Genomic DNA, 42,313 nt, shown 5'->3' with positions numbered 1-42,313 from the left:
CGATAGCGGTTTATCAGGCAGACCGCTATCGCGGCCTCGCGGTGCTCGTGCGCTCCTACAGGATCTGCTCCGTTAGCCGTCAGGCATTTCCCATCTGCCTCATCCGCGCCGCCTGGGTGAAGTCCAACATCCGCTGCAACGGCCTGACCGCATGGGGAATCACTGCAGGATCTACGAAGATTTCGTTGGTGCCCTCTCGCAGACACTGCAAGGTACGTTCAAGGGTGTTCATCGCCATCCATGGGCAATGCGCGCAACTACGGCAGGCCGCGCCGTTACCGGCAGTGGGCGCTTCGATGAAAATCTTGTCCGGACACAACTGCTGCATCTTGTAGAAAATGCCGCGATCCGTGGCCACGATGAACATCTTGTTCGGCAAGGTCTGTGCGGCCTTGATCATCTGGCTGGTCGAACCCACTGCATCGGCCAGATCAATCACCGACTCGGGTGATTCCGGGTGAACCAGAATCGCCGCCTCTGGATACAGTGCCTTCATGTCTTCAAGCTGCTTGGACTTGAACTCTTCATGGACGATACAGGCGCCGTCCCAGAGCAACATGTCAGCACCGGTTTCACGCTGGATGTAACGCCCCAAATGCTTGTCCGGTGCCCAGATGATTTTCTCGCCGTTGTCCATCAGGCTTTCAACGACTTCCAGCGCACAACCGGACGTCACGACCCAGTCGGCACGGGCTTTGACAGCAGCGGAAGTATTGGCATAAACCACCACCGTACGCTCCGGATGCTGATCGCAGAACGCGGTGAACTCGTCCACCGGGCAACCCAGATCCAGCGAGCAGGTCGCCTCAAGCGTCGGCATCAGCACGCGTTTCTCAGGATTGAGGATTTTGGCGGTCTCGCCCATGAAGCGAACGCCAGCCACCAGGACGGTTTTCGCCGAATGGTTATTGCTGAAACGGGCCATTTCCAGTGAGTCGGAAACACAGCCACCGGTTTCTTCCGCCAACGCCTGAATCACCGGATCGCAGTAGTAATGCGCCACCAGCACAGCGTCCTGAGCCTTGAGCTCGGCCGCAATGGCTGCGCGGTAATGGGCCTGTTCTTCGATGCTCAGCTCTTTAGGCTGTTTGGCATCAAGATGGGCCTGGACCAACAGGCGTTCGGAAATTTGCGTCATGTTCGCTGGACCTGCAAGCGCTCTGATAGCGCACAAGGCGAGTTTACACCCGAAAAGCAGACACAAAAAAAGCTGGAATACCTCATTTTCACGGGCCTTCCAGCTTTATAAGTATGTCGACCAGGGGTCGTGGTTCGGTCTTGGAGCCAATCGTTCACGTCCGAGGGCTCAAGCCGCTGAAGGCGGGCGGATTTTAGCCAGCCCCTTACAGATTTACCATCTGTTTCAGCGGCCTGCGATGCAGGGTCATTTTCCATCGATAAAACAGCAAATGCGTTGATGCTTTATTCCGGAAATACGCAGCCTTTATTCTTGAGACTGTCGATAACCCAACGGCGGTCGTTAGTGCCTTCAGCGATATCCAGAAGTTGCTGAGTTTCAGCTGCATGTTTGGCGCTGGCTTTGTTCAGAACACTGTCGACTTCATTAAAAGGAATGCTTAACAAGCCGTCGTCATCGCCAACAATCATATCGCCCGGCTCGATGACCATGCCGTTGATTGCAATCGGAACATTGATTTCACCGGGACCATCTTTATAAGGACCGCGATGAGTGATACCGGCGGCAAAGACAGGAAAGTCATCAGCGGCAATGCTGGCTGCATCTCGAATAGCACCATTGATGACGATACCGCCCAAGCCCTTATTGATGGCGTAGGCGACCATCAATTCACCAATGATTGCGTTGGTCAGATCCCCTCCGGCATCCACGACAATCACATCGCCAGGTTGGGCGATATCGAGGGCGTAATGCACCATCAGGTTATCGCCGGGCCGGCACTTCACCGTCAGCGCGGGACCCGCCAGCACGCCGGAACGGTGCATGGGCCGCAACGCAGCGCCACCAGCCGTCATGCGATTCATTGAATCACTGACATTGGCCACCGGCACCTGACGATAACCTTCGACCTGTTCAACGCTGACCTGACGGGTGCGTTTCAATACTCTGAATCCACTGGACATGCTGTCGCCTCACTGTGTACTGACGGACCAACGCCAACAACGGCGCTCCATCTTGAGTTAGATAAATAGTCAAAAACCGAACACTAAAAAACCTGCGGATAACTTTCTTCAGGGCGAACGAAGCCACGCCCCGGATATCGGAATCGAAATAACGAATGAAGCCTGAATAAAGAACGATGCGGTTAAAGCGCCTCCTGCATCAATCAGCAAGATTCAAGTTGTAGGTGTACGCTGCCGTCTGACTGAACAGAAAGCGCTTTTCAGCCGCTGTAAAGTCAGCGGTTATTTTCTTGAACGCATTCCACATCACGCCATAGGAATACATACCCTTATCCACCGGAAAGTTACTTTCAAACATGCAACGTTCCACACCGAACGCTTCGATGCAGTGCAGGATATAAGGACTCCACAATTCGGCGAGCGTGTCTGAGTCAGGCGGAAGTTCACGGGTATGCAACGCGAAGCCACCGACGTCCATGCCCAACCCACCCAGCTTGACCAGTACGTTAGGGCAATTGGCCAATTGGCAGATCAGCCGCGACCACTGAGCGAAGACCTCTTCCCGACGACCGGCATACGGGCCGATGCCTAAGGGCCCGCCCACGTGGTCCAGCACGATCACCTGATCCGGAAAGGACCTGGCCAGATCCAGGATTTCCTCGAGCTGGGTGTGATAGCCCCAGACATCCAGCGCCAGCCCGTAACCGTTGAGAAGACTCACCCCCTTGCGAAAGTGCGTGTCAAGGAGGATGCCGGACGGCGGCGGCCTGGGGTTTGAAACCACCTGCGGATCGTCGTGCCAGGCTGTGACGTTACGGATGCCCTGCAACCGTGGCCCCGCCCGTTCAAGCATCTCTTCCAATACTGGCACCACCGCCTGCCCCAGACGCAAATCCGCACCGGCCACGATGGCGCTGCAAATGCGCGCCGGGCCATAAAGACCGCTGGCACTGAGCGCGGCTATACCGTTGGCGAACTCCACCTCACCTACACATTGAAACGACTCGGGCCGGCCCATGTTGTACATCGAGCGGCATTGCACATACACCGATGCCAGCACCCGATGACCGCTGTCGAGATCGTCCAGATAATCGTCCAGCAGGTAATGGTTTTCCGGACGATCCCACAGATGGTGATGCGCATCGACAATCGCCAACTGCGGATCAATCGCCGGTTCATCCACCCGCGCCAGCCAGTCCTTGCGAACGGGCAGGTGCGGCGATCCTGACGGTTTCATCAGTGCGCCCGAATATCAGAGATGAACTTGGCCGCACGCGGGTGTTTCGGTGCCGTAAAGAAGTCTTCCGGCGCAGCGCGTTCCAGCACCTGCCCTGCGTCCATGAACCAGATGCGGTCAGCCACTTCGCGGGCAAAGCCCATCTCGTGGGTTACGCAAATCATGGTCATGCCTTCGGAGGCGAGGTCTTTCATAACCTGCAGGACCTCACCGACCATTTCCGGGTCCAGTGCGCTGGTCGGCTCGTCGAACAGCATCACCGGTGGCTCCATGGCCAACGCCCGGGCAATCGCCACCCGCTGTTGCTGTCCACCGGACAACTGCAATGGCATGGCGTCGGCCTTGTGCGCCAGCCCGACCTTCGCAAGCAGATCACGAGCAGTTTTAGCGGCGTCGGTCTTGTTGCGGTTGAGCACTGTGATCGGCCCGATCATGACGTTATCCAGCACGCTCATGTGCGGGAACAGGTTGAAGTTCTGGAACACGAAACCCACCCGGCTGCGCAACGCATTGAGGTTCTTTTTCGAGGCATGAACGTCTTCGCCGGAAATCAGAATGCTGCCGTCCTGGATTTCCTCAAGGCGGTTCACGGTACGAATCAAAGTGGATTTCCCCGACCCCGAAGGCCCGCACACCACAACCACTTCACCAGCGGTTACTTGCTCAGTGATATCGCTCAGGGCGCGATATTCGCCGTACCACTTGTTCACGTTCTTGAATTCGATCATTTAGGTTGCCCCACCAGAACTGGATTTTCTTCGATGCTTTCATCTACTACGCGGGCAGAACCCAGACGCTTGCGGTTGATGGTGTCCTCCAGCCATTTGGCGAGACGACTCAGCGAGAAGCACAACACGAAATAGAAACCGGCCAGCAGCGCGTAGACCTCGAACGGCTGGGTCAACAGCTGGTTGTTGATCTGATAGGCCGCAAAAGTCACTTCCTGCGTACCGATCAAGTAAGCCAGCGAGGTGTTCTTGGTGATCATGATGAATTGGTTGAGGATGCTCGGCAGCATGTTGAACAGCGCCTGCGGCAGCACGATCTTGCGCATGCACTGGGCGTAGCTCATGCCAATTGCCCGCGCCGCTTCAACCTGACCCTTGGGCACCGCGTTGATCCCGGCACGTACTACCTCACCCAGATAAGCCCCTTCGTACACCACCAGCGCCACCAGCATGGTGACGAAGCCGGAGATGTTGATACCGGTAATCAGCGGCACCGCGAAGTAGCACCAGAAGATCAGCAACAGTAGCGGGATGGCCCGCACCACATAGGTGTAACCCATGGCCACGTTGCGAATCGGTGCTATGGATGAAGTGCGCGCCAGGCCCATCAAGACCGCCAGCGGGAACGAAATAATCAGCGCCAGCAACGCGATGATGATGGTCAGTGCCAGACCGCCCAGCGGTCCTTGGGGGTACTGCCCGATCAGCAGCAGAATCCCGTAATCGTGAAGAATCTCGAGCATGGTTACCTCGCCATCCGCAGATCGATGCGTCGCTGCCAGACGGCACCCAGAATCATGATCGTCCAGGAGCCGATCAGGTAGAACAGACTTGCCACGGCAAAGGTCTGGAAGGTCATGTAGGTTTCACCTTCGATCTGCCGCGTGATGTACATCATTTCCGCGGTGCCGATGGCCATGGCCAGTGCGGTGGTCTTGAACAGAGAAAGCGCCTGATTGACCAGCGATGGAGCCGATGCGCGCATGGCCTGCGGAATCAGAATCTTGCGCAGGGTTTGCACGTAATTGATCCCCAGCGCACGGGCCGCTTCGGTCTGGCCGTTGGGCAACGAGCGGAAGCCGCTGCGCAAGTCTTCGGAGACGTAAGCCGCGCTGTTCAACGTCAGCGCGATAATGGCGAAAATCACTTCGCCGCCGTGGCCGTTGATCCAGTCCTGTGCAGCCAGCGGCAGCAGTTGCGGGATGCCGAAGTACCACACAAACAGCTGCACAAGGCTGGGCACGTTGCGGTGATATTCAACAAAGACCGCCACCACGAAATCGCCGATCCGTCCGGGGATCAAGCGGATCCCCATCAACAGGCACGCCAGCACGAATGCCAGCACTGCCGAGATGAAGAAAAGTTGCAGTGTTACCCCTGCCCCGCCCAGAAACGCGTGCAGGTAGTCCCCCTGAAGCAGGGAACCGAAGCCATTGAAAATTGACACAAGCACCTCGATCGGGCCGCATGAAGCGGCCCGCTTTCAATCACTGGAAATCAGATAGCGCGGTGAGCTTCTTTTCACGCACCAGCTTGTATTCCGTCTGGTCGCCGTACCAGTGATCCCAGAGTGCTTGCAGCTCGCCGCTGGCTTCCATGTCTACCAGTGCCTGATTGATGGCATTGGTCAGCGCGGTTTCGCCTTTTTTGACGCCTACGCAGTTAGGCTCGAAGTGCAGCGCCTGATCAAGAAAACGCATGTTCTGGCTGCGGGTATGAAAGCGGATCGATGCTGGCTCGGTCATCGCCATGCCTTGAACCTTGCCTTGTTGCAGGGCCAGGAACGCTGAAGGCGCGTCTTCAAAGCCTACGACTTTGGCGTCGGTGATTTGCTGGCGTGCATACAACTCCGGCGTGGAGCTCTTGATGGCACTGACGCGCTTGTCCGCCAGATCCGCGAACGACTTGATGCCGCTGTCGCCTTTGACCAGCACTTTGATCGGCACCTGATAGTAAGCCGAAGAGAAATCGATCTGCTCGGCACGCTCCTTGGTGTAACCCAACGCGGCGGCTACTACATCGGCGCGGCCGGAAATCAGCGTCGGGATCCGCGCACTGACGGCGACGCCCTGCAGCTCGGCCTTGACGCCCAGATGCTTGGCCAGGGATTTACACAAATCGACATCCAGACCAACGATTTCCCGGGTGGTCGGATCCTGATATCCCAGGGGCACGCTGTCAGTCAACGTCGCGCAACGCAGGGTTCCGCGATCCTTGACGTCCTGTAAGCCGTCAGCCATTACCGTGGTTGCTGCCATCAACCCCATCAAAGTAAGCAAAACCTTTTTCATCATGGTCGGTATCTCTTCAAAAATGAGGGCAGAAATAAAAGCGGATCTTTTTTTAGTTTTTTTGAAAGTAGTTTTTGGCCACGACTCACCTCAACTCAATGCCTGGCATGCCTCCTTCATTCTCCGGCACCCTTCGGTAATGATCTCGGTCGACGTGGCAAACGAGAGACGCAGATAAGGTGACAGGCCGTAAGCCGCACCATCGAGCACAGCGACATTGGCGCTCTCGAGCAAGTAGTTGCGGACATCCAGATCCGACTGCAGCACCACACCGTCTGGCGTGCGCTTGCCGATCAGACCGCCGCAGTTAGGGTAGGCATAAAAGGCCCCTTCAATGGCCAGGCACTTGAGGCCCGGTACGTCATTCAGCAATTCGATGATCAGATTGCGGCGCTCAGCAAATACCCGCGCAGCCTCTGCGACGAAACTACCACCCTCTTCGAGCGCTGCCACTGCGGCAGCCTGACTCACCGCCGATGCGCCGCCGATGCTTTGCGACATCAATTTGTCCATGGCCTTGATCAGCGCAACCGGACCGCCAGCATAACCAATGCGCCAGCCGGTCATGGCGTAAGCCTTGGATACACCGTTGATCACCAGCGTGCGCTCCTTGAGTTCCGGGGCTTGCACGGCAGGCGCGGGCAATGCGGCACCGGCGTAGTTGAAGTGTTCGTAAATCTCGTCAGTCATCAGCCACACGTGCGGATGACGCACCAGCACGTCGACGATGGCCTGCATTTCCGCTTCGCTGTAAATCGCGCCGCTTGGATTGTTCGGTGAGTTGAGCACCAGCCACTTGGTCTTCGGCGTGATCGCGGCTTCGAGTTGCTCAGGCTTGAGCTTGAAGCCCTGGGAGTCCGGGCACTCGACGATAACCGGTACACCGCCATTGAGCTTGACGATGTCCGGATAGCTGACCCAGTAAGGCGCGGGGATGATCACTTCGTCGCCCTCGTCCACGGTGCAGGTGAAGGCGGTGTAGATCAGTTGCTTGGCACCCGACCCGACAACGATTTCAGCCAGTGAATAATCCAGGCCGTTGTCTTGCTTGAACTTGCGCTGCACGGCGGTCTTCAGCTGTTTGGTGCCGGTGGTCGCGGTGTAGCGAGTCTGCCCTGCCAGTGCGGCAGTGCGCGCAGCTTCGATAATCGAAGTCGGGGTGACGAAGTCCGGCTCGCCGACGCAGAAGTCGAGGATCTTCTTGCCAGCGGCTTCAAGCTCCATGACTCGCGCTTTCGCGGCAACACTGGCGGACGATGCAAAACGATTCAGTCTGTTCGAAAGCGGGTACGACATTGTGGATGACCTGTAGGTTTAGGCTCGGTTGCCTTGAAGACTACTGATTGCCAAAACGAACAAAAAGCGATTTTTTGTTGTGTTTATTCATCTCCCGAGGGAATCTTTCAGGAAGCTAATGAGGACTCCGGAATGATTACGATCAAGCAGATAGAAGCGATTTTCTGGGTCGCACGGCTGGGCAGTTTCGACTCGGCAGCCGACCACCTGAACACCACGCAGTCAGCCATTTCCAAGCGTATTCAGGACCTGGAAACGCGTTACGGGCAACCGCTGTTTGACCGGTCACGACGCAGTGCGCAACTCACACCTATGGGTGAAGAACTGGTCGCGCTGGCCTCAAATCTGTTGAATCAGCGGGACGCCATGCTGCAGCGCCTGGAGAGCCCGGAGAACCTGCAACGCAAGTTGCGTCTGGGGGTTACGGAGCTGACCGCGCTGACCTGGTTACCGGATCTGGTCAGTGGCATTCGCAGCGCCTATCCACTGGTGGAAATCATCCCGGAAGTGGATCTCAGCCCGGTGCTTTACGAGCGTTTGGCGAGCAACTCCATCGACCTGATCATTGTTCCGGACATCTTCCAGGACAATCGCTTTTCCGCCGAGAAACTCGACTCAGTGGAGAACGCCTGGATGTGTACACCGGCTTTGGCGGGTGATCAGACGAGCATGACGCTGGAAGAACTGGCGTCGCGCACTCTGATCATTCAGGGAGCGCTGTCAGGCATGGGCATGGCCTATGGGCAGTGGTTCAAAATGAAAGGCATCGACATCGCCAAGTCGATTACCTGTAACAACCTGCTGGCGCAGATCGGCCTGGCAGTGTCCGGGCTGGCAACCGCTTGCCTGCCCTTGCACTGTCTGAGCCATGTGCTGGATCGCAAGCTTTTACAACGGCTGGATGTCACACCCGCACTGCCGCAGATTTCCTACAAGGCTATGCATCGCAGCACCGAGGATGACCGGTTCATGGCTGACATTCTGGCCATCACGCGCAATGCGTGCGACTTCACCAAGTTCATTATTCATTGAGGTGCGGAGCACAGGGCGACGGAACTGGAATGCGATCCATACGACAGACTCCAGGTTGAACTGCTGGAGCGAGGCTTGCCCGCGAAGAACGATAACTCGGTACATCTGATCCAATGGGGCGACTGATTCGCGGGCAAGCCTCGCTCCAACAGGACTCGATCAGACGAGACAACGCTCCACCTGGCACACCCATCCTGCGGCCCTCCCCCCCTCTTTCAATGCATTCATCAAAAGCATTCATAAGCCAATTGCATGGCATTTGACTATCATGCAACAATAGTGAGAATCATTATCATTACATTTAACAATTCTTAACCCTATTCCAAGCGCACTGTTGTTAAAAGAGAACCCGCTTAGAGCAAAGCCAGAAGGAAGATCAACATGCGAGTACTGGTGGTAGAGGACGATGTGGCTGTGAGCCACTGGCTTGGCAGTAAACTGCATGCAAGCGGCCACAACTGTCGAATGACCGATAACGGCGAAGGTGCTCTGGAAATGCTCGAGCGGGAAGCCTTTGACGTGGTCATCCTCGACCGCATCCTGCCGAAAATGGACGGTATTGAAGTGCTGACGCGTCTGCACGGCAAACCTCATCCACCGGTGCTCATCCTCTCGGCCAACGACCAGTCAGCAGACCGTGTGGAAGGCCTGCGTGCGGGGGCCGATGATTATCTGGGCAAGCCTTTCGATTTCACCGAGTTGCTGCTGCGCCTGGAATTGCTCGCACGTCGCCGCAGCCAGTCGACTCAGGAAGAAAGCATTCAGATTGAAGACCTGCACATTGATCTGGGTCGTCGTGAAGTGACCCGCGGTGGTCAGCGCATCGACCTCACCGATAAGGAATACAAGCTGCTGCTGGTACTGGCTAAAAACAATGGTCAGACCGTTACCCGCGGCATGCTGCTGGAAAAAGTATGGGGTTATCACTTCGATCCGCAGACCAACCTGATCGACGTTCATCTGTCGAAACTGCGCACCAAGGTCGACAAAGGTTTCCAGCGCTCGATGATCCGTACGATTCGCGCGATTGGATACGCCCTTGGTTAACACCGATAACCTGAGGCTGCTCCTCAACACCAGTAACTTTCGTCAGGCCACCACCATCGCCTTCATTTGTTTGCTGGTAGCGCTGGCCTCGATCATCTTGTGTAACCACCTGCTGGAAATCGTCATGCGCAGCCATGTGCGCGAGATGATCCTGGCCGATGTGCGCTCGCAACAGCTCAATGGCCGCCTGCAAAAAACCGAGCAAGTGCTGGCAGCGCTCGCGTATCGCGACCCTTTTGAAACCCGCAAGGACCGTCACGCGCTGCTGTTCGACCGTGATGACAAGGTTGTTTTCGGTGACGCTAATCTGCTTCCGCAAAGGCACTGCAAAGAAGCCTGCAGCAACAACTGGCGCCATACCCAAGTCATCGATGCGCAGGGTAACGAGAGCGAAATACTCGGTTTGCTGGTGCCCCTCGCCGATGGCGGTCACTACTTCAGCGCGTACGATCTGCATCCAATGCTGGAGCGTACCCGCATCATTCCATTGCTGACTGGCGCAGGCCTGCTGCTGATTTTGTTGTTCATCCTGCTCACCAGCTTGCCGTTCAGTATGCGCAACATGTACCGCATCAATCGTATCCGCCACGCCTTGGCGCTTTACGCCAAGGGTGATCACAGCGTGACCGTGCCCTACGACGAATACGGGGACGAGTTCGACCAACTGGGCAGCGACGTCAACCTATGCCTGCAGCGCATCAACCGCTTGATGGACGAAGTGCGTAACGTCACCAGCCATATCGCCCATGAACTGCGCACGCCCTTGACGCGCCTGCAGAGCAGGCTGCAAAACGCCACCGAAGGTGTCGACGGCGACATTCGCGCAGAGCTGCTGCAGGCCGTCAAAGAAAGTGAGCGCATTCAGAATCTGTTCCGCGCCGTGATGCGCGTGGGTGAAGTGGAAACCGGCCGTTGTGCTCATGATTTCGAAAGCATTCAGGCCAACGAACTGCTCATTGACGTACGCGATTACTACTTGCCAATGGCCGAAGAGTTGGGCTGCCCGCTACTGATCGACACTGATAGCCGCTGCTGGCTCTACGGTGACCGGGCCTTGCTGTTTCAAGCCATGGCCAATCTGGTGGACAACGCCCTGAAATATGCCCCGAGCGGACTGCCCATCACCCTCTTCGCCTCCCATCATCAGGACTGGTGTCACTTGGGCGTCGCCGATTGCGGACCGGGTATTCCAACTCAGATGAACGACAAGGCCATGGAACGCTTTCAACGCCTGGACACCAGCGGCAACGTTCCTGGCAATGGCCTGGGACTAACCCTTAGCAAGGCAATATGTGACCTGCATGGCGGCTCGCTGAAGCTGCTCAATAACAACCCTGGCTTACGCGCGACCATCAAGATCAAAGCCCGCCAGGAACTGCGCTGAGGGGCGAGGTTCCTTAAGCATTCTTAATAATCGCGTGCTTGTTAACCAATTGAGAATGAATCTTAATATCGGCCATTCCGGGGACACACTTCCCCAGATCAGATTTCAATACCGAGCCGATCAAAGGAGCCTTCTCTATGTCCCCGTCCCTGAAAAAATTCCTCGCTGATGAAAGCGGTGTGACTGCCATTGAATACGGCATTCTGGCTGCCGCCATGGCCGCCGCGATTGGCGTGATCTTCGGCTCCGACGGCGTATTCGTGACAGCCCTGAAAGATCGCTTCGCGTCTATCGCCGACCAGATCACCAACACCAATACCCCTGGCGCCTCGAAGTAAGTACGCGAATCGGAGCCGGTCATGGGCGACACTTTCATCATGCTGGTTCTGCTTCCAGCGCTGGCCTGGGTGATCTGTTCAGATCTGCTCTACCGCCGTATTCACAATTTACTGGTGGTGTTGCTGCTGGTCGTCTGGCTGTTTTTACCGCTGTCCGCTGCGTTCGGCTCAGGGCCGTGGGGCGAGATGAGCGGCAGCCAATTGATGAGTCTGCTGGCGCGTTGCGCAGCAACCGCCGTCATGGTGCTGCTGGTCGGCTACTGCTTGTTCTGCCTCGGCCGGGTGGGTGCCGGTGACGTAAAACTGATGGCTGTGCTGTGCCTGTGGGCTGGCGACGGGCAAATGGTTTTTCTCATCGTCACAGCCTTGGCCGGTGGGGTATTGGCGCTGCTGCTGCCGATGTTGAGCATTGTCGAAAACAGCCTCGCCAGAGGCTGGCAGCAGTTGGCAACACAGCACCTGAAACTGGATATCGAGATACCGACAGTCCTGACGGAAAACCGCCCGCTCGGCATTCCTTATGGCCTGGCCATTGCGACCGGCGCGCTTTACACCCTGTTCGTCCCCATTCACTCCTGACAGCACGGTTCACTCATGAAAGCCCCCTCCATTCTTCTTCTGGCAGGCACCTTGCTGGTGGCTGGCAGTGCAGCGCTGCTGGTCCGAGTCATGTTGAAACCTGCGCCTGCCACCGTCGTCCAGCAGCAAGCGCCTAAAAAGGTCGAACAGGCAAACCTGCAGGCCATCCTGGTTGCCAGCCGCGATCTCAAGCCCGGCGAGTTCATCGACACCGCAGCGGTGCGCTGGGAAGAGACCGAGCAGGAGCATTCGCCGCTGCTCTACTTCCTCAAGAGCAAGGACAACGTCGGCATGGTGCTGGGTGCAACCGTGCGCCAACCCATTGCCAAAAACGAGGCGCTGGCCAGCAACCTGCTGGTGCACCCGGGTCAACCGGGGTTCATCGCCGCGGTACTCAAACCTGGCCTGCGGGCAATTTCGGTGCCGACCAGCGCCGTAGCCAGTAACTCCGGCCTGATCTCCACGGGCGATCGCGTTGATGTGATCCTCAGCCTGGACCGCGACAAGGAGGAAGCCACGCTTCAGCCGGGCCAGATCGTCCCGCGTCTTGCATCGCAGACGTTGTTGCGCGGTGTGCGCGTGCTGGCCTTGAACAACGTGACCCGTGGCGAACTGACGCCGCGCAGTGAAGAAGCCGAACCAAAGAAAACCAAGCGTGAGTTCTACGACACCGCGACGCTGGAAGTCAGCCCGGCGCAAGCGGAACGGCTGGCGGTAGCCAGGGAGATCGGCACCTTGCAACTGGTCCTGCTCGGTGCCAGCGAGCCGGTTGCGCAAACCTCGGTCGTAAACCCGAGCCGGGTCACCTCACTGACTCAAAGCACCAGCATCTACGACAGCTTTAGCGGCCAGGCCCCCAAAGCACCCAAGGTCCAGATGTACCGCGGTGTTCAGACAGAAGTCCTGGACTTCGGCCGGTAACCCTGAATCGTCATAGCACACCGCCGGAACAGAACCGGCCGGAACAGCCCAATCGGAATCACAGACAATGAAGTTCGTTTCGAAAGCTCCCGCCGCCTCGCTGGCCTGCGCCCTCGCGGCAAGCCTGATCTGGTCCAGCACGGCCGTCGCACTGGATGCCCCGGCAGGCCTGGATGAAGCCGATCAAAGCCAGGAGGAGGTCGATCAGGGCCAATACGTGGTCGAGGAACAACCGGCACCGAAAAGGCTGAATCTGCCGCGCAAGCTGACGCAGGTCAAAGAGACCGAAGATGTGCAATTGCTGGTCAAGCAAGGCCGCTTGCTGCAACTTCCAAGAGCCGCCACCACGGTGCTGGTGGCCGATCCTTCCGTTGCCAGCTTTCAGGTGCCCTCCCCGGGCAGCGTCTTTGTGTTTGCCCAGAATGCGGGCACCACAACGCTGTATGCCATGGATGAAAACGACGAGGTGATCGCGGCGCTGCGCTTGGTCGCTACACACGATCTGTCAGCGCTGAGCAAACAGATTGCCGAAGAAGTCCCCGGCTCTAAAATCGAATTCGGTCCGTCCTCGGGCAGTGGCCTGATCGTCCGCGGCAGTGTGCGCACACCTGCGCAAGCCAAGCAGGTCATCAAAAGTGTCGAGGCTTATCTGGGTGCAGAAGACAGCAGTTCCCAAGGGGGCGGCGCAGGGGGTGGTGGCGGCGCAGCACCGGGGGGCGGTGGCGGTGCTCAGGCTCCAAAAGTCATCAACCAGCTGAAAGTCGAGCTGTCCGCCCAGGTCAACATCAGCGTGCGGATCGTCGAAGTGTCGCGCAGCATGACCACCTCTCTGGGCATGAACTGGGGCGTGGCGCTCAAGGACGGCAACTTCTTCTTCAGTAATGCCAGCAGCCTGTTCGATGCCACCACCGGCGCCATCGTCCAGCCGACCGGGACCAACACAGTCGGCCAGGGCACCCGTACTCGTGGCTCGACCACGGTGTCGGGACTGCTGACCGCGCTTTCCGAAGACGGGCTGGCCACGGTGCTGGCTGAACCGAATCTGACGGCGATGTCCGGTGAGACCGCAGGTTTTGCGGCGGGCGGTGAAGTGCCCATCGTGATCATCACTAACAACAACGTGACCATCGAGTACAAGCAGTACGGGGTGATCATGCGCATGACACCGACACTCCTGTCACCTAACCGCATCAGCCTGCATGTCGCTCCGGAAGTCAGCGACCTGTCGGACGAAGGCGCCGTCACTCTGCAGGGCAACGTCATTCCGGCATTCAAAGTGCGCCGCGCGGACACCACCGTGGAACTCGCCAGCGGCCAGAGCTTTGCTTTGGCGGGCATGTTGCGCAGCAATGTCGCCCAACAGGTCACTGGCGTACCCGGCCTCAAGAGCATCCCTGGTATTGGCCGCCTGTTCGAGACCGAAACCAGCTCACAGGAAGATACCGAGCTGGTCATCATCGCCACCGCTTACGTCGTCGAACCGACCATGCCGAGCGATCTGCAAACACCGGGCCGAGGCATTCGCGCACTGGATGCCCAACTGCCAAGCCAGGCTTCCGCCGGCTACCTGTACTGAGACCCGGAGAACATCATGCCCGCTGCTAAATCATTGCTCTCCCTTGTTGCCGTGGCTCTGTTGCTCGGTGGCTGCGACCGACCGCTGAACCAGATGCGCGAAAGCCGTTTCGCCCCCGATGACCAGGCTCAGGCAATCACCGTTGCCCCTTCGGCGATGGTCACGTCGTTGCAAGCTACGCCCAATGGTGGTTTTACCACGGAATCGCTGGCCAACCTCAACACCTTGCTCAAGGCCCAGGGACGTCTGCGCAATCAGACCCTGACCTTGCAACCGTTCACACCTGTCGGAGAAAAACTCGCTGAGCGGCTGGCCAGTGTCCTGCGCGAGCAAGGTGCCAATCCCCAGCAACTGCGGGTTGCGCCGGTACAACTTCAGACGGGTAATCCACAGAACTGGGACCTGCAAATCGTCTCCGAGGCCTTGGTGGTCAAGACTCCGGACTGCGGGATCACTGACAGCAAGACCTGGACCGTCAAACCCTACCAGGCGGTCGGCACACTGGGTTGCGCCAATCGATCCAACGTCGCGCGCATGGTCGCCGACCCACGTGATCTGGTCAGGGCACAAACCCTCGACGCCGGTGATGGGACCGCTGCAGTCAATGCCGTGACCCGCTACCAGGATGGCGAGACACGTGAGCTGCTCGATATCGACTTCAACGAAGACTGACCCTCTGGAGCAGCGAGCCGGGCCTGAGCACGGCGCGCTGCAACTTTCAGCAATCAGTGCTGCCAGGCGCCGCGAGGACACCCACATGAATGACAACAACCACAGCAGTGACAACCAACCGTTGAACAGTGGCGTCATGCTGTTTCCCTCCTCCGGGCAGGAAGCACAGCGCTACGTCGAGCAGATCGTGCGTCTGGGCCACGACGCCAGCCACGTAATGCCGGGTGGTATCAGCGCGGCCATCAACTGGAGTCAGATCAACCCGTCCCCAGCCGTCATGCTGGTGGATATCGACGGCGACCCACTGCCGTTGCAGTCACTCAGCGAGCTGTTTGAAAACTGCGACCCCACCTGCCAGATCGTCGCGACCGGCAGCCGACAGGATGTCGATCTCTATCGCACACTGCTGCGCAACGGCGTGTGCGATTACCTGGTCAAGCCGGTTCCCTTCGACTTGCTGGCGGCAACGCTGGCCAGAGCACAAGGCGCAGACCAGCACGAAGCCCATGGCGTGCGTAACGGTCGTACCATTGCCATTACCGGCGCCAGCGGCGGTTGCGGCAGCAGCACGGTGGCCACAGGGTTGGCACAGTTGCTTTCAGAGCAACGTCATACCGCCACTGCCATCGTGGATTTCGACCGCCACAACGGTGATCTCGCCTTGCTTCTGGGCTACGACGGTGATGCCGGACTGGCGGGTGCCTTGAGCAGCAACGAGATCGACAGCCGCTTCCTGCAACGTTCCATGGGCAAGATCAACGACCGCCTGCACCTGCTGGCCCAAGAGCCCAGCTACCAGATTGATACGCACCTCTCGGTAGAGCAGCTGCTGAGCCTGGGCGGCAATCTGTGCCGCATGTTCAATCAGGTGATCTGGGACTTACCGGCTGGTCGCCCAAGCGGCTGCATGGATGTCCTGGCCCACGCGCAAACGCGCATCGTCCTTGCCGACATGAACGTCCAGGACGCACGCAACACCCACCGTTTGTTGCGTGAGATTGGCGATGAAAGCGACGGTCAGCATCTGCTGCTGGTGATCAACCCGTCACGCGGCAACCTGGCGTCGGGTGTCGAGCGCAAGCAATTCGAGGAGTTCGTCGAACGACGTATTGATCTGGTTCTGCCCTATGCCGGTCAGTCCCTGAGCAGCAGCCTGCTGACAGGCCCACTGCGCCTGTCCAGCGCGCCAGCGTTCCAAAGCAGCCTGCTGGAACTGACCGATCTGGCGTGCGGGCACACGCCACGCAAAACCAGCCTGCAGAGCAGCAACATCATCAGCCGTCTCAAGAACGTTCTGGGCCGCAGCCGCTCGGCCGCCTGAGAACGAACGCCTGAGAACGAGGAATTCAAACATGCTCATCCGTCAGCCGCAGAAACCCAAACCCGCGCGCAAGCAAACAGCGGAAAACCCAGCCCCGGCCGCCGTACAGGAAGTGCGGGCAACGACGGTTGCCCGCAACGTGCCGGGCAAGTCGCTGGATAGCGCAGGTGCCCACAACCGGCGGCTGATCCGTGGCCATCTGTATGACCAGATTGACCCGCTGAAAGCGGCCGCCATGGGCCGCGATAAATTGCGCGGACAAATCGAGTCGCTGATCCGCCGCATCTGCGATGAAAACCGCTTGCAACTCTCCCGTCAGGAAGAGGAAACCATCGCCGAAGAAATGCTTAACGAGATGGTAGGCATTGGCCCGATCCAGCCGTTGCTCGCCGACGACTCGGTGAACGACATTCTGGTCAACGGCGCCGGGCAAGTGTTTGTCGAACGTTACGGCAAGCTGGAACTGTCACCGATTACCTTCGTTGACGAAGCCCATGTGTTCAACACGGCGCAGCGCATCGCCGCCGCGGTGGGCCGACGTATCGATGAAACCCACCCGATGGTCGACGCGCGTCTGGCCGACGGCAGCAGGGTCAACGTCATCACTTACCCGCTGGCAATCGATGGCACGACGATTTCCATTCGTAAATTCATGCGCCGCAACATGTCGCTGGAAAGCCTCTCCGAGCGTGGCGCAATTTCCATGGAAATGGTGGAGGTGTTGCGTCGCGCCATGGTCGCCAAACTCAATATCATCGTTTCCGGCGGAACCGGTGCAGGCAAGACCACCTTGCTCAACGCCCTGTCGCAGAAGATCAGCGACGAAGACCGCATCATCACCATCGAAGACGCCGCCGAACTGCAATTGCAGCAGATCCATGTGGTGCGCCTTGAAACCCGTCCGGTCAGCGCCGAAGGTACCGGCAAAGTCGACCAACGCGACCTGGTGCGTAACGCCCTGCGGATGCGTCCTGACCGGATCATTCTCGGTGAGGTGCGTGGCGGCGAAAGCTTCGACATGCTTCAGGCGATGAACACCGGTCACGATGGCTCGCTGTGTACGGTCCACGCCAACACCCCGCGCGACGCCATCATGCGACTGGAAAACATGGTGATGATGGCCAGTATGCAACTGCCGCTGGAGGCTATCCGACGGCAGATCGCCAGTGCCGTCAATCTGATCGTGCAAGTGGAACGCATGCGCGATGGCGCACGGCGCATCGTCTCCATCACTGAAGTCTGCGGTATGGAAAACGAAGTCATCCAGAGCCAGGAACTGTTCAGCTTCAAGACGACCAGCGTCGATGCCAAAGGCCGCCTCAGCGGGCAATTTGCGTCCAGCGGCCAACGCCCGCAGTTCTACACCAGCCACGCGCATCTGTTCGAAGGTCAGGCCTGATGGACGCCACTCTGGATCTGCTCACCCTGCTGGTCTTTCTCGCGGTGCTGCTGGCGTATTTCGCTGCACGCAGCCTCAATGGCCGCCGCCGGAAAGACAAAGACACCGCGCTGCACCTGGCCATGTTGAAAACCCGACTCAATGCGGGTGAAAGCGACAAGGCGGCTGCCGAGCTGACCTCGACCAAAGCGCAGGACATTCTCCGTGAAATGGAGCGCGCGCCCTTTGCCCGCATTCCCGTTTTTGGCAAGGCGCTGGGCAAAATCTGGTTCAACCTGAACGTACTCGGCTGGCAAAAAAACCTGCGTGTTCGCCTGACCATGCTGGCTTTGGCCAGCCTGTTACCAGCCACGCTGCTGGGCCGTGAGATGCCCATGCCCTGGGTTTCCGGGAGTGTGCTGGCGGTGCTCTGTTTTGTCCTGCTGGCCAACATCAGTTACCGCAATGCCTTGGCCAAGCACCTCAAGCAACTCAAACAAAGCCTGCCCGAAGCCATCGACGCGATCACCCGCACCGCCCGGGCGGGCGTACCGATCACTAACGCCTTCGCGCTGGTAGCAGAGAACATTCCAGGGCCGTTGGCAGTGGAGTTTTCTCTGATCGATAACTGGATGCGACTGGGCCTGCCGTTGCGCCAGGCCATGCAGGATTCGGCCAAACGCATACCGCTCAATGAGTACCGTTTCTTTGCCGTGATCCTGATCATCAATCAGGAAGCGGGCGGCCGACTGGGTGAAACCCTTGACCGACTTGCCTCGACCCTGCGTGAGCGTCAGGAGTTGCAGTTGAAGATCCAGGCCAAGACGTCAGAAGCACGGGCCTCGGCCAAGATCGTCGCCTCGCTGGTGCCCATGGCGCTGGGCTACATGTACCTGAACTCACCGAACGATTTTCGTTTTCTGCTCAATGACCCGACGGGGAACAGCGTGCTGTTCTATGCCTTCGGCAGCGTCACGCTGGGACTTTTGATCACCCAGCAGATGGTCAGGAGGGTGGTATGAGCACGCTGTTCGACGATCCGATGGCGCAAGGCGCACTGGCCGTTCTGCTGGCAGGACTTGGCCTGACGCTGATTGGCCTGCACCAGAGCAAACGCGTCGCCCCCTTGTTGCAACGTCTTGGCAAACGCCAGAAGACAGAGCAAGCCGGTGCGCAACAGGCCAACATTTTGCGCCAGCAAAGCTTGCGACTCCCGCCCAGACTGCAAGCGATTTTACTGCCGATGGCGCGTATCGGTGAAGGCATGGCGGGTACCGCCAATGACCGCCGCCATCTGCGCCGGTTGTTGTCCATGGCCGGCCTGCGCAGCCATGAAGCACTCGGGCTGTTGATGGTGGGCAAATACACCCTCAGCCTGGTACTCGCCAGCATTGTGCTGTTCGGTGTACTTGATGCGAAATCGCGCTTCGGACTTAACGGACTGGCCTGCGGTCTGACCGCGCTGTTCGCGGGCACCGCATTGCCTGAAGTGTGGCTCAAGTGGCTCAGCGCCAAGCGCGGCGGCAAGCTCTCGCGCAGCCTGCCGGATGCCCTGGACCTGATGGTGATCTGCGCCGAAGCCGGTTTGCCTCTGGGCCGCGTGCTGCAAGTGGTGTCCAAGGAACTGGCGTTATCCGCACCGGAAATGGCTGAAGAATTGCGCTACACCTTCGCCGAACTGCAGATCCTCAGTGACCGCTCGCGGGCGCTGGTCAACCTCGCCGAACGTACTGGCGTCAGCGGTATTGAGAGCATGGTTGCCACCCTGATCCAGGCCGAACGCTACGGGACGCCACTGTCTCAGGCACTGCGTACGATTTCCGATGAAAGCCGTAAAACCCTGATCCTCGACCTTGAAGAGCGGGCCGGTAAATTGCCCGCTCAACTCAGCGTCCCGCTGATGACCCTGATCCTGCCGCCGATTGTCGCGATGATGGGCGCACCCGCCATGGTGCGCATCATTCGTCTGCTCGGCAGTTGATCCCACATGCCGCTACGGAGCACCCCGTTTATGTCACGCCTGCGTACTCAATTGATGCTGATCGGCCTGTTGGCGATTGGCGGCTGCACTCACCTGCCCTCCCTGGGAACCAGCGCTTCTGCTCCGTCACTGGGCAAAGAAGCCAAAGAGGCGCTGCGACTGGCGCATGTCCTGCGCGACAACGGTCGGCTGGAAGCTTCATACGAAATCTACGAACGCATGGACCAGCGCCGGCAATTGAGCGGCCCTTACCTGCTTGAATACGCCAGTGTCGCGGCGACAGTTCGCCCGCCGCAGGAGGCACTCGCCCTCTATCGTCGCGCCAGACAACAACTGGGTAACGACCTCAATCCGGTGCAGCGCCTGACCGTATGCAGCGGCAGCGGTCGCGCTTATCTGGCGCTGGGCATGGCCAAACAGGCGGAACAGGATTTCCGTTGCGCGCTGGAGGCAGCACCGGACAACGCCCAGGCATTCAACGGTCTGGGTGTTGCCCTGAACCTGCAACATCAGGATGCCGAAGCCCGCAAGCAATTCGAGAAAGCCCTGCAAATAGACCCGGGCTACAACGCCGCGGTCAACAACCTGGCCCTGGCCTGGCTGGCTGACGGCGATACCTCGCGGGCCATCGGCCTGCTCAATCAGTCCCGCAACAACGGCAACGTCGCACTGCAACTCAACCTTGCTCTGGCTTACGTACTTGCGGGCCACGACGAGACCGCGCAACGGGTGCTGCTGGAAAAACTGCAACCGGAGCGCGCAGGCAAAATCCTCGCTGAATTCCAGGCCGCCCGTGACCGTGTGAGTAAAGGTGCGCCGCTGGCCAGTGAACTACTGGCGGCCAGCCAACATCCTTTCACGCTGATTGATCAGGACTGAACTCATACATGGCCGAGACACCCAATTGCCGTGGGCTGCTGCGCGACCAGAGCGGCGTCACCGCAGTAGAAACCGCACTGATCCTGCCAGTGCTGCTGTTCGGCGTCATGATGTTCTTCGAACTGGGGCGCATCGCGCTGATGATCGGCGTGGGCAGCTTGTCACTGGAGCGAGCGGTCCAGGATTTTCGCACTGAAACCCGTTACTACACTCAGACGGACCTGCAGGGCGATATCGCACAACGCATGATCGATTCCTCCTACGGCTTTCTCACCGAAGAGAACTTTACGGTGGACGTGCTGGCCTTCGACAACCTTCGCCAGTTCGGTGGAACCAAGCCCGATCCGGAAGAAGAGGAAGGAGATAACTCGCCACCGATCCTCAGTATCAGCGTCGACATGAGTCAGGAGTTCATGACCCCGTTGCCCGCACTGTTCGGCCTGGGCAACGCGTTCCAGTATCAATACCGGCACCTGCTGGGCAATCTCATCAGCGAGGAGGACGAGGAGTGAAATACAAATCGCCTTCTCGCCAACGGGGCAACGCGCTGGTGGAAGCGGCCTTGATCCTGCCGCTGTTGATTGGCACCGCGCTGATCAGCGCCGACCTGTACAACGTCAGTCAGGCCCGAAGTTATCTGGAGCAGAGCGCGCACAACATCGCCTCGGTGCTGGCCATGCAAAGCCGTCTGGACAGCGTTGGGCTCGACGCCCTGATCGAACAGGCGGCAACGCCTGACGTGCTGGGCGATTACGAGCTGATCATCAGCAGGGTCGCGCTGGATCGGAAAATGCCCTGGCGCCCCATTTACCGGGGCAGCGGTGAAGGGATCTGCCCAAGTTACAGCGCTTCGACGCGCTACACCGGGGACATGCCCGAGGAGCGTGCGGAGCAAAGCGAGGACGAGGAAGAAGACCCCAAAAGCAAAACCACATTGCTGGTCGTACAGCTGTGCCGTAGCAGCAATACCCTGGCCTTGAGCAGCAACCTCCTCGTGGACAAAACCCTGCAGGCGGTGGCGTTCAGCCGGATGGTCTACACCGAACTGAAACTGGATGACCGCCTGGCTCAGGAAGTGGGGCAAGAGCAAGACGACTGAACCCGTCATAATCGTGGGACCGGCCTTAGCCGGGAAGAGACCGGTACATTCAGAGCTTATGCGTCGTTAGAAATGAAGCCTTCCCGGCTAAAGCCGGTCCCACGACACCAAGAGCGAACTGTCCATCGCGGTGCAAAATTAACCCTTCTTAACTTGTCCACCCATCGCCAGCGCTCTTTACTGGAAACCCTTCCGCTCTAGGACTTTGCGCACCTGATGATGACGCCCTCTCATGCAACTCCCGCCACGGGTTTAAAGCGCCTGGGCTTTCTCACCTTGGCTTACGGCAGCCTGGGCTGTGCCTTTCTCGGGCTGGTCATTCCCGGCTTGCCAACGACTGAATTCGTTCTGCTCTGTGCCTGGGCTTCAGCCAAGAGTTCACCGCGCCTGAGTCGCTGGCTGGAGCAACACCGTTTACTTGGCCCCTTGCTGCATAACTGGCGAAACGGCGGCGTGATCAACCGCAAGAGCAAGCTGGTCGCCAGCCTGAGCATGAGCCTATGTCTGGCGATCCTTATCTGGCATCAGCCGCCGCTCTGGCTATTGGTCAGCGCCGCGCTGGGCATGGGCAGCGGCGCGTTGTGGATCTGGTCGCGGCCTGAGCAGATACCGGGCCATTTGCTCAATGGGCCGCAGTTTTCCGAGTGAAACATCTTCTCGACGTACCTGGCACGACGCTGTAGCGCAGCAAGCAAGTAATTTTGTAGGAGCTGCCGAAGGCTGCGAAGCATTCATCCTGAGACACCGCTATCGCAGCCTTCGGCAGCTCCTACAGGTATCGTAATTGCCAAGTTAAAGCTCACTCATTAAGCATTCTTAATGAACCCGCGGTTGCCCGCTATTAGGAATTATTCTTATCTTTGCCGCACTTGCTGACACTCCTCTCATGGAGCGCCGTCAGCGCTCTATCGTGCAGGAACACCGCCCCCCATGAAACGTCCCTTCACACCGATGGCCGCAGCCGCGCGCCGCGCACGATTGCCCAGTGCGGCCAGCCAACGCGGCAGCATTGCGTCGTTCATGGTCCTGGCTATGGGCGGCGCTTTGCTGGCCACCGCCTACGTTCTGGATACCAACCGCATGGTCAGCAATGCTGCCCAAGTCAAGCGGGCCACCGACGCGGCCGCGATGGCCGTGGGTAACGAGCGCCTGATAAATGGCGAAAACTCCATGCCGAAACTGAGTGCACTGGCCTACGACTATGTGAAGAACAACCTGGGCATGGACAGCCAGTTGGCGGAGCAAATCGATTACAGCAACTTTGAGCTGAGCAAAACCGTCGACGACGAGAGCCGGGTACGTTACAGGGCCGAGGTGAGCTTCCACGCCGACCCGGAGTTGCTCGGGGGCGAGCGCCAGGAGTTGAATGTACATTCCACGGTGGAAGTGATCTCCCGAGCCACTGAGATCGCCTTGATGTTGCCCAATACCGGTAGCGAAAATGACGCCCAACTCGCCGCCCTGCGCCGACTGGGGAAGAACTTCATTACCAGCCTGCTGGGCGAAGACAGCAGCAGTAACGACAACAAACGGTTATGGATTTCGCTGGTGCCCTACAGCCAGGCAGTCAACGTCTACGACCCCGCCGACTCGCAACGAATCCGTCGCTGGGCAACCTCTCAGGCGATCAACCCGGTTGAACTGCAGTCGCTGTTCCGCACCGGAAAGGTCAGCAGCCTCGCTGACCGGCGCACGCCTGACCTCGCATCCGGCCTGACCTGTATGCACCGAGGTCTGGTTCTGGGTGAAAACTACTTCTGGGATCAGCCTCCCACCGGCCAGTTCACCCGGGTGTATTACCGTCACGACCTGATCGAAAACGATCCGGGGGCCAGATGGGTGTCCTGGGTCGGTCCCAACCCTGACTTCGGCGAAGCCAACGGTGTCAGTGACACCCGATTCATCGTCGCCGACAAAGGTTGCCCCAAAGCGGCGTTGCTGCCGCTGACCAACGACAAAGATGAACTCGAAAAACGCCTCGACGCCATGCGCACCGGCTTCAACGTTAATTACTCCATCGCCATGGGCTGGGCAGGCATGGCTTTGTCACCGGAAATGCGCGGCAGTAATGGTTGGCTGGACGCTGAATTGCCGCTGGACTTCAACGAAGGTGACGGCAGCGAGAACGTCAAGATCATCGTCATGCTGGCCAACACCGTCGGTGACTGGTTCGACACTGATTCCTACAACGCGGCAAAAGTAGGCCAGTCAGTCAGCGGCCAAAACAACGGCACTGACTACGCCATGCGTCGCTTTCAAAGCCTGTGCAACAGCTTCAGGGCGCGCAAGTTGAAGTTCTATTTCATAGGCGTGCGCCCCGGTGATCCCGCCGATTCCCAGCGTGTGCTGTTCGACAAGATTGCCGGCCCCGGCCTGCAGATCTGCGCCCAGGGTGGCGGCGAGATGGTGTTCGCCGACGCCAGTACTTTCGTTCAGGGCGAAGACCAGATCCAGACGCTGCTGAGCAAGATCGCCGACAAGATCAAACATGAACACTACGCCCGCCTGGTCGAGTAACCCCCAGGCCACTTCGTCAGCCATTTGCAGAAAGGACACCGCCATGACATCGCCCGCTTCGAACACACGCAAACGCCTCAAGCACTCCAGCCTGGCATTGGCCCTGGAGCCACGCATGATGTTCGACGCGGCGGCCGTGGCGACGGCAGCGGAAGTTGCCGTGCAGGTTGCGGCCACCGACGTCGCGCCCGGTGTAGGAGCAACGCCCGTGAAGGCCACCGTCACGGTCACTGACAGTACCGATAGTTTCCCGGCGGTTGACGTGTTCAGCGGGGTTACCGTCGCTCCTGCCAGCGATGCAGGGACGCTGGACACGCTGGTAATCACCGTCAACAGCAGCGGTGCCAATCAGGCGTTGGTGATTGATGGCACGACCATCGGTCTGGTGACCGCCATAGGCGAGACCACCGGCAAAAACTATGCGTACACGGTTGCCGTCAATGGCGATATCACGACTGTATCCATCGCCCTGAATTCATCAGCTGACAACGCGCCTGCCGACGTCGTCAACCTGATCGATAACATTGCCTATCAGGTGAAAGACAACAGCGTCGAAAGCGGCGCAACCACTATCACGCTCAAAAGCCTGAGTGACGACAGCGACACAGCCACGCTGAACATCACCGCCACCATCAACCTCGACAACCAGATCAACCGCGCACCGGTGATTGGCGATGCCGGAATTCCGGATCTGGCGCAATCCGTCCCCCTTGCGGACTTGGGCACCAGCAAGGAAGTGGTCTATTCCAGCGACGGCAAGTACCTCTATGCGGCCAATGCGTCGGGCACCATCGTCAAATTCGCGGTGGATGCAAACGGGGTGCTGACCAGTGAGCAGGTCTTCAAAGACAGCACCCATCTGAGCAGCATCACCGACCTGACCCTGAGCAGCGACGGCAAGTCGATGTATGCCATTTCCGGCAGTAACATCATCACCCTCAACGTGGCGGACAACGGCACCCTCAGTTATTTCAATAGCACCAGTGGTGGTGGCGAGCTGCAAAGTGTGGCGCTGTCCAGCGACGGCAAGCAGGTCTACGTCTCCACCCGGGTCGGCGGCATAACCGTGTTTACTCGTGATACCGAGACCGGAAATCTGAGCGGCACTGGCTTGCCGACCCTTCAGGAAGGCGCCTTGGGTGGCGGTCGTACACGGACTATCGTCACTGCCGGGGACTATGTCTTCGTTGCGTCTGGCACCAGTTTGGTAACCCTGCAACGTGACGCAGATGGCAAGCTGACCAAGCTGTCGGCAGGCACACTTTCCACCGGAATCCCCACCAGCATCGTACCTTCACTGACAGCCTCGGCAGACGGCAGCCTGATCTACATCGGTGACGGCTCGACCATTCGTATCTATGCCTTGCAAGACAACGGCAGCGAAAAGACCCTGGTTGCGCTGGGCAGCACCAGCCTGACCGGAGTCAGCGCACTGAGCGTTTCCGGTGACGGCACCAAACTCTATGCCACTTCCAGCAGCGCTGGCACCCTCAGCGTTTACAGCATCGCCGCAAACGGCGCACTGAGCCTGACCAGTACCCTCAAAGACGTTAGCAGCGCGGGAGCAGTGGCCCTTGCTCCGGACGGCAATTCACTGGTCGTGGCAGGCAGCAGCCTGAGTCGATTCAGCACCACCCTCAGCTACATCAACGGCAGCGAAATCAGAATCACCGACGGCCTGTCGCTGTCCGATAGCAACCTTGATCGTCTGGCCAACAACGCCGGTAACTATCAGGGCGCAAGCATCACCATCGAGCGTAACGGTGGCGCGGCCAGCGAGGATCAGTTCGGCTTCGCTACGGCATCGGGCCTGACGCTGGAGAACGGCAAGATTCTGAAGAACGGCGTGGAAATCGCCACCTTCACCCAGAGCGGCGGCACTCTGACGATTGCTTTTACAGCCGCTGCGAGCAGCGCCGATGCCAACGCCGTCCTGCAACAGATCACCTATAGCAACACCGGCGATAACGCCGACGGCACGTTGGTCAGCCTCAACATCAGCGCCAGTGACGGCACATTGAGCAGCGTGGCCGCAACGGTTGCTCTGCTGTTGACTGACAACAGCGCACCAACCCTCAGCGCCACGGTTCCGGTGCAGTCTGTTTATGACACCAAAGGCACATCTGCCACGCTGTTCGAGGACGCCTCGATCAACACTGGCGAAGTCGGCCAGGCCATCGTCGAGCTTAAGCTGACGATTGGCGGCCTCAGCTCGGTCGCCAACGAATTCATCATCATTGATGGCACGCGCATTGATCTGTCCACCTCCAGCAGCAATACCACCACCAACGGTTATAGCTACGTTTACAGCCTGACCAATGGCGTTGGCAGCCTGACCATCAGCAGCGCCAGCGGGATCAGCACTGTCGCGGCGCAAGCACTGGTCAACGGCATTGCCTACGTCAATGACAGCAGCCAGGCGGTCACCGGCAACCGCAGCGTGACGCTGGTCACCCTGCGCGATAACGGCGGCACGGCCAACGACGGCAAGGACAGCGGTGCGCCGGAGCTGGTCGCGAACATCGTGTTGGCAGTCAATAATGCGCCCGTGCTGCAAGTGGCTGTCGACCCTGATCCAACGCTGTTCTATTCCGACGGCACGCTGACCGGCAATACCGATTACGTAACCAGCGTCACGTTGTCCACGGACGGCAAAACCCTGTACGTCACCGGCAGCAGCGGCGCGAGCCTTACGGGCATCGCGTATATCCGGGTCTACGCCCGGGACGCTGCCAGCGGCGAACTGACCCTGTTGCAGACCTTCAACCAAGGCACAAGCGACGACGCGGGCACCACCGCTATCGAAGTCAACGGTCTTAATGGCACCAACACCCTGACCATTTCCCCGGACGGCACTTCAGTGTATGTCGCCGGGTACTCCAGCACGGGCAGCGCCACTGCCTATTCATTGGTGTTGTTCACTCGCGACGCAGCCAGCGGCGCGTTGACCTACAGCGGCATTGTTGCCACTCAGGGCGAAGTGAATGGCAGCCTGACCACCTCGGGTCTGGATATTGTGGTCAGCGAAATCGTGCTCTCGGCTGACGGCAAGTCGCTGTACACCATCAACGGTGTGCGTGCGAACGACGGTTCCACAAACAAAAGCGAAATCGCCTTTTTCTCCCGCGACCCGGCCACTGGCGACCTGACCTTTATCGGCTCCTACGTCGGGGGCAGCGCAGCGTTGGGTATGAATCAGCCTAGCGGGCTGGTCGTGTCTGCCGATGGCACATCGGTGTACGTCAGTAACAACGGCAACGCGATGATCACGATCCTCAAACGTGACACCAGCACCGGCGTCCTGACCTATGTGACGGCCGTCAATCAGGCCAGCATCAGCGCCGACCCGGACAGTGGCGTGCAACCGACTGATAACCGCTTCCTGCAAAACCTGCAGGACATTGTCATCTCGCCGGATGACCAGTTTCTGTATGTCAGCTCGAACGGCATGGGCACCATCAGTATTTTCCAGCGCGACGCCGATGGTGGGCTGACTTACGTCGGGACCGCCGATGCCTATTCAAACAAGTACACCACATCACTGAATCTGCGCGAGATGGCTCTGTCAGCCGATGGTTCAGCGCTGTACGTCAGCACTTTCGGTGGCCAGTCAGTACTGGTATTCGCTCGGGATACCACGACCGGCAAGTTGACCTTTTCCGAGAACGTCAATGTCGGCAAGAGCATCAACCACCTGGCCGTCAGCGGGGACGGCCTGAACATCTACACAGGGTCCTCGCAGGTCAGCACGGGCGTCGCCATTCTTTCGGCCCGCGCCAACACCGCGTACAGCGAACAGCACCCCACGACCTTTGCTGACGGCTTGAGCTTCGCTGACGCCGACTTCGACACCTTGAGCGATTACAAAGGCTCGGTGCTGACCATCGTCCGCTCGGGCACTGCCTCTGCCAGCGATCTGTTCGCTTTCGCCGACGGTAACGACCTGAGTCTGGACAACGGCAAGATTCTTTATCAAGGCCAGGCCATCGCCGACTTCGTGGTGGTCGCGGGCAAGCTGACCGTGACTTTCACCGCCAGCGTGGACAAGACCCTGGCCAATCAAGTGCTCAAGCAAGTCACCTATCAGAACGGCGACAGCACTGCGCCTGCCAGGGTCAACCTCAGCGTCAGCATCGGTGACGGCGGCAAATCAGACAGTACCGTGGTCGTCTTGCTGGTCAATCACGCCCCGGTAGTCAGCAACGACAGCTATGTGCCTGGCAACGCAACGGTCAACCATCCATACAGCGTCGTATTGCCTGAGGATCTTTTCAAAGATGCCGAGGGCGATGCTCTGACGTGGCAAGTCGATGGCCTGCCCTCGACCCTCAGCTTCGACTCCGCCACCCGAACTATTTCCGGCACACCGGATAGCAAAGGCAGCTACACCGTCACCCTCACCGTGACCGATGCTCTGGGCAATACGCGTGAGCTGAGCGTGACGCTTACTGTCGCTGCCGACCCGGCTCTGGCACCGGTGCTCAGCGGCGATACCACAAATATCGAGTACGCAGGCCAGACCGATGGCTGGAGCTCCGAGCTCTTTACCGATGTACTCAGCGGCGCTCAGGACTCCGTGCTGTCCAGCGACGGTAAATATCTGTATGTGGTCAGCATCTCGGAAAGCGGTACGTCCTACCTGAGCCAGTTCAGCCGCGCCGCAGACGGCAGCCTGACACTGGTTCGCAGCCTGTTCGACGCCAGCGTGGCAGATGGCATCGCCGGGTTGGGCGGCGCAATCAAAGTGGTGTTGTCTGCCGATCAGCAATCGTTGTATGTGATTGGCAGCAATGACAACGCGGTGGTGATTTTCAGCCGCGACACCAGCAGCGGCGAGCTGACCCTGGCTGGGGCCTTGAACGGCAGTGCCATTGCCGGTGGTATCGATGCCATCCGCGATATCGTCAGCGTTGGCGGTCATGTATACATCGCAGCCGGTGACAGCCTGTCGGTGTTCAGCCAGCACGCCGATGGCTCGCTGACCCTGGACAAAACCTACAGCGACGGTGCCGATGGCATGCAGGGCCTGGCGAGCATCAATCGCCTGCAACTCTCGGTGGATGGCCAATACCTGTTTGTCGGCGGCACGGGCGGCACGGGCGGCAGCGCCATTGCCAGTGCCTTGCGTATCGGTGCAGATGGCGCGTTGACCTACCTCAACAGCGTCGGCACCGGAGAAAACTACATTGGCGGGCTGACCGTCTCCGCCGATGGCAAAACCCTTTACGCCATCAACAACGGCACACCGGGCAGCCTCGAAACGATCAGCATTGGCAGTGACGGCCGACTGACACTGATTGGCAGTAGCGCACTGAACCTGACCGGCAGCGATCTGGTGGTTTCCGCCGACGGTTCGGCCGTGTTTCTGATCAGTGAAAACACCATCAAAGTATTCACTCGCGCCGCCGACGGCACCCTCACCCACTATGCGGACGTGAAGGATGACGGGGTTGAATTCGGCGTTTCGTTCAAAAATCTGACCAGCATCAGCCTGAGTAACGACGGTAAACAGCTGTACATCAGCGGCACCGTCGACTTCACCTCAACACTCTTCACCATGAACGTCGACCTGCCACGCCTTGATTACACCGAAGGCGGTTCCGCTGGCGCGCTGTTGCCCGGTGCTCATCTGTCCAGCCCGACACTGGATGTGACGGGCAACTATGAGGACGCCAGCATCAGCATCGTCCGCAATGGCGGCGCACTGGCCGACGATCTGTTCACGTTCCTGGATGGCAATGGCCTGACCCTGGATGGCAACCAGATCATGAAAGGCGGCGTTGCGATTGCCACGTTCGCCCAGGTCAATGGCGAACTGACGGTGACCTTCCTGGCGGGCAGCAGCCAGGCAGATGCGCAGAACGTATTGCGCCAGATCGCTTACGCCAACACCAGTAATGACCCCGAACTGGGCGGATCAGCACCTGACTTCAGTGTCACCTTTGACGACGGCGCGGGTAACAGCACGGTGCTTGAGGTGGGCGTTGATCTGCATGGCGTGAACGACCCGTCCGTGCTGATCAGCACCCCGCTCAACCCCGACCTCGCTGAAAACGGCGAAGGAGTGAAGTTGTTCGATGGCACGCAAATCGACACTATCGAAGCCGATCAGGCCATCTGGAAAGTCATCATCACGGTCAATGCCAGTGGCCCTGACGAGGTGCTGAGGGTCGATGGCAGCAACATCGTGCTGCAAACGAGCGACGGTACACCCAAGACTGCCAGCGGCATTCAGTACAGCGTTCTGGTCGAGAATGGTGTCGCGACGCTGACGCTTTTTCTGGTTCGCGACCCGGCCAGCACCGCCGCGCTTATCGACGGCATTACCTACAACAACACTGGCAGCGGTTTGAGCGGCACCCGCAGCATCGGACTTAGCATTACCGAAAACTTTGCCAACGGCAGTTCCCCGACCACAGTGCTGGCAGACAAAGTCACTGTTACCCTCAAACCCGCCAGCACAACCAACACAGCCCCCGTGCTGGGCGGCCCGGTGCCAGCGCAACCCTATACCGAAGGCGACAGTGCAATTGTGGTTGCCCCCGGCGCGACGGTTGCCGATGCGCAAATGGACGCGCTGAACGGCGGCGCCGGTAACTACAGCGGTGCCACGCTGACCCTGACGTTGGGCAACGGAGCAACCAGCCTCGACACGCTGGGCTTCAATGCCGCTAACGGCCTGAGCCTGAGCGGCACCATTTTGCTCAAGGATGGCGTAGCGATCGGCCAGGTGACCAACCGGGATGGCGTGCTGACCATTCGTTTCAATGACGACGCAGGCAGCATTCCGACCAGCGCTGATGTTCAGAACACCCTGCGCCAGATCACCTACGTCAGTGCTGATCATGCCCCCGCCAACAGCATCGCGATCAGTGCGACCCTGTCTGACCGTTTCCTGACGTCCAGCACAATGGCGCTGAGCATCGACATCACTGCGGTCAATGACACACCGGTGATCGTCAAGGATCCAGTCATCGCGCTGGGTGATATTCAGGTCACAAGAAGCATCAGCACGCTCAGCGGGCTGTCGAGTGTGACCGCAATCAGCCTCTCTATGGATGGTACGACGCTGTATGCCGCCGATAACAGAGGCGCCATCGTCCTGTTCAGCCGCAACGCGACGACGGGCGAGCTGACCTACCTCAGCACCCTGCCGGGTGGAAGCGAACTCACCTCAATCAACCGTCTACTGATCAGTGCCGATGGCCAGGCGCTCTATGCCATCGGTGGCGACGGTAACGGCCTGGCGGTTTATAGCCGCGACAGCACTGGGGTGCTGCGCCTTGTGCAAAACCTCAGCTCCAACAGCGACTTCGAATTCTATGAGATCAAGGATATCGTCCAGTCGCCTGACGGCCATTCGCTGTACATCCTTGGCAGCACGAGCCTGCTGGTGTACAGCCGCGATGCAAGCACGGGTCAGCTGACTCAGACCCAGGCTTTGGCGAACTCGCAAAGTGATCCGTACCTGTGGCAACCCTCTGCCATTGATGTGGCAGGCGATCTGGTATTCGTCAGCACTGACCACAGCAACAGCCTGATCGCCTACCGCCAAGGCAACGACGGGCAACTCACCTTGTTGGGCTTTATCCGAAATACCCCACAAGAGTCTGTAATCGACAACCCGGTCGATCTGGGCAGTCTGCAACACGTCGCCGTGTCAAACGACGGCCGATACGTTTATATCGCTGGCGGCGACAGCGTGCGCCTGCTGAGTTTCGACGCCAGTAGCGGCAGCTTTACCTTCATCGGCGTTGTCGCCAGTGGCCTGAGTGATATCAGCGATCTGGCGCTTTCCGACGATGGCGCTGCACTGTTCGTCTCGGCGGCAAACGGCACCTTGAGTCGTTATGCCGTGGTCGGCCAGACACTGATCCTCGCCGACACCCTGCAAAGCAGCGACAGCAGCACGCTGGGCGGCGCGAAACAGATCGTGCTGGACGGTAACGGCAACGCGATTGTCGTGGGTCAGGGCCTGACCTCGTTGACCGTCATCGCCACACCTGCGCCGATCTACGTGATTGGTGCAGACCCGGTACCACTCGCGCCAGGGCTGAGCCTCAGCGACGCTGAACTGGATGCCGCCAACAGTGGAGCGGGCAACTACCAGGGCGCAAGCGTGAGTATTTCCCGCGCTCCGTCAGCCGACAGCCGCGACCACTTCGGTTTTGCCGACGGTGATGGCCTGAGCCTAGTGAACGGCCAGATACTCAAGGGCGGCACGGCCATTGCGACCCTGGTCGACCTCAACGGCACCCTGACCCTGACGTTTACAACTGCGGTCAGCAGCGCTGACGCCAATGCCATCCTGAGCAAGCTGACTTACGCCACAGACGCTACCGGAGTCAGCAACAGTTCAGTGAACCTCAATATGAGCTTCAGTGATGCCGAACTGACCAGCCAGACCAGTGTGGTGAAGATCACCCTGCGCGACCCGGCGGCCAACCAGTCGCCCATCGCGGGCACTGCGCCGTACAACCTGACGCCAGGTACCGTCGGCCAGAACTACAGCGTCACCCTCCCCGCCAACCTGTTCAACGACCCGGACGGCGACACCCTGACATGGCAGGCCGACGTCTTGCCTGACGGCATGAGTTTCGACCCGACTACTCGCATTCTGTCCGGCATCCCGACCAGCAGCGGGGTGTTGACGCTGGTGGTCAGCGACACTTCCGGGCTGACCGCCACGCGCACGATCAACTTCACCGTACAGGTCGCGGGCGAGCCGGGAACAGCAACCCCGACGCCGAATACCGATAACGTGAGCCCGAATATCCCTGTCGATCCGGTTGCCTGGCACACAGTCCCGCCAGCTCCCCGCGACAATATTTTTGACTCTTCAGCGCGACCGGGAAGCGCGTCATCGCCGAGTCTTGGGAGTGAGGTAACAGGCAACAGGCCGTTGCGCTTCACCGACAACATCGGGCTCGACACCTTCGGCCAGCCTCTGGACTTCACCCAGCCTGATACTGGGCTGACGGTCTTCGATACACCGTTGCAGACGGCCAACGGGCAAAGCACTCTGCTGGTTCGCCAGACATCCCTTGATGGCGCGACGTTATCAAGCAACCGGGAGCGGATCGGCGCCTTGCTGGACGTGAGCGGAACGTCGTCTCAAATCGACTTCCAGTTACCGGAGGGCGTGTTCAGCAGCAGCGACAGCCAACTGACTGTCAGTCTGCGTCTGGGTAACGGGCTGCCACTGCCGGGCTGGGTCAGCTTCGACAGTCGCACCGGGAAGATCGTGGTCGATCGGGATCGCATGAAGCAGGCAGAACGCCTGCGGCTGGTGCTCATTGCTCGAGACGCCAACGGTAAAGAGGTTCGCGTGCCCGTGGAACTGCAGACCGATGGCAACCGGACCCTCAGCGTGACGCCTGAACAGACGCCTGCACCTCAAGCCAGCGAGCCGCGCTCACAGGCTGCGGCACACATGGGTGTCAGCGAACAGTTGCAGAGCGCCAGCCAGGGCGGATTGCTGGCCCGGGCTCAGGCGCTGCTCGCCGCACTGCTGCCAAAAGACGCCAAACCAGCGGAAAAAACCGACCGCGACGCGGCTTGATCGCCACAAACCGTGGGTTCATTAAGCATTCTTAATGAACCCACAATTGCCTGTTAACAGGAATAATTCTTATCTTGTCGCCGCTCCAGCCTCGTCTGGGGCCCGCCCTCAGCAGCTCGCGGCACGGACAGCACTTCTCAGAGGAACACACGTGATCAACACCCAACTTCCAGGCCTCACGGGTCGCCTGTCGCTGCGTCTCGCCATCGGCCTGGCCACGCTCAGCCTGTCTGCTTGTGCCGTGCAACCTGAAGCGATCACCCTTGACCAGCAAATCGCTGAGGCGAGCTCGGATCGGGTCAAGATGTTCGATGCCCAAGAACCCGTCACCCGGCCGATCAGCCTGGATGAAGCCATGGCCCGTGCCGTGAAGTACAACCTGCAGCAACGCCTGACGCTGATGGAGCGGGCACTGGAAGATAATCTGCTGGACGCACAGAACCTCGACATGCTGCCCAAGCTGGCCGCGCGAGCAGGCTGGCGTGGACGTGACAACGTGTCGGCGTCCTCCAGCGAATCGATCCGCACCGGCAGCCAGTCACTGGAACCGTCCACCAGTCAGGATCGCTCCAGTCGTAACGCCGACCTGCAAATGTCGTGGAACACGCTCGATTTTGGCCTCGGTTATTTCTCCGCCAAGGCCCAGGCCAATAAAACCCTCGGGGCCGAGGAACGCCGCAGGCGAGTCGTGGCCGACATCATTCAGCAGGTGCGTGCAGCCTACTGGGAAGCCGCTACCGCCGAACGCCTCAAACCGGAGGTGCAACGCACGCTGGTAGAAGCCCGCAGCGCACTGGAACGCGCGCAACAGACCGAGAAGCAACGTCTGCTCGCGCCGCTGGATGCCCTGCGCTTCCAGAAGGGTCTGCTGGAAATGGTCCGCCAACTGGAATCAGTGGACAGCGAGCTGGCCACTGCCAAGTCACGCCTGGCAGCATTGATGAACCTGCCGCCAGCCACCCAATACAGCCTGGTCATCCCCAGCGAGCAACAATTGACCCGACCGCCACTGGCCTACAGTCTCGAAGACCTGGAAACCATGGCGATGGTCAAACGCCCGGAAGTCCGCGAAGAGGGCTATCTGGCACGCAATGCAGTACTCGAAACCCGCAGCGCCATGTTGCGCCTGCTGCCAGGCGCTTCGCTGTTCATCGGTGGTAATTACGACAGCACCAGTTACATGGCCAATAACAACTGGGCCGATGCCGGTGTGCAAGTCAGCTGGAACCTGCTGAGCGTTCTTTCCTACCCCGCTATCAGCCGGGCTGGCGAAGCGCGCGAAGCCGTTGCCGATGTGCGCCGCCAGGCATTGCGCATGGCAGTGCTGACTCAAGTCAACGTGGCGTGGCAGCAATACCAACGCGCAACCCGACTGTTCGATCGCTCCAACGAACTGCAGCGTATTCAGCGCGGCATCCTCACCCAGACCGAAAGCGCGGTGCAAAGCGACGCGCAGACCCTGGTCGAGCGTATTCGCACCAGCACCGAAACCGTTCTGGCGACCCGCACCCGCGACCGTAGCTATGCCGAATTGCAGAACGCGTATGGCGCGGTTTACCAATCAGCCGGGCTTGATCCGCTGCCCGAGCAACTGGCCGATAAAAGCGTCGCCGCCCTGAGCCAGGCCATCGCCCACAACGCCGTCGCCCTGGCAAACGGTGAAACACCAGTGCCGCGTCTGCATGCAGCGCCTCCGTTGATGGCCAGCGCAGTGGCCCAGCCAGCGCCAGCGCCAAAGCCCGTACCTGCTCCGACGCGAATCAACACCTGGAGCAGCCTGGGTTCGCTTCAGGATGCCGAGCTGATACCGCTGAACGCACCCACCCCAGCGCTGCGCTGATTCATTTACGCCACTCCGACCGGGGTGGCGCTTCCCTGCCGAGATTCCCAAGCCGCCATGCGTATTTCGCCTCCGCTCCCCTATTCCTTGTTGCTGCTGGCAATGGCGTGCGCCACGGTCAATGCCGACGACCCCGCGCCCCTGCAACCGCCCTCGACTGGCGGGACCCCGGCGACTGGCTCGTCGGCAGCCGACATCCGCGTACAACTGATCGCGAGCCAACGCACGGTGCTGTCCAGCGAACTGGCTGGCAAGATCATCAGTCTGGACGTGAAAGAAGGCGAAAACTTCAAGAAAGGCGAACGTCTGGTGGCCTTCGACTGCGCCATTCACCAGGCGCGACTCAATCACTCAACCGCCGCAGAGTCTGCCGCCAGCAAAAAACTGGTGATCGCCAAACGCCTCGACCAGTTGCAGTCCATCAGTGTTGCGGATGTCGCTCAGGCGGAAGCAGCCCTGACCATGGCACGCGCTGAAAGTGGCGTAGGACGGGTCATGCTGCAGCGATGCAGTATCAGCGCGCCGTTCTCCGGGCGCGTTGCCGAGCGTAAGGTCCAGCCAGGTGAATACGTCGCCGAAGGCAAGGAGCTGTTGGCCATTTACGACAACAGTGCATTTGACGTGGAGCTGATCGCCCCATCGCGCTGGCTGACCTGGCTCAAGCCCGGCAGCCGCTTTCAAGTCAGCCTTGATGAGACCGGCAAAAGCTACCCCGCAGAAGTTGTACGCATGGGCTCGGTCATTGATCCGCTCAGCCAGTCGGTCAAGGTCTTCGGCCGAATCGCAGCCAGCGACGCCAGCCTGTTGCCAGGCATGAGCGGCACCGCGCAACTCGCTCCGCCCATCGTCAGCGCCAAATGAAGACCGCCGAGACCACTGACCAGCAAGCCCTGCAAAGCCTCAGCCAACTGCTGCAACTCGAACAGCAGGCGCGCAGTGCGCTGACGGTTCAGGAGCTGGCATTCGTCATGGTCAACGACAGCCGACTGCTGCTCGACTACCGTCAGGCTCTGCTGTGGAGTTGCGATCGCTCACGGATCGAAGCGATCTCGGGCCTGGCGGTGGTCGAGCAGGATGCGCCGTTCAATATCTGGCTCAGCGGCTTATGCAAACGCTGGCAAGACCAGCCCGACGCTCAACACATTCATGCGCTCAATACCGCCAGCCTGGCTACCGATGACCTGCCGCTGTGGGCCGAGCATTTTCCTGCACACCTGATCTGGATGCCGTTACGGCATGTCGACGGCAGACTCCTCGGCGCACTGTTGCTGGCCAGGGAAACGCCGCTGCCCGCGTCGCAGGAGCCACTGGCTGCCCTGCTGATCAATGCGTATGGTCATGCCTGGGCAGCATTGCTGGGCAAGAGCAGCCGACGCAAAACTGGCCAATCACACAAACGCCGGTGGCTGGCCGGGTTGCTTGCAGCGGCCGTATTACTGAGCTTGCCGGTCCGCCAATCGGTATTGGCTCCCGCCGAAATCGTTGCCCGCCAACCCAGCGTTTTGCGTGCACCGCTACAAGGCGTGGTGGAAAAAATCCTGGTTCAGCCTAACCAACTGGTGGAGGCCGGACAGGCGCTGGTGCAACTCGACGCAAGGGAACTGCAGAGTCGTCTCGAGTCGTCACGCCAGGCCATGGCGATCGCTGATGCCGAGTTCCGTCAGGCTCAGCAACAAGCGCTCAGCGATGAACGCAGCAAAGCAACTCTGGCCGTATTGCAGGGGCGTCGCGAACAGGCGCAGACCGAGGTGTATTACCTGCAGGAAAGCCTCAAGCGCATGAACATTCTGGCTCCCCGTGCCGGCGTCGCGGTGTTCGATGATCCGAGCGACTGGGTAGGCCGTCCGGTGTCATTAGGTGAACGCATCATGCTGGTCGCTGAGCCGAGCGAGGCACAACTGGACATCCAGTTGCCCATCGCTGATGCCATCGACTTGCAGCCGGGTGCCGACATTCTGATGTTCCTCAATACTGACCCCACGTCACCGCTGCCTGCGAGCCTGCAACGTCTGGCTTACCGGGCCAGCCCGACAGCAGACGGCAGCATGGCCTATCGCTTGAAAGCCGAATTCACCGAGACAGACCCACGCATTCGGGTTGGCCTAAAAGGCACGGCGAAGCTCTACGGCGAACGCACCAGCGTGCTTTACTACCTGCTCCGTCGCCCGCTGTCAGCGCTACGCATCTGGCTCGCATTGTGAGGCCTGCCGTCCCCTACGCGAGCTATCAGGCGCACAACCGATGAACAGCGCCGCGCTGCCGGGCACAGCCAATCCACCAACGCCACTCCCCAGATTGCGCGATGAGCTGTTGCTGCACGAAGGGCCGCGCAATCGGGACGGTTCGCCGACCTGGACACTGGAGGATCCGGCACGGGGGCAATTTTTCCGGCTCGGCTGGGCTGAAGTAGAGATCCTCTCGCGCTGGCATCTGGGGGATGTGGCAGCCATTGCCCTCGCGATCAGTCAGGACAGCACCCTGGAGCTGGATGGGAATGATATCTCTGCGTTCAAAAACTTCCTGCAAACCAATCAGTTGCTGCAAGCCTGCGGTGCCGAAGACAACGCTCGTCTGCAACGTATCGCTGATGCGCAGAGCGTCGGTTGGGCCAGCTGGCTACTCAAGAACTATCTGTTTGTACGCATTCCGTTGCTGCGTCCAGACCGTTTTCTCGGCAAAACCCGTCATTGGGTCGAGCCATTCTACAGTCGCACGTTCCTATACCTGACGCTGATAGCCGCGGGCCTTGGTCTGTTTCTGGCGGCACGCCAGTGGGAAACCTTCATCCATACCTTCCTGCACTTCTTCACTCTGGAAGGTGCCGCATTGGCGGGCGGGACGCTGATTTTATCCAAGGTGCTGCATGAGCTCGGCCATGCCTATACCTGCAAGCGTTATGGCGGCAGAGTCGCCACGATGGGGGTCGCACTGCTGGTGCTGTGGCCGGTGCTGTACACCGACACCTCCGGTGCCTGGCGGCTCAAACAGCGACGCCAACGTATGGCCGTTGGCGCAGCGGGCATGCTGGTGGAACTGGCATTAGCCGCCTGGGCCACGTTGCTGTGGAGCTTTCTGCCTGACGGGATGCTGCGCAGCGCAGCGTTCATGCTGGCCGCCACCACCTGGATTCTGACCCTGACAGTCAACCTGAGCCCGTTCATGCGGTTCGACGGCTATTTCCTGCTTTCCGATCTGCTCGACGTGCCCAACCTGCAAACCCGTGCGTTCCGCCTGACGCGCTGGCGTTTACGTGAGTGGCTGTTCCGTTTTGGTGAAGAACGCCCCGAACATTTTGAACCGTGGCTGGAGCGCACCCTGATTGGTTATTCGCTGGGCACCTGGATCTATCGGTTTTTTCTGTTTCTGGGGATCGCGTTACTGGTCTACCACTTCGCCTTCAAGCTGTTGGGCATCCTGCTGTTCGTCGTTGAAATCGTTTATTTCCTGCTGCGCCCCATCTTCATCGAACTGCGTGAGTGGTTCTCCCGACGCAAGGACTACCGCATGAATCGCAACTCACTGAGCACCTTGCTGGTATGTCTTGGGCTGCTGCTACTGGCCTGTGTTCCCTGGCGCGGGAGCATCCATGCCCCGGCCTTGCTGCGCACCCAGCAACAGGCCGGACTTTACGTGCCGGTCGGGTCGCAGTTGCAACAGATTCTGGTGAAGCCCGGTGCGAACGTTGAGGCAGGTCAGCCGTTGTTCATTCTGGACGCCCCCAGCCTCAAGCAGGAGCTGGCGATCCTTGATCGGCAGATCGTCACCCTGCAATGGCAAAGCAGTTTTCAGCAGTTCAACCCAGAAGCGGCAGCCAACCTGATGGTGGTCCGCCAGGAGTTGCTCGCAGCCGTTGAGCGACAAGCCGTGCTACGCCAACAATCAGGTTACCTGACGGTCAGAGCACCGTTCAGCGGGGTCATGGCCGATATCGCCGACCCATTGGAACAAGGTGAATGGCTGCCCGCCGGAGAATGGCTTGGCACCCTGATCGGCAGCGACGCCGGTGTCGTGGAAGCCTTCGTAGAAGAACATGATCTGGCACGCCTGGAACCCGGCAGCAGCGCGCGCTTCTACCCGGAGGTATTCACCAGAGCGTCACTGGAACTGAATCTGGACAGCGTCGAGCACACCGCCGTACGCCGCCTGTCGTCTGCACCGGAGCTGGCTTCGACCTATGCTGGAGGTCTGGCGGCGACCCTCGACAGCGAGCGCGTTCCGCAACCCGAGCAGGCCATCTACCGGGCCTTGCTGACACCCTCGCACGTTTCATCCACGCCCCGAATGGGCTTGCGTGGAACCGTGGTTATCGAAGCTCAGGCGCAAAGCCTGGCCATGCGTGTCTGGCGCAGCGCCATGACGGTGTTGATCCGCGAATCGTCGTTTTGAACGGTTAAGCATTCTTAATGCTCCACTCGTTGCCCCGCCTACACGCCATGCTCATCATTTGGTAACTTGTCGCAGCACACAAAGGACCTTCGCCAATGCTCGCCAACGCCCAACAGACACCAGAACTCCCGCTGAGCAAACGCCTGAAAGCAGGAAGCACCCGCGACCATGACAGCGTCGACACGCTGGTCATGCAGTCCCGCCCATTTGAAGACAATCAACGCTACGGCTGCTTCCTGCGCCTTCAACATCGTTTCCATGGGGCGATTCACGAGCTGTACAGCGATGCAGAGCTGAACCAGTTGCTGCCGGGCCTGCGCGAACTGCCACGCTTTGATGCTGTTTGTGCTGACATGAAAGACCTCGGCCTGTCGATCCCGGCAGCACCGGCCGCCGTCACACCGCAGTCGATCAACGCCGCAATTGGCTGGTTGTACTGCGCCGAAGGTTCAAACCTGGGGGCTGCGTTTCTGTTCAAGGAAACCCAGCAGATGGGCTTCGACGCCGAGCACGGCGCCCGCCACCTCGCCGCTCACCCCGATGGCCGCGCCCTGCACTGGCGTCAGTTCGTGGCCTTGCTTGACGGGCTGAAGCTGGATGAGGCGCAAAAAGGCGAAGCTATTCAGGGGGCGATCGACGCTTTCGATTTCTATCGCAGTGCACTGCGCGAGTGTTTTCACTGAGGCAGCGCCCACCCGGTTAACACCGAAAGGCTGGCGGCATGCCGCTCAATGAAGACGGCGCTAACCGCTCAGCCTCTCTGCCGCGCGATCCAGGCAATCGCGCACAACGCTAACCCCGCGCCGTTGACCGATACCGGATTGAACGCTTGAGCCAGCAGGCTCGGGGTCATCACCGCAACATCCACCAGCAAGGCAAGCAACGCAAAGGCGCTGATCCAGAGCGCCAACGAGCGCTGACGGTCAATCAGCAACCACAGCCCCAGAAGTATCTCTGCAACCCCGCTGAGACGCGCGACCAGCACCACCTGCTCAATGCCATGAGCCTCGATCATCTGCAATTCACCCGGGCTCAGCCAGAGCAGTTTAGGCACCAGCCCGTGATAAATAAAAATCAGCGCCAACCCGGCTCGGGCAATCCAGGCAATCTTTTGCAGAGGTGTCATTGATGGCGCTTCAAAAAGCGACGCTCATGGTCGGCCGACGGTAACAGGCAGCTGTCATATCGACCAAACAGCTGATACCGGTTCAGTGCAATACGATCATAAAACCAGTCACGAAAGGCCCGTGGGAACACGCGTAAGACAGCGACCAGGCGCCAACGCCGGGGGAGCAGTGCGATAACCTCAAAGAACGCCTCGGAGCGCACATACAGGCGGTCGCGGGAAATCACCGCCATGGTGTCAAAACGATCCAGGGCGAGCCCAGCCCAGGCCAACAACGCCTGCCCCTCTTCAGACTGGACCGACGCAAGCCGGATACGATGCTGATGATCATGGGCGATCAAAAACGTTGCCCAGCCATTACAGAGCTTACAAACCCCGTCGAACAGAAGGACCGTCTCACCAGGCAAAAGATAGGGGGCTGGCGTGGCGGATGTTTTCGTTGAAGCGGCTACGAACTCGGTCATCGACGTCTCCTGTGCTGCCTGCAGTTTAGCGGCACCGCCTTGTTTCAGTGAAGCTGAGACGCTAACAGGCGAAGCAAATTCGGCTCCACGGAGAGATTCTATGTTTTTCCACACGCTGATGTGACGGAGTGGGACCGGCTTCAGCCGGGAAGAGGCAGGGACAGTCGCTACACATGTGTCGTTTGATAGGCAGCTTTCCCGGCTAAAGCCGGTCTCACGTCAACAATGGTTCCTGTGGGCGGTGCTTACCCGCGATCGTTAGATCCACGGCATTGTTTCAGCGGCGCACTCAGGCTCCAATCACCTTAAACCACTCCCATGGCGTCAGCTTCGTCACCATCATAAGCACCACGACAAACATCCCCAAAAAGCCGCAAATACCCATCCAGAACCATTTCTGATAGACCCTGTAGTATCGGTCGTCGAGCAAAAGGCCCTGTTCGGCTGCACTCAAAGCCAGTGCATGCAAACGCTTCTGCAGCACCAGCACAGGCAGCCAAAGCGCGCCAACGCAAAGGAAGATCACCAGAGAAGTCAGCAGCCATGGCGAAGTCAACGG

At 59.4% G+C, this 42,313-nt stretch carries 34 protein-coding genes (1 of these 34 running past the window's edge); 23 read left to right on the top strand and 11 right to left on the bottom strand.

The annotated features are described in order from the left end of the window. Positions 1-79: 79 nt before the first annotated feature. The 8 genes from nadA to ACYASS_RS11780 all read right to left on the bottom strand — a co-directional run bounded on the left by nadA (position 80) and on the right by ACYASS_RS11780 (position 7,652). A complete protein-coding gene (nadA, locus tag ACYASS_RS11815) occupies positions 80-1,138 on the bottom strand; it encodes a quinolinate synthase NadA (protein WP_463586242.1) in 1,059 nt (352 codons plus the stop codon). A gap of 284 nt (positions 1,139-1,422) precedes the next feature. Continuing rightward, positions 1,423-2,100, bottom strand: a complete 678-nt coding sequence (locus ACYASS_RS11810; RefSeq protein WP_463586241.1) for an RraA family protein — start codon at positions 2,098-2,100, stop codon at positions 1,423-1,425. 199 nt (positions 2,101-2,299) lie between these two features. Further along, entirely contained in the window at positions 2,300-3,337 is a 1,038-nt protein-coding gene (locus tag ACYASS_RS11805; protein ID WP_463586240.1) for an amidohydrolase family protein, read from the bottom strand. Beyond that, positions 3,337-4,065 carry an amino acid ABC transporter ATP-binding protein gene (locus tag ACYASS_RS11800; protein WP_463586239.1) on the bottom strand — a complete coding sequence of 243 codons (729 nt, stop codon included), beginning with the start codon at positions 4,063-4,065 and terminating at the stop codon, positions 3,337-3,339. Before ACYASS_RS11800 ends, ACYASS_RS11805 begins: the two co-directional genes overlap by 1 nt. Continuing rightward, positions 4,062-4,808, bottom strand: a complete 747-nt coding sequence (locus ACYASS_RS11795) for an amino acid ABC transporter permease (RefSeq protein WP_463586238.1) — start codon at positions 4,806-4,808, stop codon at positions 4,062-4,064. The genes ACYASS_RS11800 and ACYASS_RS11795 overlap by 4 nt, the downstream gene beginning before the upstream one ends. Before the next feature lie 2 nt (positions 4,809-4,810). Continuing rightward, positions 4,811-5,512 (bottom strand): amino acid ABC transporter permease, encoded by a 702-nt coding sequence (locus tag ACYASS_RS11790; RefSeq protein ID WP_463586237.1) that lies wholly within the window; start codon positions 5,510-5,512, stop codon positions 4,811-4,813. A 40-nt stretch (positions 5,513-5,552) separates the two neighbouring features. Then, positions 5,553-6,359, bottom strand: a complete 807-nt coding sequence (locus ACYASS_RS11785; RefSeq protein WP_463586236.1) for an ABC transporter substrate-binding protein — start codon at positions 6,357-6,359, stop codon at positions 5,553-5,555. An 87-nt stretch (positions 6,360-6,446) separates the two neighbouring features. Next, positions 6,447-7,652, bottom strand: coding sequence for an aminotransferase class I/II-fold pyridoxal phosphate-dependent enzyme (locus ACYASS_RS11780; protein WP_463586235.1), 1,206 nt, complete (start codon positions 7,650-7,652; stop codon positions 6,447-6,449). Positions 7,653-7,784: 132 nt separating this feature from the next. Between ACYASS_RS11780 and ACYASS_RS11775 the strand changes: the two genes are divergently transcribed. The 23 genes from ACYASS_RS11775 to ACYASS_RS11665 all read left to right on the top strand — a co-directional run bounded on the left by ACYASS_RS11775 (position 7,785) and on the right by ACYASS_RS11665 (position 40,847). After that, the gene (locus tag ACYASS_RS11775) at positions 7,785-8,684 is read left to right on the top strand and encodes a LysR family transcriptional regulator (RefSeq protein WP_463586234.1); all 900 of its coding nucleotides are present in this window, start codon (positions 7,785-7,787) and stop codon (positions 8,682-8,684) included. Between the two features lie 381 nt (positions 8,685-9,065). Then, a complete protein-coding gene (locus tag ACYASS_RS11770; RefSeq protein ID WP_463586233.1) occupies positions 9,066-9,731 on the top strand; it encodes a response regulator transcription factor in 666 nt (221 codons plus the stop codon). Beyond that, the gene (locus ACYASS_RS11765; protein WP_463586232.1) at positions 9,724-11,115 is read left to right on the top strand and encodes a sensor histidine kinase; all 1,392 of its coding nucleotides are present in this window, start codon (positions 9,724-9,726) and stop codon (positions 11,113-11,115) included. The genes ACYASS_RS11770 and ACYASS_RS11765 overlap by 8 nt, the downstream gene beginning before the upstream one ends. Positions 11,116-11,252: 137 nt before the next feature. Next, on the top strand, positions 11,253-11,453 hold the full coding sequence (locus tag ACYASS_RS11760) for a Flp family type IVb pilin (RefSeq protein WP_122665065.1): 201 nt from the start codon (positions 11,253-11,255) through the stop codon (positions 11,451-11,453). A gap of 21 nt (positions 11,454-11,474) precedes the next feature. Continuing rightward, positions 11,475-12,032 (top strand): A24 family peptidase, encoded by a 558-nt coding sequence (locus tag ACYASS_RS11755; protein ID WP_463586231.1) that lies wholly within the window; start codon positions 11,475-11,477, stop codon positions 12,030-12,032. A gap of 15 nt (positions 12,033-12,047) precedes the next feature. Beyond that, positions 12,048-12,953, top strand: coding sequence for a Flp pilus assembly protein CpaB (gene cpaB / locus ACYASS_RS11750; RefSeq protein WP_463586230.1), 906 nt, complete (start codon positions 12,048-12,050; stop codon positions 12,951-12,953). Positions 12,954-13,020: 67 nt separating this feature from the next. Beyond that, on the top strand, positions 13,021-14,529 hold the full coding sequence (locus ACYASS_RS11745; protein ID WP_463586229.1) for a type II and III secretion system protein family protein: 1,509 nt from the start codon (positions 13,021-13,023) through the stop codon (positions 14,527-14,529). A gap of 15 nt (positions 14,530-14,544) precedes the next feature. Then, positions 14,545-15,201 carry a CpaD family pilus assembly lipoprotein gene (locus tag ACYASS_RS11740; RefSeq protein ID WP_463586228.1) on the top strand — a complete coding sequence of 219 codons (657 nt, stop codon included), beginning with the start codon at positions 14,545-14,547 and terminating at the stop codon, positions 15,199-15,201. A gap of 85 nt (positions 15,202-15,286) precedes the next feature. Beyond that, entirely contained in the window at positions 15,287-16,522 is a 1,236-nt protein-coding gene (locus ACYASS_RS11735; RefSeq protein ID WP_463586227.1) for a hypothetical protein, read from the top strand. A 31-nt stretch (positions 16,523-16,553) separates the two neighbouring features. Then, positions 16,554-17,921, top strand: coding sequence for a CpaF family protein (locus ACYASS_RS11730; RefSeq protein ID WP_463586226.1), 1,368 nt, complete (start codon positions 16,554-16,556; stop codon positions 17,919-17,921). After that, positions 17,921-18,922, top strand: a complete 1,002-nt coding sequence (locus ACYASS_RS11725) for a type II secretion system F family protein (protein ID WP_463586225.1) — start codon at positions 17,921-17,923, stop codon at positions 18,920-18,922. The genes ACYASS_RS11730 and ACYASS_RS11725 overlap by 1 nt, the downstream gene beginning before the upstream one ends. Beyond that, a complete protein-coding gene (locus ACYASS_RS11720; RefSeq protein WP_463586224.1) occupies positions 18,919-19,881 on the top strand; it encodes a type II secretion system F family protein in 963 nt (320 codons plus the stop codon). Before ACYASS_RS11725 ends, ACYASS_RS11720 begins: the two co-directional genes overlap by 4 nt. Positions 19,882-19,911: 30 nt before the next feature. After that, the gene (locus ACYASS_RS11715; protein WP_463586223.1) at positions 19,912-20,760 is read left to right on the top strand and encodes a tetratricopeptide repeat protein; all 849 of its coding nucleotides are present in this window, start codon (positions 19,912-19,914) and stop codon (positions 20,758-20,760) included. A gap of 8 nt (positions 20,761-20,768) precedes the next feature. Then, the gene (locus tag ACYASS_RS11710) at positions 20,769-21,272 is read left to right on the top strand and encodes a TadE/TadG family type IV pilus assembly protein (RefSeq protein WP_463586222.1); all 504 of its coding nucleotides are present in this window, start codon (positions 20,769-20,771) and stop codon (positions 21,270-21,272) included. Then, on the top strand, positions 21,269-21,859 hold the full coding sequence (locus ACYASS_RS11705; RefSeq protein ID WP_463586221.1) for a TadE/TadG family type IV pilus assembly protein: 591 nt from the start codon (positions 21,269-21,271) through the stop codon (positions 21,857-21,859). Before ACYASS_RS11710 ends, ACYASS_RS11705 begins: the two co-directional genes overlap by 4 nt. A 216-nt stretch (positions 21,860-22,075) precedes the next feature. After that, positions 22,076-22,507 (top strand): YbaN family protein, encoded by a 432-nt coding sequence (locus tag ACYASS_RS11700; RefSeq protein ID WP_463586220.1) that lies wholly within the window; start codon positions 22,076-22,078, stop codon positions 22,505-22,507. A 282-nt stretch (positions 22,508-22,789) separates the two neighbouring features. Further along, positions 22,790-24,376: a hypothetical protein gene (locus ACYASS_RS11695; RefSeq protein WP_463586219.1), complete on the top strand. Its 1,587-nt coding sequence runs from the start codon at positions 22,790-22,792 to the stop codon at positions 24,374-24,376. 43 nt (positions 24,377-24,419) lie between these two features. Next, the gene (locus tag ACYASS_RS11690) at positions 24,420-33,938 is read left to right on the top strand and encodes a beta-propeller fold lactonase family protein (protein ID WP_463586218.1); all 9,519 of its coding nucleotides are present in this window, start codon (positions 24,420-24,422) and stop codon (positions 33,936-33,938) included. A gap of 151 nt (positions 33,939-34,089) precedes the next feature. Next, complete coding sequence (locus ACYASS_RS11685) at positions 34,090-35,778, top strand: TolC family protein (RefSeq protein ID WP_463586217.1); 1,689 nt, start codon at positions 34,090-34,092, stop codon at positions 35,776-35,778. Positions 35,779-35,835: 57 nt separating this feature from the next. After that, positions 35,836-36,639, top strand: coding sequence for an efflux RND transporter periplasmic adaptor subunit (locus tag ACYASS_RS11680; RefSeq protein WP_463586216.1), 804 nt, complete (start codon positions 35,836-35,838; stop codon positions 36,637-36,639). Further along, positions 36,636-37,979: an efflux RND transporter periplasmic adaptor subunit gene (locus ACYASS_RS11675; RefSeq protein ID WP_463586215.1), complete on the top strand. Its 1,344-nt coding sequence runs from the start codon at positions 36,636-36,638 to the stop codon at positions 37,977-37,979. Before ACYASS_RS11680 ends, ACYASS_RS11675 begins: the two co-directional genes overlap by 4 nt. A 40-nt stretch (positions 37,980-38,019) precedes the next feature. Continuing rightward, a complete protein-coding gene (locus ACYASS_RS11670; RefSeq protein WP_463586214.1) occupies positions 38,020-40,164 on the top strand; it encodes an HlyD family efflux transporter periplasmic adaptor subunit in 2,145 nt (714 codons plus the stop codon). Between the two features lie 95 nt (positions 40,165-40,259). Further along, positions 40,260-40,847, top strand: a complete 588-nt coding sequence (locus tag ACYASS_RS11665; RefSeq protein ID WP_463586213.1) for a biliverdin-producing heme oxygenase — start codon at positions 40,260-40,262, stop codon at positions 40,845-40,847. A 68-nt stretch (positions 40,848-40,915) separates the two neighbouring features. Here ACYASS_RS11665 and ACYASS_RS11660 read toward each other — a convergent pair whose 3' ends face one another. The 3 genes from ACYASS_RS11660 to ACYASS_RS11650 all read right to left on the bottom strand — a co-directional run. Continuing rightward, entirely contained in the window at positions 40,916-41,290 is a 375-nt protein-coding gene (locus tag ACYASS_RS11660) for a DoxX-like family protein (RefSeq protein WP_463586212.1), read from the bottom strand. Further along, complete coding sequence (locus ACYASS_RS11655) at positions 41,287-41,754, bottom strand: thiol-disulfide oxidoreductase DCC family protein (RefSeq protein WP_463586211.1); 468 nt, start codon at positions 41,752-41,754, stop codon at positions 41,287-41,289. Before ACYASS_RS11655 ends, ACYASS_RS11660 begins: the two co-directional genes overlap by 4 nt. Positions 41,755-42,043: 289 nt before the next feature. Further along, positions 42,044-42,313: the 3' portion of a DUF2269 family protein gene (locus ACYASS_RS11650; protein WP_463586210.1), read on the bottom strand. Its footprint extends 225 nt past the window's final position; the window shows 270 of its 495 coding nt (coding positions 226-495); the start codon falls outside the window, past its right edge — the gene reads right to left on this strand; the stop codon is at positions 42,044-42,046.

The sequence above is a fragment of the Pseudomonas sp. HP_14 genome (assembly GCF_055283875.1).
This window is presented reverse-complemented; position numbering and strand designations above follow the sequence as displayed.

Coding starts and splice junctions, on each gene's coding strand:
- ACYASS_RS11745 (WP_463586229.1), top strand. CDS start 13,021: ATGAAGTTCGTTTCGAAAGCTCCCGCCGCCTCGCTGGCCTGCGCCCTC.
- ACYASS_RS11665 (WP_463586213.1), top strand. CDS start 40,260: ATGCTCGCCAACGCCCAACAGACACCAGAACTCCCGCTGAGCAAACGC.
- ACYASS_RS11785 (WP_463586236.1), bottom strand. CDS start 6,359: ATGATGAAAAAGGTTTTGCTTACTTTGATGGGGTTGATGGCAGCAACC.
- ACYASS_RS11660 (WP_463586212.1), bottom strand. CDS start 41,290: ATGACACCTCTGCAAAAGATTGCCTGGATTGCCCGAGCCGGGTTGGCG.
- ACYASS_RS11735 (WP_463586227.1), top strand. CDS start 15,287: ATGAATGACAACAACCACAGCAGTGACAACCAACCGTTGAACAGTGGC.
- ACYASS_RS11780 (WP_463586235.1), bottom strand. CDS start 7,652: ATGTCGTACCCGCTTTCGAACAGACTGAATCGTTTTGCATCGTCCGCC.
- ACYASS_RS11725 (WP_463586225.1), top strand. CDS start 17,921: ATGGACGCCACTCTGGATCTGCTCACCCTGCTGGTCTTTCTCGCGGTG.
- ACYASS_RS11770 (WP_463586233.1), top strand. CDS start 9,066: ATGCGAGTACTGGTGGTAGAGGACGATGTGGCTGTGAGCCACTGGCTT.
- ACYASS_RS11715 (WP_463586223.1), top strand. CDS start 19,912: ATGTCACGCCTGCGTACTCAATTGATGCTGATCGGCCTGTTGGCGATT.
- ACYASS_RS11675 (WP_463586215.1), top strand. CDS start 36,636: ATGAAGACCGCCGAGACCACTGACCAGCAAGCCCTGCAAAGCCTCAGC.
- ACYASS_RS11700 (WP_463586220.1), top strand. CDS start 22,076: ATGATGACGCCCTCTCATGCAACTCCCGCCACGGGTTTAAAGCGCCTG.
- ACYASS_RS11670 (WP_463586214.1), top strand. CDS start 38,020: ATGAACAGCGCCGCGCTGCCGGGCACAGCCAATCCACCAACGCCACTC.
- ACYASS_RS11795 (WP_463586238.1), bottom strand. CDS start 4,808: ATGCTCGAGATTCTTCACGATTACGGGATTCTGCTGCTGATCGGGCAG.
- ACYASS_RS11810 (WP_463586241.1), bottom strand. CDS start 2,100: ATGTCCAGTGGATTCAGAGTATTGAAACGCACCCGTCAGGTCAGCGTT.
- ACYASS_RS11710 (WP_463586222.1), top strand. CDS start 20,769: ATGGCCGAGACACCCAATTGCCGTGGGCTGCTGCGCGACCAGAGCGGC.
- ACYASS_RS11680 (WP_463586216.1), top strand. CDS start 35,836: ATGCGTATTTCGCCTCCGCTCCCCTATTCCTTGTTGCTGCTGGCAATG.
- ACYASS_RS11690 (WP_463586218.1), top strand. CDS start 24,420: ATGACATCGCCCGCTTCGAACACACGCAAACGCCTCAAGCACTCCAGC.
- ACYASS_RS11695 (WP_463586219.1), top strand. CDS start 22,790: ATGAAACGTCCCTTCACACCGATGGCCGCAGCCGCGCGCCGCGCACGA.
- ACYASS_RS11720 (WP_463586224.1), top strand. CDS start 18,919: ATGAGCACGCTGTTCGACGATCCGATGGCGCAAGGCGCACTGGCCGTT.
- cpaB (WP_463586230.1), top strand. CDS start 12,048: ATGAAAGCCCCCTCCATTCTTCTTCTGGCAGGCACCTTGCTGGTGGCT.
- ACYASS_RS11800 (WP_463586239.1), bottom strand. CDS start 4,065: ATGATCGAATTCAAGAACGTGAACAAGTGGTACGGCGAATATCGCGCC.
- ACYASS_RS11755 (WP_463586231.1), top strand. CDS start 11,475: ATGGGCGACACTTTCATCATGCTGGTTCTGCTTCCAGCGCTGGCCTGG.
- ACYASS_RS11730 (WP_463586226.1), top strand. CDS start 16,554: ATGCTCATCCGTCAGCCGCAGAAACCCAAACCCGCGCGCAAGCAAACA.
- ACYASS_RS11805 (WP_463586240.1), bottom strand. CDS start 3,337: ATGAAACCGTCAGGATCGCCGCACCTGCCCGTTCGCAAGGACTGGCTG.
- nadA (WP_463586242.1), bottom strand. CDS start 1,138: ATGACGCAAATTTCCGAACGCCTGTTGGTCCAGGCCCATCTTGATGCC.
- ACYASS_RS11655 (WP_463586211.1), bottom strand. CDS start 41,754: ATGACCGAGTTCGTAGCCGCTTCAACGAAAACATCCGCCACGCCAGCC.
- ACYASS_RS11775 (WP_463586234.1), top strand. CDS start 7,785: ATGATTACGATCAAGCAGATAGAAGCGATTTTCTGGGTCGCACGGCTG.
- ACYASS_RS11760 (WP_122665065.1), top strand. CDS start 11,253: ATGTCCCCGTCCCTGAAAAAATTCCTCGCTGATGAAAGCGGTGTGACT.
- ACYASS_RS11740 (WP_463586228.1), top strand. CDS start 14,545: ATGCCCGCTGCTAAATCATTGCTCTCCCTTGTTGCCGTGGCTCTGTTG.